General features: G+C 71.0%; 49 protein-coding genes (2 of these 49 only partly in view). 7 read left to right on the top strand and 42 right to left on the bottom strand.

Annotation, left to right across the window (positions count from 1 at the left end):
• Together ABZV77_RS21000 and rpe are read right to left on the bottom strand one after the other, a co-directional pair.
• Window positions 1-447, bottom strand: the beginning of a protein-coding gene (locus ABZV77_RS21000) for a sugar-binding domain-containing protein (protein WP_356258768.1). The gene continues 606 nt to the left of window position 1, outside the view; only the first 447 of its 1,053 coding nucleotides appear in the window; its start codon is at window positions 445-447; its stop codon lies off the left edge, out of view.
• A 78-nt stretch (window positions 448-525) separates the two neighbouring features.
• Window positions 526-1,212 carry a ribulose-phosphate 3-epimerase gene (rpe, locus tag ABZV77_RS20995; protein WP_356258765.1) on the bottom strand — a complete coding sequence of 229 codons (687 nt, stop codon included), beginning with the start codon at window positions 1,210-1,212 and terminating at the stop codon, window positions 526-528.
• Window positions 1,213-1,346: 134 nt separating this feature from the next.
• On the opposite strand from rpe, the gene ABZV77_RS20990 reads away from it, so the two are divergent.
• Together ABZV77_RS20990 and ABZV77_RS20985 are read left to right on the top strand one after the other, a co-directional pair.
• On the top strand, window positions 1,347-3,512 hold the full coding sequence (locus ABZV77_RS20990; RefSeq protein ID WP_356258763.1) for an MMPL family transporter: 2,166 nt from the start codon (window positions 1,347-1,349) through the stop codon (window positions 3,510-3,512).
• A gap of 91 nt (window positions 3,513-3,603) precedes the next feature.
• Window positions 3,604-6,237, top strand: a complete 2,634-nt coding sequence (locus ABZV77_RS20985; RefSeq protein WP_356258760.1) for an ATP-binding protein — start codon at window positions 3,604-3,606, stop codon at window positions 6,235-6,237.
• A 35-nt stretch (window positions 6,238-6,272) separates the two neighbouring features.
• Here the strand turns inward: ABZV77_RS20985 and ABZV77_RS20980 are convergent, their stop codons facing one another.
• Together ABZV77_RS20980 and fmt are read right to left on the bottom strand one after the other, a co-directional pair.
• Complete coding sequence (locus ABZV77_RS20980; protein WP_356258757.1) at window positions 6,273-7,742, bottom strand: transcription antitermination factor NusB; 1,470 nt, start codon at window positions 7,740-7,742, stop codon at window positions 6,273-6,275.
• Between the two features lie 106 nt (window positions 7,743-7,848).
• Window positions 7,849-8,793, bottom strand: coding sequence for a methionyl-tRNA formyltransferase (fmt, locus tag ABZV77_RS20975; RefSeq protein ID WP_356258755.1), 945 nt, complete (start codon window positions 8,791-8,793; stop codon window positions 7,849-7,851).
• 271 nt (window positions 8,794-9,064) lie between these two features.
• On the opposite strand from fmt, the gene ABZV77_RS20970 reads away from it, so the two are divergent.
• Complete coding sequence (locus ABZV77_RS20970) at window positions 9,065-9,631, top strand: hypothetical protein (protein WP_356258752.1); 567 nt, start codon at window positions 9,065-9,067, stop codon at window positions 9,629-9,631.
• Between the two features lie 440 nt (window positions 9,632-10,071).
• Here the strand turns inward: ABZV77_RS20970 and ABZV77_RS20965 are convergent, their stop codons facing one another.
• The 14 genes from ABZV77_RS20965 to pyrR form a co-directional block, all read right to left on the bottom strand.
• Entirely contained in the window at window positions 10,072-12,294 is a 2,223-nt protein-coding gene (locus ABZV77_RS20965) for a primosomal protein N' (protein ID WP_356258749.1), read from the bottom strand.
• 102 nt (window positions 12,295-12,396) lie between these two features.
• Window positions 12,397-13,605 (bottom strand): methionine adenosyltransferase, encoded by a 1,209-nt coding sequence (gene metK / locus ABZV77_RS20960; RefSeq protein WP_150219779.1) that lies wholly within the window; start codon window positions 13,603-13,605, stop codon window positions 12,397-12,399.
• 335 nt (window positions 13,606-13,940) lie between these two features.
• On the bottom strand, window positions 13,941-15,185 hold the full coding sequence (gene coaBC / locus ABZV77_RS20955; protein WP_356258747.1) for a bifunctional phosphopantothenoylcysteine decarboxylase/phosphopantothenate--cysteine ligase CoaBC: 1,245 nt from the start codon (window positions 15,183-15,185) through the stop codon (window positions 13,941-13,943).
• A 57-nt stretch (window positions 15,186-15,242) separates the two neighbouring features.
• A complete protein-coding gene (gene rpoZ / locus ABZV77_RS20950; protein ID WP_005319902.1) occupies window positions 15,243-15,515 on the bottom strand; it encodes a DNA-directed RNA polymerase subunit omega in 273 nt (90 codons plus the stop codon).
• A gap of 60 nt (window positions 15,516-15,575) precedes the next feature.
• Complete coding sequence (gene gmk, locus ABZV77_RS20945; protein ID WP_356258744.1) at window positions 15,576-16,169, bottom strand: guanylate kinase; 594 nt, start codon at window positions 16,167-16,169, stop codon at window positions 15,576-15,578.
• A 38-nt stretch (window positions 16,170-16,207) separates the two neighbouring features.
• Window positions 16,208-16,534 carry an integration host factor gene (locus ABZV77_RS20940; RefSeq protein ID WP_055564204.1) on the bottom strand — a complete coding sequence of 109 codons (327 nt, stop codon included), beginning with the start codon at window positions 16,532-16,534 and terminating at the stop codon, window positions 16,208-16,210.
• A 256-nt stretch (window positions 16,535-16,790) separates the two neighbouring features.
• Window positions 16,791-17,636 carry an orotidine-5'-phosphate decarboxylase gene (gene pyrF / locus ABZV77_RS20935; protein WP_356258741.1) on the bottom strand — a complete coding sequence of 282 codons (846 nt, stop codon included), beginning with the start codon at window positions 17,634-17,636 and terminating at the stop codon, window positions 16,791-16,793.
• The gene (locus tag ABZV77_RS20930; RefSeq protein ID WP_356258738.1) at window positions 17,633-18,739 is read right to left on the bottom strand and encodes a quinone-dependent dihydroorotate dehydrogenase; all 1,107 of its coding nucleotides are present in this window, start codon (window positions 18,737-18,739) and stop codon (window positions 17,633-17,635) included. Before ABZV77_RS20930 ends, pyrF begins: the two co-directional genes overlap by 4 nt.
• Before the next feature lie 86 nt (window positions 18,740-18,825).
• Entirely contained in the window at window positions 18,826-22,134 is a 3,309-nt protein-coding gene (gene carB / locus ABZV77_RS20925; protein ID WP_356258734.1) for a carbamoyl-phosphate synthase large subunit, read from the bottom strand.
• Window positions 22,127-23,269 (bottom strand): glutamine-hydrolyzing carbamoyl-phosphate synthase small subunit, encoded by a 1,143-nt coding sequence (gene carA, locus ABZV77_RS20920; protein ID WP_356258732.1) that lies wholly within the window; start codon window positions 23,267-23,269, stop codon window positions 22,127-22,129. Before carA ends, carB begins: the two co-directional genes overlap by 8 nt.
• Window positions 23,266-23,838, bottom strand: a complete 573-nt coding sequence (locus ABZV77_RS20915; RefSeq protein ID WP_356258729.1) for a hypothetical protein — start codon at window positions 23,836-23,838, stop codon at window positions 23,266-23,268. Before ABZV77_RS20915 ends, carA begins: the two co-directional genes overlap by 4 nt.
• Window positions 23,835-25,121: a dihydroorotase gene (locus tag ABZV77_RS20910; protein ID WP_356258726.1), complete on the bottom strand. Its 1,287-nt coding sequence runs from the start codon at window positions 25,119-25,121 to the stop codon at window positions 23,835-23,837. The genes ABZV77_RS20915 and ABZV77_RS20910 overlap by 4 nt, the downstream gene beginning before the upstream one ends.
• A gap of 2 nt (window positions 25,122-25,123) precedes the next feature.
• Window positions 25,124-26,110, bottom strand: a complete 987-nt coding sequence (locus tag ABZV77_RS20905) for an aspartate carbamoyltransferase catalytic subunit (RefSeq protein ID WP_356258724.1) — start codon at window positions 26,108-26,110, stop codon at window positions 25,124-25,126.
• A gap of 85 nt (window positions 26,111-26,195) precedes the next feature.
• Entirely contained in the window at window positions 26,196-26,777 is a 582-nt protein-coding gene (pyrR, locus tag ABZV77_RS20900) for a bifunctional pyr operon transcriptional regulator/uracil phosphoribosyltransferase PyrR (RefSeq protein ID WP_356258721.1), read from the bottom strand.
• Between the two features lie 224 nt (window positions 26,778-27,001).
• Between pyrR and bldD the strand changes: the two genes are divergently transcribed.
• Window positions 27,002-27,502, top strand: a complete 501-nt coding sequence (bldD, locus tag ABZV77_RS20895; protein WP_055564195.1) for a transcriptional regulator BldD — start codon at window positions 27,002-27,004, stop codon at window positions 27,500-27,502.
• Window positions 27,503-27,746: 244 nt separating this feature from the next.
• Here bldD and nusB read toward each other — a convergent pair whose 3' ends face one another.
• The 13 genes from nusB to ABZV77_RS20830 all read right to left on the bottom strand — a co-directional run bounded on the left by nusB (window position 27,747) and on the right by ABZV77_RS20830 (window position 40,714).
• Window positions 27,747-28,181 carry a transcription antitermination factor NusB gene (gene nusB / locus ABZV77_RS20890; protein ID WP_055543677.1) on the bottom strand — a complete coding sequence of 145 codons (435 nt, stop codon included), beginning with the start codon at window positions 28,179-28,181 and terminating at the stop codon, window positions 27,747-27,749.
• 2 nt (window positions 28,182-28,183) lie between these two features.
• The gene (gene efp / locus ABZV77_RS20885) at window positions 28,184-28,750 is read right to left on the bottom strand and encodes an elongation factor P (RefSeq protein ID WP_356258716.1); all 567 of its coding nucleotides are present in this window, start codon (window positions 28,748-28,750) and stop codon (window positions 28,184-28,186) included.
• Window positions 28,751-28,807: 57 nt separating this feature from the next.
• The gene (locus ABZV77_RS20880; protein ID WP_356258713.1) at window positions 28,808-29,914 is read right to left on the bottom strand and encodes an aminopeptidase P family protein; all 1,107 of its coding nucleotides are present in this window, start codon (window positions 29,912-29,914) and stop codon (window positions 28,808-28,810) included.
• A gap of 94 nt (window positions 29,915-30,008) precedes the next feature.
• Window positions 30,009-30,944, bottom strand: coding sequence for a Pro-rich N-terminal domain-containing protein (locus tag ABZV77_RS20875; RefSeq protein WP_356258710.1), 936 nt, complete (start codon window positions 30,942-30,944; stop codon window positions 30,009-30,011).
• Window positions 30,945-31,105: 161 nt separating this feature from the next.
• A complete protein-coding gene (gene aroB, locus ABZV77_RS20870; protein ID WP_356258707.1) occupies window positions 31,106-32,203 on the bottom strand; it encodes a 3-dehydroquinate synthase in 1,098 nt (365 codons plus the stop codon).
• Complete coding sequence (locus tag ABZV77_RS20865) at window positions 32,200-32,715, bottom strand: shikimate kinase (protein WP_356258704.1); 516 nt, start codon at window positions 32,713-32,715, stop codon at window positions 32,200-32,202. Before ABZV77_RS20865 ends, aroB begins: the two co-directional genes overlap by 4 nt.
• Entirely contained in the window at window positions 32,712-33,896 is a 1,185-nt protein-coding gene (aroC, locus tag ABZV77_RS20860; RefSeq protein WP_356248595.1) for a chorismate synthase, read from the bottom strand. The genes ABZV77_RS20865 and aroC overlap by 4 nt, the downstream gene beginning before the upstream one ends.
• 168 nt (window positions 33,897-34,064) lie before the next feature.
• On the bottom strand, window positions 34,065-34,895 hold the full coding sequence (locus ABZV77_RS20855) for a shikimate dehydrogenase (protein WP_356258701.1): 831 nt from the start codon (window positions 34,893-34,895) through the stop codon (window positions 34,065-34,067).
• Window positions 34,892-36,637: an endolytic transglycosylase MltG gene (gene mltG, locus ABZV77_RS20850; RefSeq protein ID WP_356258698.1), complete on the bottom strand. Its 1,746-nt coding sequence runs from the start codon at window positions 36,635-36,637 to the stop codon at window positions 34,892-34,894. The genes ABZV77_RS20855 and mltG overlap by 4 nt, the downstream gene beginning before the upstream one ends.
• Before the next feature lie 124 nt (window positions 36,638-36,761).
• Window positions 36,762-37,247: a Holliday junction resolvase RuvX gene (gene ruvX, locus ABZV77_RS20845; RefSeq protein ID WP_356258695.1), complete on the bottom strand. Its 486-nt coding sequence runs from the start codon at window positions 37,245-37,247 to the stop codon at window positions 36,762-36,764.
• A complete protein-coding gene (gene alaS / locus ABZV77_RS20840; protein ID WP_356258692.1) occupies window positions 37,247-39,916 on the bottom strand; it encodes an alanine--tRNA ligase in 2,670 nt (889 codons plus the stop codon). Before alaS ends, ruvX begins: the two co-directional genes overlap by 1 nt.
• A complete protein-coding gene (locus ABZV77_RS20835; protein ID WP_356258689.1) occupies window positions 39,916-40,248 on the bottom strand; it encodes a DUF6167 family protein in 333 nt (110 codons plus the stop codon). Before ABZV77_RS20835 ends, alaS begins: the two co-directional genes overlap by 1 nt.
• A 7-nt stretch (window positions 40,249-40,255) precedes the next feature.
• A complete protein-coding gene (locus ABZV77_RS20830; protein ID WP_356258686.1) occupies window positions 40,256-40,714 on the bottom strand; it encodes a DUF948 domain-containing protein in 459 nt (152 codons plus the stop codon).
• A gap of 173 nt (window positions 40,715-40,887) precedes the next feature.
• On the opposite strand from ABZV77_RS20830, the gene ABZV77_RS20825 reads away from it, so the two are divergent.
• The gene (locus tag ABZV77_RS20825; RefSeq protein WP_356258683.1) at window positions 40,888-43,020 is read left to right on the top strand and encodes a regulator; all 2,133 of its coding nucleotides are present in this window, start codon (window positions 40,888-40,890) and stop codon (window positions 43,018-43,020) included.
• Here the strand turns inward: ABZV77_RS20825 and rpsD are convergent.
• From rpsD to ABZV77_RS20795, 6 genes are all read right to left on the bottom strand, one after another.
• Entirely contained in the window at window positions 43,008-43,622 is a 615-nt protein-coding gene (gene rpsD, locus ABZV77_RS20820) for a 30S ribosomal protein S4 (protein ID WP_055543665.1), read from the bottom strand. The genes ABZV77_RS20825 and rpsD overlap by 13 nt on opposite strands.
• 358 nt (window positions 43,623-43,980) lie before the next feature.
• Window positions 43,981-44,703 (bottom strand): HNH endonuclease family protein, encoded by a 723-nt coding sequence (locus tag ABZV77_RS20815; protein ID WP_356258681.1) that lies wholly within the window; start codon window positions 44,701-44,703, stop codon window positions 43,981-43,983.
• A 60-nt stretch (window positions 44,704-44,763) separates the two neighbouring features.
• Window positions 44,764-46,125: a replication-associated recombination protein A gene (locus ABZV77_RS20810; protein ID WP_356258678.1), complete on the bottom strand. Its 1,362-nt coding sequence runs from the start codon at window positions 46,123-46,125 to the stop codon at window positions 44,764-44,766.
• A gap of 59 nt (window positions 46,126-46,184) precedes the next feature.
• The gene (locus ABZV77_RS20805; protein WP_356258676.1) at window positions 46,185-46,814 is read right to left on the bottom strand and encodes a vitamin K epoxide reductase family protein; all 630 of its coding nucleotides are present in this window, start codon (window positions 46,812-46,814) and stop codon (window positions 46,185-46,187) included.
• 183 nt (window positions 46,815-46,997) lie between these two features.
• Window positions 46,998-48,263, bottom strand: a complete 1,266-nt coding sequence (gene hisS, locus ABZV77_RS20800; RefSeq protein ID WP_356258673.1) for a histidine--tRNA ligase — start codon at window positions 48,261-48,263, stop codon at window positions 46,998-47,000.
• Window positions 48,264-48,276: 13 nt separating this feature from the next.
• Window positions 48,277-48,990 carry an MBL fold metallo-hydrolase gene (locus ABZV77_RS20795; protein WP_356258670.1) on the bottom strand — a complete coding sequence of 238 codons (714 nt, stop codon included), beginning with the start codon at window positions 48,988-48,990 and terminating at the stop codon, window positions 48,277-48,279.
• A gap of 167 nt (window positions 48,991-49,157) precedes the next feature.
• On the opposite strand from ABZV77_RS20795, the gene ABZV77_RS20790 reads away from it, so the two are divergent.
• Both ABZV77_RS20790 and ABZV77_RS20785 read left to right on the top strand, forming a co-directional pair.
• On the top strand, window positions 49,158-49,979 hold the full coding sequence (locus tag ABZV77_RS20790; RefSeq protein ID WP_356258667.1) for a peptidylprolyl isomerase: 822 nt from the start codon (window positions 49,158-49,160) through the stop codon (window positions 49,977-49,979).
• Between the two features lie 134 nt (window positions 49,980-50,113).
• Entirely contained in the window at window positions 50,114-51,346 is a 1,233-nt protein-coding gene (locus ABZV77_RS20785) for a DUF349 domain-containing protein (protein WP_356258664.1), read from the top strand.
• A 62-nt stretch (window positions 51,347-51,408) separates the two neighbouring features.
• On the opposite strand, the gene ABZV77_RS20780 is transcribed toward ABZV77_RS20785, so the two are convergent.
• From ABZV77_RS20780 to ABZV77_RS20760, 5 genes are all read right to left on the bottom strand, one after another.
• Window positions 51,409-52,548, bottom strand: a complete 1,140-nt coding sequence (locus ABZV77_RS20780) for a caspase family protein (RefSeq protein ID WP_356258661.1) — start codon at window positions 52,546-52,548, stop codon at window positions 51,409-51,411.
• Complete coding sequence (locus tag ABZV77_RS20775; protein ID WP_356258658.1) at window positions 52,532-52,948, bottom strand: hypothetical protein; 417 nt, start codon at window positions 52,946-52,948, stop codon at window positions 52,532-52,534. Before ABZV77_RS20775 ends, ABZV77_RS20780 begins: the two co-directional genes overlap by 17 nt.
• Entirely contained in the window at window positions 52,941-54,263 is a 1,323-nt protein-coding gene (locus tag ABZV77_RS20770; protein WP_356258656.1) for a serine/threonine-protein kinase, read from the bottom strand. The genes ABZV77_RS20775 and ABZV77_RS20770 overlap by 8 nt, the downstream gene beginning before the upstream one ends.
• Before the next feature lie 37 nt (window positions 54,264-54,300).
• Window positions 54,301-56,841, bottom strand: a complete 2,541-nt coding sequence (locus tag ABZV77_RS20765; protein ID WP_356258653.1) for a RelA/SpoT family protein — start codon at window positions 56,839-56,841, stop codon at window positions 54,301-54,303.
• Between the two features lie 295 nt (window positions 56,842-57,136).
• Window positions 57,137-57,671, bottom strand: the 3' portion of a protein-coding gene (locus ABZV77_RS20760; protein WP_356258650.1) for an adenine phosphoribosyltransferase. 14 nt of this gene lie beyond the right edge of the window; 535 of the gene's 549 nt are visible here — the last part of the coding sequence; its start codon lies beyond the right edge, outside the window; its stop codon occupies window positions 57,137-57,139.

The raw sequence follows: 57,671 nt of genomic DNA, 5'->3' as shown, positions 1-57,671 counted from the left end.
GGCCGCCATGTGGATCGTGGAGCGGCCCCAGGCGAGGCCGAGCACGTCGCCCTCGGTGACCAGCTCGCCGAGGAGGTCCGCCGCCACCTCCCCGAGGTTCTCCGGGTCGGGCGACTCGTCGATCTCGTCGGCAGGCGCCGGCGACTCCACGACGACGGCGTGCCGCAGGCCGTATCGGGCGCGCAGCGCGTCCGAGCGCTCCGCGTCCAGCTCTGCGGGCACCCGGATCTCGATGCGCACGAGATCACGCTCCAGGGCGGTCTCCAGGACCCGGGCCACCTTGAAGCGGCTGACGCCGAACTCCTCGGCGATCTGGATCTTCGACTTGCCCTCGAGGTAGAAGCGGCGGGCCATGGCCGCCGCCTGCACCAGCTCCGCGGGTCCCATCCGCATGGCTGACCGACCCGCCGACATGGCCGACACGGCGCTCTCCTCACTGCTGTTCACAAACTGGGTTCGCCGTTCATCCTTGCAGATCCGGCCTGGTCGATCAGCCCTGGCGGACTGCGTTCACGTTCCCTTGGCTCAGTGGTTGCACGCCCAGGCGCTTGACGCGGTCTTTGCCTCGGCTTGGGTGCGCAATGAACGTACCGCGTCCGCGGGATCCTTGGCGCCGTAGACCGCGGACCCGGCGACGAAGACGTCGGCCCCGGCCTCCGCGCAGCGCTCGATGGTCTCGGCCGAGACACCGCCGTCGACCTGCAGCCACATCTCAAGACCGTGCTTGGCGATCAGCTCACGGGTGCGGCGGATCTTGGGCAGCATGATGTCCAGGAACGCCTGGCCGCCGAAGCCCGGCTCGACCGTCATGATCAGCAGCATGTCGAGCTCGGGGAGCAGGTCCTCGAACGGCTCGATGGGGGTCGCGGGCTTCAGCGCCATCGAGGCGCGGGCGCCCTTGGCGCGGATCTCGCGCGCGAGCCGGACCGGCGCGGCGGCGGCCTCCGCGTGGAAGGTGACGGACCCGGCGCCCGCCTCGACGTACTGCGGGGCCCAGCGATCGGGGTCCTCGATCATCAGGTGGCAGTCCAGAGGCGTGTCCGTCGCACGGGCCAGCGACTCTACGATCGGCACCCCGAGCGTGAGGTTCGGGACGAAGTGGTTGTCCATCACGTCGACATGGAGCCAGTCGGCGCCTTCGACCGCCTCTGCCTCCTCGGCAAGACGGGCGAAGTCCGCGGACAGGATGCTGGGGTTGATCTGCACGGCCATGCCCCAAGCCTGCCATGCCCGGCGCCCGACGCCGACCGCAGTCCACTGCATGAGCACAGCAACTCCCGCGACCGCGTGCCGAGTGCCATGCTGGACGGTCCAGCGGCACCGCGCACGGCAAGCGGGGGGAAGCCATGGCGGACGAACGGCGGCAGGAGCGCCACGGGATCGCGTGGCTGGTGTGCGGACGGCGCACGAAGTGGCTCGTGGTGCTGTTCTGGCTGGTGGTGATCATCGTCGCGGCACCGCTGGCGCAGAAGCTGACCGACGCCCAGGAGAACGACGCGGAGTCCTGGCTGCCCGGCTCCGCCGAGTCGACCCAAGTCCTGGACATCTCGGAGGAGTTCAGGCCCGAGGTGATCCCCGCCATCATCGTGTACGCCCGCGAAGGCGGCCTCACCGTGGCGGACCGCAGGCAGATCGCCGAGGACGTGCGCCAGGTCCGGGAGCTGCGCGTCCACGCCATCCGCGGCGCCGAGACCCGCGGCCCCGTGTACGACGAGAAGTCGCGCCCCGAGGCGGCCCAGGTGTCCGTGCCGATCACCATGGACGCCGAGAGCTGGGAGCGCATCGGTCCCGCCGTCGACTCCATCAGGGAGCGGGTGGGAGACGGCGACGACGGCCTCGCCGTGCACATCACCGGCCCTGGCGGCACGGGCGCGGACTCCGCCGAGGCGTTCGAGGGCATCGACTCGACGCTGCTGCTCTCGGCGGCGGGCATCGTCATCGTGATCCTGCTGTTCACCTACCGCAGCCCGACCCTGCTGCTTGCCCCGCTGCTCGCCGTGATCACCGCGCTCTTCACGGCCCAGGCCATCATCTATCTGCTCGCCGAGCACGCGGACCTCACCGTCAACGGCCAGAGCGCGGGGATTCTGACGGTCCTCGTCTTCGGCGCGGGGACCGACTATGCGCTGCTCCTGGTCGCTCGCTATCGCGAAGAGCTGCGCCGTCACGAGGACCGTCACGAGGCGATGGCCCTCGCCCTGCACCGGGCGGGTCCCGCGGTCCTCGCGTCGGGCGCGACCGTCGTCCTGAGCATGCTGGTGCTGCTGGCCGCCGAGATGAACTCGACGAGCGGTCTCGGTCCGGTCGCCGCGATCGGCGTCACCGTGGGGCTGCTTGCGATGCTGTCGCTCTTCCCCGCCCTCCTGGTGATCTTCGGCCGGTGGTTCTTCTGGCCGCTGATCCCGCACTACGGCTCCCCCGAGCCGACCGAGCGCGGCCTGTGGGCCCGCACCGGCCGCCGCATCGACCGCCGCCCGCGGCTGATCTGGGGCGTCACGGCGGCGACTCTCGCCCTGCTCTCGCTCGGGCTCCTGCAACTGCGGGCCGACGGCCTCAGCAACGCCGACGCGTTCACCGAGAAGCCGGACTCGATCACCGGCCAGGAGGTCCTCGCGCGGCACTTCCCCGCGGGGTCCGGCGACCCGCTGGTGATCGTGGCGGACCGGGCGCAGCGCGACACCGTCACCCGCGCCGTGCGGGACGACCGGGGTGTGGTGCCCAGCAGCGTCGCGCGGCCGCCGGGGACGAAACCCCTGTACGACGGCAAGGTGCTGTTCGAGGCGACCCTGACCGACCCGTCCGACAGCTCGGCCGCGAAGCGGACGGTGGAGCGGGTGCGCGACACCGTCCACGCCGTCCCCGACGCCGGTGCGCAGGTGGGCGGCGGCACGGCCGCCCTGGTCGACATGGAGAGCGCCACGGCCCACGACAACAAGCTGATCATCCCGCTGGTCCTGGTCGTGGTGCTGCTGACGCTCGCCGTTCTGCTGCGCGCGGTGGTGGCCCCGCTCCTCCTGATCGCGACGGTGGTCCTGTCCTTCGCGACGGCGCTCGGCCTCAGCGCGCTGGCCTTCCGCCACCTCTTCGACTACGCGGGCGAGCCGACCGACTTCCCGCTCTTCGTCTTCGTGTTCCTGGTGGCGCTCGGCATCGACTACAACATCTTCCTGTCGACCCGCGTCCGCGAGGAGGCCGGTCAGCAGGGCACCCGTGCGGGCGTCCTGACCGGTCTCGCCGCGACCGGCGCGGTGATCACCTCGGCGGGCCTGGTCCTCGCGGGCACGTTCGCCGCGCTCGGCACGCTCCCGATGGTGGCGTTCTCCGAGATCGGCTTCGCGGTGGCGCTCGGCGTACTGCTCGACACCTTCATCGTGCGTTCGGTTCTGGTGACGGCGCTGTTCCTGGACGTGGGCCCGAAGGTGTGGTGGCCACACGCGCTGGCACGGCGGCCCGAGCCGCCGCGGGCGCCGGAACCCGCGACCACTGAGCAGCCCCAACTCCCGCACCAGTAGGGCCTCTTCGCTGCCGCCGCCGTCGACGGCGCCCTATCCTGCTGGGGCAGTCATACGGGGGCGGCACGGGGGTGGGCATGGAGGGGCGCCGGTGACGTCGGGGCACGAGCGAGGTGCGGTCCGCCAGACGGCATCCGCCGCCACGGGCGGCCGTGCCCTGCAGGCCGGTCGCGATCTGACCGTCCACGAAGTGCATCACCACCGGCAGGTCACGGAGACCCCCGTCCTGGTGGAACCCGTCCTGCCGACCGCGGAGACGGTGGCGGAGGTCTTCGTCGGACGCGACGCCGAAGTGGACGCGGTCCTCGGCATCCTGGCCCCGGACACGGACTCGGTCGGCATGGTCGTCGTCTCGGCCGTGGCCGGACTCGCCGGGATCGGCAAGACGGCACTCGCCCGGGTGAGCGCCTCGGAAGGGGTCGCCCGCGGCTGGTTCCCCGGCGGCGCGGTCTTCGTCGACCTCAACGGCTACGCCCCCGACCCGGACCACCGCATCCGCCCCCACCAGGCGTACGCACCCATGCTGCACGCCCTGGACCGGCAGGGGCCGCCCGACACCGCCCCCCAGGGGCACGCGGCGCAGTACCACCGGTTCCTCGCCGAGCGGGCCGACCAGGACCGCCCGGTGCTCCTGGTCCTGGACAACGCCTCCACGACGGACCAGATCGCCGACCTGCTCCCCCGCTCCCGCATCCACCGCGTGGTCGTCACCTCGCGGCACACCCTGACGGCACGCGGTTCGCGCACGCTCGACCTGCGGACCCTCGCGTCCGGGGACTCGGCCTCCCTGATCAGGGACCAGCTGGACCTCCTGTCGGCGGGGGACGACCGGCTGCGCGACGACCCGGAGGGCACCCGGCGCCTGTGCGAGCTCTGCGGACACCTTCCCCTGGCCCTCCACATCACCGCGGCCCTGCTGGCCCGCGACCCCGGCCTCACGCCGACCGACCTCGCCGATGACCTCGCCCAGGCGTACGGCCGACTCGATCTGCTCGACGACGGCGAGCGGGCGGTACGCGCCGCGTTCGACCTCTCGTACCTGCGGCTGACCGAAGGCCAGGCCCGCCTGTTCCGCCTCCTGCCGATCAACCCCGGCCCGCACTTCCGCCTCCCGGCCGCCGCCTGCCTCCTGGACTCCGACCTGCGCGGCGCCCGGCCGCTGCTGCTCGAACTGGCCCGCGCCCACGTGATCGAACAGGCGGGCCCCGGCAAATGGCGCCAGCACGACCTGATCCGGGCGTACGCCATCGAACACCTCGCGCGCCACGGTGACAGCCAGGACGAACCCGCCAGACGCCTGCTGACCCACTACGCACTGGAGGGCCGACGCGCGGGCCAGGCCCTGCGTGTCGTACGCGCCGAGGGCCTGCCGGGAGAGACGGCGAACGTCCGGCAGGCCCTCGACTGGTTCGACCAGGAACTGCCCAACCTGCAGGCCGCGATCGCCATGGGGCTCACCTTCGACCACCCGACCGACGTGCTGCACATGCTGGAGGCACTGATCAGGTTCCACCGGTACCGGGGCCAGACCACCGAGCTGGTCGAGACGTGCCGCAAGGTCGTGACGGTCGCCGGGGGCTCCGTGCACGGCTCCCGGTGGGACCTGACGGGTCTGACCTGGACGCTGGGGGCGCTGGGGCTCGACCCGACGGGCTCCGGCGGGGCGTCGGACCTCGTCCACCTGCTGGACATCGAGGCGACCGACCCTCTTCTCCAGCACCCCGAGTCGGTGCAGTTGTGGGGCCTGCTCGAGACCGTCCGGGCGCACGTCGCAGCGCTCCCGGCAGCGGCCCAGGTCACCGCCGTCCCCATGCTCCACGAGATCGCCCGCACCACCTCCAGGACGGGTACGAAGGACTCGACGGGCATCCAGGCACTCCTGACCGCCGTCCGCATCGGCGAACTGTCCGACGACCCCCGTCTGCTCACCGAGTCCTGGCTCCTGCTGAGCCGCGAACGGCTGCGCCTCGACCGCCGACCCGCCGCCGAGAGGTCACTCAAGGAGGCGTACCGGTATCTGCAGAACTCCCTCGAATGGAACTCGGCACGGTGGCGGGAGATGTGCGAACGGCTGATCACGCTGGCGGACGACATCGCGACGGAGTCCGCTGCCCGCCTCGGCGCCGAGGCGGGCGCCATCGCGGATGTCATGACGGCACACGCGCACGCCGGAGGCCCCGTCATCCTGGCCGAGGCCTTCGATCGCACCGGAACCGCGCGCTACGAAGCAGCCGGCTACGCCGAGGCCGTCACACGCCACCAGAACGCCCTGCGGCTGCGCGAAGAGCACCAGCCGGACGGCCGGAAGGCCATCGGCCACACCCTGCTCAAGCTTTCCCTGGCCCACTTCGGCGTCGGCGACCACGCGGCGGCCGCCGCGACCGCCGAACGCGCCGCCGCCCTCCTGGCCGAGGAAGGCGAGGCTCACTCCGCGGTCCGGGCCCGGGAGCTCCTCGTCTACGCCCTGCTCGCCCTGCGCCGCCCCGAGGAAGCGGTCAAGGTCGCCGATCGGGCACGGCAGCGCGCGAGCGTGCGAGACGACATCCACGCCCACATCTCCGCGGTCCTCCTCCACGCGCTGGCCCTCAGGGAGTCCGGCCGTCACACCTCCGCGTACGCCGTGTCACGACAGGCCCTGCAGCTGGCCCGGAGCGGGCAGACCCCGGGCCTCCACGCCTACACCCGCGACTGGCTCAGGAGAGAGGGCCTCCCCACCCCGGACTGACCCCTCGACCGCACGCCGGCACCGGTCACGCCCGCTCAGGCAGTCCGCCGGATCAGCGCCAAATACATCGCGTCCGTCCCGTGCAGATGCGGCCAGAGCTGTACGTCGGGTCCGTCACCGAGCGCCGGGATGCCCGGCATGAGGGGCCGCGCGTCGACGAGTTCGGCGCCACCGCTGTGCTTGATGACGTCGTCCACGACGGCCCGCGTCTCGGCGAGGTGCGGCGAACACGTGGCGTACCCGACGACACCGCCGACCCGCACCGACTCCAACGCCGTGCGCAGCAGCCCGCGTTGGAGCGGGGCGAAGCCGTCCAGGTCCTGCGGGCGGCGGCGCCAGCGGGCCTCGGGGCGGCGGCGCAGCGCGCCGAGGCCCGTGCAGGGCACGTCCATCAGGACGCGGTCGAAGGTGCCGGGCCGCCACGGCGGACGGGTGCCGTCGGCCGCGATGACCTGGTAGGGGCCGGGGTTCCCGGCGAGCGCCTGAGCGACGAGCCCGGCCCGGTGCGGCTGCTTCTCGGAGGCGAGCAGCACGGCGCCGCGCTGGGCGGCGAGCCCGGCGAGCAGGGCCGCCTTGCCGCCGGGGCCCGCGCAGCCGTCGAGCCACTTCTCGTCGGGGCCGTCCAGCGGGGCGTTCGCGAGGGCGAGCGCGACCAGCTGGCTGCCCTCGTCCTGCACGCCCGCGCGTCCCTCGCGCACGGCCTCCAGGGAGCCGGGCTCGCCGCCCTCGCTGAGCCGCACGGCATACGGCGACCAGCGGCCCGGCAGCGCGTTGTCCTCGCCGACGGATTCGAGGAGCTCGTCGGCGGTGGCACGGCCCGGGCGCGCCACGAGCGTCACCTCGGGCCGTTCGTTGTCCGCCTCCAGCAGGTCCTCGATGCCTGCGCGGCCGCCACCGAGCGAGTCCCACAGCGCCGAGACGACCCAGCGGGGGTGCGAGTGGACGACGGCGAGGTGGTCCTCGGCGTCCTCGTCGTACGGCGGCGCGACCCGCTCGACCCAGGTGTCCAGATCGTCCTGGGAGACCTTGCGCAGCACGGCGTTGACGAACTTGGCCCGGCCGTCGCCGAGCACCACGCGGGCCAGCTCCACCGAGGCGGAGACGGCGGCGTGCGTCGGGATGCGCGTGCCGAGCAGCTGGTGCACACCGAGGTTGAGCACGTCGAGGACGGGCGGGTCGACCTCGCGCAGCGGCCGGTCGATGCAGGCGGCGACGATCGCGTCGTACGTGCCCTGGCGGCGCAGCGTCCCGTAGACCAGTTCGGTGGCGAGTGCGGCGTCACGCGCGTCGAAGTCGCCCTTCTCCCGCGCCTTGCGCAGCAGGGGCGGCAGGACGAGGTTGGCGTACGCATCGCGCTCGTCGACCGCCCGCAGCGCCTCGAAGGCGAGGAAGCGGACGGGGTCCTTCTGGGGGCGGCGGTAGGGCTTGCCGGGCTTCCCAGGACCGCCCGGCCGACCCTTGCCGGAGGAGGACTTCGTGGCTGGCCGGTTCGGCTTGTCGTTCAAAGGTGCTCCGCTGCTGAGATGGTTCGAGAGCCTGCTGAAGGCTGCTGAAGCTGAAGAATACTGAAAGCTGCTGAAACGGTTCGAAAGCGGCGAACAGGCTCGCCGCTCAGCGTACGCCGTCGGCGCCCACGTGCTCCCCGGGGGCGATCCGGACCCCGCGCGCCCAGTCCGCGCCGCGCATCGGCTTCTTGCCCTGCGGCTGGACCCAGAGCAGCTCGACAGCGTGCGAACCGGAGCCCACGTACACGTTGTTCTTGGCGGCGGACAGCTCGCCGGGCGCGAGATCGGTGCGGTCCTGGACGAGCGCCGCCTGGATGATCTTCAGCCGCTCGCCGCGGAACACGGTCCAGGCGCCGGGCGCAGGGGTGCAGCCGCGCACGACCCGGTCCACCCGCATCGCGGGCGCGGCCCAGTCCACCTGGGCGTCCTCGACGGTGATCTTCGGGGCGAGGGTGACGCCGTCGGCGGGCTGCGAGACCGCCTTGAGGCTGCCGTCCTCGATGCCGTCCATGGTCGCGACGAGCAGGCCCGAGCCCGCGAAGGCGAGGCGCGTCAGGAGGTCACCGCTGGTGTCGGTCGGCCGGACCGACTCGGTGACCGTCCCGTACACGGGCCCGGAGTCGAGGCCCTGCTCGATCAGGAAGGTGGAGGCGCCGGTGATCTCGTCGCCCGCCATCACCGCGTGCTGCACGGGGGCGGCGCCGCGCCAGGCAGGCAGCAGCGAGAAGTGCAGATTGACCCAGCCGCGGGCCGGGATGTCCAGGGCGACCTTCGGGAGCAGCGCTCCGTAGGCGACGACCGGGCAGCAGTCGGGGCCGATCTCGCGCAGCCGCGCCAGGAACTCCTCGTCCCGCGGCTTCGCGGGCTTGAGCACCTCGATACCGGCCTCCTCGGCGCGCTCCGCGACCGGGCTCGCGACCAGCCTGCGGCCCCGTCCCGCGGGGGCGTCCGGGCGGGTCACGACGGCGGCCACCTCGTGCCGGTCGGAGGCGATCAGGGCGTCCAGTGCGGGGACTGCGACCTCGGGAGTGCCTGCGAAGACGAGCTTCACTGGGGGGTACCTCGGATCTCTGGTCAGGGGTGGGGCGACGGCAGCGCACCAGTCTATGGGCCGCTCCGTGGCGCCGCCCGGGACGGTCTTCCCCACGTGGGTACGACACCCTCGCCGGGGGCGTACGAATGGGCGCGCGCCCTGTGCATATGCATATACGCCCCTGCACCGTGACCCCACACGAACTAGCGCGTTGGTCAAGAAAGAGTTGACCACAACGGGCCGCGGATGCGGCCCGATCCTTTTCAACGCCGGTTCGAGAGGCTTGTTCATGGCCGACCACGCAACCCACGACGCCCAGGCACGGGCCAGCCTGCACCTCTTGGTGCGGGACATCGAGCGGGTCCGCCGGCAGGTGGACGCACTGCGCACCCTCACCGCCCAGCTCGGCAACGTCTACCGCCCGCGCCGCTCCAGCCCGTCCGCGGGCTTCGTCGTGTACGGGCGGGCCCCCGCCCCGACCGTCCGTCTCGCCCAGGAACTCCGGGACAGCGTCGAGACGCTGGTCACCGCGGCGGTGGACTTCGACCGCTCGCTGGGGTTCTCGTGGGACGCGGTGGGCTCGGCCCTCGGCGTCACCAAGCAGGCGGTCCACCGCCGTTACGGCGCGCGGCGGGCCACCACGCAGGCGGCGGCCGAGGCGGAGCGCGCGGCGGAGGCCCCCGCGCCCGCGGTGACGTCCACCGTGACGTCCACGGCCACGCGTCCCCTTCCGGTCGGCGTCCCGCTGCCGTCCGTACCGGCGGCCCGCACCATGCCGACCCAGCCCACCGCGGGCAGCCCCACCCTCCGCGAAGAGCCCAGGCCGAACGCTTTCCCCGGCCCCCGCAACGGCTGACCCACCCCACCCCGCCCGACCGCTGCCTCCTCGCTCCTCCGCCAAGGACGAGGGGGCAGCTTCATGCGTACGACGTGCGCGCGTGCGCGCCAGCCGGGCCGGGCCGTCGGGGCACGCCGGATCGATCAGATCCATCAGCCCCATCGGGGACAGCCGGATCCATCGGGTCAGCCCGGTCCGTCTGGTCCGCCGGGTCCGTCTGGTCCGCCGGGGCAGCCGGGGCAGCAGAATCCGTCGGATCCGCCGGGGCAGCCGGGCCCGTCGGCGCCCTCGGGCCCGGCAAGTCCAGCTGTCCGGCCGGGTCCTTCGGGTCCCTTGGGCCACCGAATCCGTCGGAGCCCTCGGATCCGGCAAGTCAACCGGACCCGTCGGGGTCCGTAGACCCCGAGCCCCTCGGGTCAGCCAGGCCTACCAAGCCCACCGGCCCCACCGGCCCCCAATCAGCCGATGTCCAACGGATCCACCCGCACCCGCACCGCCTCGCCCCCCGCCTCACGGGCCCCCTTGGCCCCCCGCGCCATCCGCGCGGCCTGTGCCACCTTCAGTGAGGTGGCGAGTGCGGCGCCGCTGCCGGGCGGCACCCGGATCAGCACCCGCTCCCACGGCTCGGAGCCGGGCGGCGCGCCCCCACCCCGCCGCGAAGCCCCGGAACCGGGACCACCAGGACCACCAGGACCGGCAGACCCGCCAGACCCGGCAGGCCCACCGTCCCGAACCGGCACCGGCCCCAACACCACCGCGTCCCCCGGCAGTTCCGCACCGGCCAAGAACTCCGCGAGCGCCTCGGGCGTCCCGGACACCGCCGCCATCCGCGACACCGGCGGGAAGCCGAGCTCGGCGCGCTCCGCGAGCTCCCGCACCGCGTGCCCCACGGGGTCCCACCGCACCAGCGCCTGCACGGGCCGCAGCGTCGGCTCGGCGACGACCACCACCGTGCCGCCCGCACCCTGCGGACGCACCAGCGACGCGGCCCCGACCCACCGCCGCAGCGCGTCCTCGCCCGCCCGCAGGTCGGGGCGGCCCAGCATGGCCCAGCCGTCGAGCAGCAGGGCAGCCGCGTAACCGCCCTCGGCCACGGGCTCCGCGCCCGGCGTGCTCACCACCAGCGCCGGTGCCCCCGGCACCGTGTCGAGCACCTGCTCCCGTCCTGACGTCCGCACCGGCACCGCCGGGAACGCCCGCCCCAGTTCCTCCGCGGTCCTGCGCGCCCCGACGACCTGCGCCCGCAGCCGGAAGCCGCCGCAGGACTCGCAGTGCCAGGCGGCCTCCTCCACCCCGCACCACCCGCACCGCAGGGCGGCCCCGCTCTCCTGCGCCTCCAAGGGCCCCGCGCACCGTCGGCACCGGGCAGGCTCACGGCACCGCTCGCAGGCGAGCCTCGGCACATAGCCGCGCCGCGGCACCTGCACCAGGACCGGCCCGTGCTTCAGACCCTCCCTGGCGACCTGCCAGGCCAGCGTCGGCAGCCGGGCGGCCCGCGCCGCCTCGTCCCGCGCCAGGTCCAGGTCGCCCACGGTCCGTACGAGCGGTGCGGCCCCCCGCACCTGCTCGCGATCGGCGACGAGCGGCACGGCCCACCCGCTCTCGACGAGTTGCGCCGCCTCGACCGTGCAGCTCCAACTCCCCAGCAGGAATCCGCACTTGTCGCGCGTCGATCGGAGCTCCAGGACCTCCCGCACATGCGGGAACGGAGCGCGGTCTTCGCTGTGGTTGGAGTCCCCGTCCTCCCAGATGACGACGAGTCCCAGGTCCCGTACGGGCGCGAACATCGCGGCCCGGGTGCCGACGACGGCCCGCACGGTCCCGCGCCGCACGGAGAGCCACTCCTGATAGCGCCGCTCCTGCCCGGCATCGGCGGTCAGCAGCGCATGCTGTCCCGGGCCGAGCAGTTCGGTGAGCGCGGCGTCCACGCGCGCGGCGGGCCGACCCGTCGGCACGACGACGAGCGCGCCCCGGCCGGAGGCGAGCGTGGCCTGCACCGCGCGGGCGATCTCCTCGGCCCACTGCGGCCCCGGCAACGCCGTCCACACGGCACGCGGAGCGCCCCCGGAGGCCAGGGCGCGGAGGAACTCGGGCCCGTGCCCGTACCTCCGCCAGCTCCCCGCATCGGGCGCGGCAGGCGGGGCGGGCGGCTCGGCGACCGCCTTGGACTCGGCCCGCGCATGCCGGGGCGGCACCGCGAGCTGCAGCACGTCGGCGAGGCTGCCCGCATAGCGGTCGGCCACGGCCCTCGCCAGTTCGAGGAGCCCGGAGTCGAGCACCGGCTCCGGCGACACGACCTGGGCCAGGGCCGCCAACGGCCCCGTGTACTCCGTCTCCGCGCACCGCTCGACGATGAACCCGTCGATCAGCCCGCCCCCTTCGCGCCGACCCTCCCGCACGTTCCGCGACCCGGCGCCGAACCGCACCCGGACCCGGACCCCGGGCTGCGCCTCGGCGTCCAGCTCCTCGGGCACGGCATAGTCGAAGTACCGGTCGAGGTGCAGCACGCCCTTGTCGACGAGCACGCGCGCGACCGGCAGCTCCTTGGCCAGCGCGGCCCCTCGCCAGGTCCGCGGCTTGGCCCGGGGCACCTTGGCCTTGCGCACCGACTCCCGGATGAGCGCAAGCTGCTCCGGCTCCTCGGCTCCCCCCACCTCGAACCCTTCGTTCTCCCTGCTCACAGCTGCATTCCTACCAGACCCCACTGACAGGGCCGGAAAAACGCCGGGGCCCGGCACCCCCGCAGGGGTACCGGGCCTCGGCAGTGTCCGAAAGGGCGGGGACTACAGTCCCGCCGCCTTCCGCAGCGCTTCCACGCGATCCGTCCGCTCCCACGTGAAGTCGGGGATCGCCCGGCCGAAGTGGCCGTACGCGGCGGTCTGCGAGTAGATCGGGCGGAGCAGGTCGAGGTCGCGGATGATCGCGGCCGGGCGCAGGTCGAAGACCTCACCGATGGCCGTCTCGATCTTGTCCGTGTCGATCGTGGCCGTGCCGAAGGTCTCGACGAAGAGACCGACCGGCTCGGCCTTGCCGATGGCGTACGCGACCTGGACCTCGCAGCGGGCCGCGAGACCGGCGGCGACGACGTTCTTGGCGACCCAGCGCATCGCGTACGCGGCCGAACGGTCCACCTTGGACGGGTCCTTGCCCGAGAAGGCACCGCCGCCGTGGCGGGCCATGCCGCCGTACGTGTCGATGATGATCTTGCGGCCGGTCAGACCGGCGTCGCCCATCGGGCCGCCGATCTCGAAGCGTCCGGTCGGGTTGACCAGCAGGCGGTAGCCCTCGGTCTCCAGCTTGATGCCGTCCTCGAGGAGGGCCTTCAGCTCGGGCTCGACCACGAACTCGCGGATGTCGGGGGCCAGGAGCGAGTCCAGGTCGATGTCCGACGCGTGCTGCGAGGAGACGACGACCGTGTCGAGGCGGACGGCCTTGTCGCCGTCGTACTCGATGGTGACCTGGGTCTTGCCGTCGGGGCGCAGGTAGGGGATCGTCCCGTTCTTGCGCACCTCGGAGAGGCGGCGCGAGAGGCGGTGCGCGAGGTGGATCGGGAGCGGCATGAGCTCCGGGGTCTCGTCGCAGGCGTAGCCGAACATCAGGCCCTGGTCGCCCGCGCCCTGCTTGTCGAGCTCGTCCTCGTCGCCCTCGACGCGCTTCTCGTACGCCGTGTCGACGCCCTGAGCGATGTCGGGGGACTGCGAGCCGATGGACACCGAGACGCCACAGGAGGCGCCGTCGAAGCCCTTCTTGGAGGAGTCGTAACCGATCTCGAGAATCTTGTCGCGCACAAGCTGCGCGATCGGCGCGTACGCCTTGGTCGTGACCTCGCCGGCCACGTGGACGAGGCCGGTGGTGATCAGCGTTTCCACGGCGACCCGGGACGTCGGGTCCTCCCGCAGAAGTGCGTCGAGAATGGTGTCGCTGATCTGGTCAGCGATCTTGTCGGGGTGACCTTCGGTCACAGACTCCGAGGTAAAGAGGCGCCGGGACACATCGCTCCCTGTGGTTGCAGCGGCTGCTGGCTGATCATTGGTGGACGGGCCGAGAGCTGCGCTCGGCGTCGTCCGTGACCAGTTTATCGGTCACACTCGCCCGCCGGACCACATGTCTCGCCACTTGGGAGCCCTGTGACCTGCGGCACTACGTTGTGCGGTACGACGATCGGTCTCCATCGGAGAGCCTCGCGCCCGATTTTCCCGGATTTGAGGCGCCCGATGGGGCGAAGATGACATTGAGCCCTGCCCGTGGACACCCCGTCAAGAGACGCGCCTGAATGTGGCCGAGTTCCGGATGGTGAGACAGGGAGACCGGGCAGTGGTCCAAGGCGTCAGGAAAGCCGCTGGGCGACGAGGTCCCAGACGGTGTCCGCGAGGGCTTCCTTGGGGCCGTGGGGCACCGGCGTCTCGCTGCCGTCCGCGCCGAGCACGACCGCCTCGTTCTCCTCGGAGCCGAAGGTCTTGCGCTCGCCGACCTCGTTGACGACCAGCAGGTCGCAGCCCTTGCGTGCGAGCTTGGCGCGGCCGTTGGCCAGCACGTCGTCCGTCTCCGCGGCGAAACCGACGATCACCTGGCCGGAACGGGCCCTGTCCCCCGCGATCTCGGCGAGCACGTCGGGGTTGCGGACCAGGGCGACCGGCTCGGGCTCCTGACCGTCCTTCTTCTTGATCTTGCCTGTGGCGTACGTCTCGGGGCGGAAGTCGGCCACCGCGGCGGCCATCACCACGGCATCGGCGTCGGCCGCGGCCTTCACGACGGCCTCGCGGAGCTGCACGGCGGTGCCGACCGGCACGACGTCCACGCCCGCCGGGTCGGGCAGCGCCGCATTGGCCGCGACGAGCGTGACGCGGGCGCCGCGCGCGGCCGCGCTGCGGGCGAGCGCGTAGCCCTGCTTGCCCGAGGAGCGGTTGCCCAGGAAACGGACCGGGTCGAGGGGTTCGCGGGTGCCGCCCGCGCTGACGACGACGTGGCGGCCGGCGAGGTCCTGGGCCAGGTCTCCGCGCGCGAGGACACGGCGTACGACCTCGAAGAGCTCCACGGGGTCCGGGAAGCGCCCCTTGCCGGTGTCGACGCCCGTGAGGCGGCCGACCGCGGGCTCGACGACGAGGGCGCCGCGGCGGCGGAGCGTGGCCACGTTCTCCTGGGTGGCCGGGTGCTCCCACATCTCCGTGTGCATGGCGGGGGCGAAGACCACCGGACAGCGGGCCGTCAGGAGCGTGTTGGTGAGCAGGTCGTCGGCGAGCCCGTGGGCGGCCTTGGCGAGCATGTCGGCGGTGGCGGGGGCGACGATCACGAGGTCGGCGTGCTGCCCGATGCGGACGTGCGGCACCTCGTGGACGTCGGACCAGACCTCGGTCGAGACGGGGTTGCCGGACAGCGCGGACCAGGTCGCGGCGCCGACGAAGTGCAGCGCCGACTCGGTCGGCACGACGCGCACGTCATGGCCCGACTCGGTCAGCCGCCGCAGCAGCTCGCACGCCTTGTAGGCGGCGATGCCGCCGCTGACCCCCAGGACTACCTTCGGCTTCTCGGCCACTGCCTCTGTCTCCCCGCACTCGGATGCGTACTGCTCCATGACACACCACAGGCCCGGCAGTCGTACTGCCGGGCCTGTGGTGAAGGTACGAACCGCTTACTGAGCCGGGCCCTCGATGGCCTCGGACGTCAGCAGACCCGCGTTGATCTCGCGGAGCGCGATCGAGAGCGGCTTCTCGTGGACGTGCGTGTCCACCAGGGGACCGACGTACTCCAGAAGGCCCTCACCGAGCTGCGAGTAGTACGCGTTGATCTGGCGCGCGCGCTTGGCGGCGTAGATCACGAGGCTGTACTTCGAGTCGGTGGCTTCGAGCAGCTCATCAATCGGCGGGTTGATGATGCCCTCGGGCGCGGTGATGGAAGAGGACACTCTCTGCCTTCCGATGGGGTCAAGTGATGTCAGGACCAGAAGTCGAGACACTGTTAAAGATCAAAGAACTTTCATCAAGGCTAGCAGCTCACGGGCCACGTCCTCGACGGAGGTGTTGACCAGCGTCGTATCGAACTCGGCCTCGGCGGCGAGCTCCACCTTGGCGGCGGTGAGCCTGCGCTCGATGACCTCGGGCGCCTCGGTCCCCCGGCCGGTGAGCCGGCGGACCAGCTCGTCCCAGCTCGGCGGGGCGAGGAAGACGAGCTGCGCCTCGGGCATCGACTCGCGCACCAGGCGCGCGCCCTGCAGATCGATCTCCAGGAGGACGGGCTCGCCCGCCTCCAGGCGGTCGAGGACCGCGCGCCGCGGAGTGCCGTAGCGGTTGCCCGCGAATTCGGCCCACTCAAGCAGCTCGCCGTTGGCGATCAGCTTGTCCATCTCGTCGTCGGAGACGAAGAAATAGTGGACACCGTGCTTCTCACCGGGCCGCGGCTTGCGGGTGGTGGCGGAGACCGAGAGCCAGACCTCGGGGTGTTCTTTGCGCATATGAGCGACGACCGTGCTCTTGCCGACCCCGGAGGGGCCGGAGAGCACGGTCAGCCGCGGACGTGCGTCCGGGGGCACGGGGGACGTCCCCCGGGATGTTGCAGCCATGCAGCGATTATCCAGGTTCTCAGGAGTGCCTGAGAACATCAGCCGGCGGCACCCCCACCGAACTCTCGCTCGAGCGACGCAATCTGGTTGGAGCCGAGACCGCGCACACGGCGGCTCTCGGAGATGCCAAGACGCTCCATGATCTGCTTGGCACGGACCTTGCCCACGCCCGGCAGGGACTCCAGGAGGGCGGAGACCTTCATCTTGCCGATGACATCGTTCTCCTGGCCCTGCTTGATGACCTCGTGAAGCGAGGCACCGGAGTGCTTGAGTCGATTCTTGACCTCGGCCCGCTCCCGGCGAGCCGCGGCGGCCTTTTCGAGCGCGGCTGCGCGCTGTTCAGGGGTAAGGGGCGGAAGAGCCACGCCTACGTCACCTCGGATGTCGAACTGTCGGATACGGACCGGTGAGGAACCTAGTCGCCCCACACCTGGTGAGCAACGTGCAACGCGCTTGCCCGTTGGCTCTCGTCGGAGACTAGCGGGCATGGCCGCCAGAGTCAGCGAGAACAGACGAAAAGTCCTGGTCAGCCTGCGCCGAGCCGTACATTTCGGTCATTTCTCCCCGGATTTGCACCGAGGAGCCGTCAAGGAAACATAAGGAGAGGCTCGATTGCCTCCCTCAGCGGGCTTCGACGGCCGCCCTGATCTCGTCCGCGAAGCGCGTCGCGGAGTCGCGCAGGCCCGTGACGTCGGGTCCGTGCCGGAGCACTCCCCGGCTGACGTTCGGGACGACATTGCGCACCGCCGCGCCGAAGACACCGGGAAGGTCGGCCGGGGTCGCGCCCTGCGCCCCGATGCCGGGAGCGAGCAGCGGGCCGTTGATCGTCAGGTCGTACGAGGACAGGTCCCCCAGCGTCGCGCCGACGACCGCCCCGAAGGACCCCAGGGGCTCCGCACCGGCGTTCTCGGCGGCGAGGTGGCCCAGCATCGTCGCGCCGACCGTGCGGCCGTCCTCGCGCACCGCGTGCTGCACCTCGGCGCCCTCGGGGTTGGAGGTGAGGGCGAGCACGAAGAGCCCGGCGCCGTTCTCGCGCGCGAGGTCGACGGCCGGCTTCAGGGAGCCGTATCCGAGGTAGGGCGAGACCGTGAGCGCGTCGCTGAACAGCGGCGAGTCCTTGTGCAGGAAGGTCTCGGCGTACGCGCCCATGGTCGAGCCGATGTCGCCGCGCTTGGCGTCCATCACGATCAGCGCACCGGCCGCCCGCAGCTCCTCGACCGCCTTCTCCAGGACGGCGACGCCCCGCGAGCCGAACCGCTCGAAGAACGCGCTCTGCGGCTTGAACACCGCGACGGTCCCGGCGAGCGCCTCCACGACGGTCCGCGTGAACCGCTCCAGGCCCGCGATGTCGTCGTTCAGGCCCCACGCGGTCAGGAGCGCGGCGTGCGGGTCGATGCCGACGCACAGGGGGCCGCGCTCGTCCATGGCGCGGCGCAGGCGCATGCCGAAGGGGTCCAGGGGGCTCATGCGGGCTTCCTCACGTCGGCGCCGACCGCGTCGGCGAGGGTGGCGTACGGGCTCGTCCTGAGGCGTGCGGCGAGGCCCTTGTGGATGGCGCGGCCCCAGAAGGGCCCTTCGTAGATGAAGGCGCTGTAACCCTGGATCAGGGTGGCACCCGCGAGGATGCGCTGCCAGGCGTCCTCGGCGTTCTCGATGCCGCCGACGCCCACGAGGGTGATCCGGTCCCCCACGCGCGCGTAGAGGCGCCTCAGGACCTCCAGGGAGCGCTCCTTCAGGGGCGCCCCGGACAGCCCGCCGGTCTCTCCGTAGAGCGCCGGGTCGGACGCCAGGCCGAGGCTCTCGCGCGCGATCGTCGTGTTCGTGGCGATGATGCCGTCCAGGCCGAGCTCGACGGCGAGGTCGGCGACCGCGTCGATGTCCTCGTCGGCCAGGTCCGGCGCGATCTTGACGAGCAGCGGGACCCGACGGCCCTCGACGCTGCGGTCGGCGGCCTCGCGCACGGCGGTCAGGAGGGGCCGCAGCGACTCGGTGGCCTGCAGGTTGCGCAGGCCCGGCGTGTTCGGCGACGAGACGTTGACGACGAGGTAGTCGGCGTGGCGGGCGAGCCGCTCGGTCGACTTCACGTAGTCGGCGGCGGCCTCCTCCTCTGGGACGACCTTGGTCTTGCCGATGTTCACGCCCACGACGGTGTTGAAGACGGGCGCGCGCGCCGCCAGGCGCTCCGCCACGGCCGCCGAACCCTCGTTGTTGAAGCCCATGCGGTTGATCAGCGCGCGGTCCGGGACGAGCCGGAACAGGCGCTTCTTGGGGTTGCCCGGCTGCGGCTCGCCCGTGACCGTGCCGATCTCGATGTGGTCGAAGCCGAGCATCGACATGCCGTCGATCGCGACGGCGTTCTTGTCGAAGCCCGCGGCGAGCCCGAAGGGGCCGTGCATCCGCAGCCCGAGGGCCTCGGTGCGCAGCTCCTTGTGGCGGGGCGCGAGGGCGGCCGCGACGAAGGTGCGCAGCACGGGGATGCGGGCCGCGAGGCGGATCCAGCGGAAGGCCAGGTAGTGGGCCCGCTCCGGGTCCATCCGCTTGAAGACGAGGTTGAAGAACAGTTTGTACATGGTGGGGTCCTCAGGTGGGCTCAGGTGTGCTCAGGTGTGCTCACCAGAAGGGGGACACCGTTTTCGGTGTCCCCCTTGTGGGCTGTCTAGTCGCGGGTCGCGGTCAGGTGTTCCGCGTGTTCCTGGAGCGATCGGACGCCCACGCCGCCGTGGTGCAGCGCGTCGATGCCCTGGACGGCCGCGGCGAGCGCCTGGACCGTCGTCAGGCACGGCACGGAGCGTGCCACGGCCGCCGTGCGGATCTCGTAGCCGTCGAGGCGGCCGCCGGTGCCGTAGGGGGTGTTGACGATGAGGTCGACGCCGCCGTCGTGGATGAGCTGGACGATGGTCTTCTCGCCGTTCGGGCCCTCGCCCTCGGACTGCTTGCGCACGATCGTGGCGTTGATGCCGTTGCGCTTGAGCACCTCGGCCGTGCCGGAGGTGGCGAACAGCTCGAAGCCGTGCGCGACCAGTTCACGCGCCGGGAAGATCATCGAACGCTTGTCGCGGTTGGCGACGGAGATGAAGGCACGGCCCTTGGTCGGCAGCGGGCCGTACGCACCCGCCTGCGACTTGGCGTACGCGGTGCCGAACACCGAGTCGATGCCCATGACCTCGCCGGTGGAGCGCATCTCCGGGCCGAGGACGGTGTCGACGCCCGCGCCGTGGATGTCGCGGAAGCGCGACCACGGCATGACGGCCTCCTTGACGGAGATCGGCGCGTCCATGGGGAGCGTGCCGCCGTCGCCCACCGCGGGCAGCATGCCCTCCGCGCGCAGCTCGGCGACGGTCGCGCCGAGCGAGATGCGCGCGGCGGCCTTGGCCAGCGGCACCGCGGTCGCCTTCGAGGTGAAGGGGACGGTGCGCGAGGCGCGCGGGTTGGCCTCGAGGACGTAGAGGATGTCGCCCGCCATTGCGAACTGGATGTTGATCAGTCCGCGCACGCCGACGCCCTTGGCGATGCCCTCGGTGGAGGCGCGCAGGCGCTTGATGTCGAAGCCGCCGAGCGTGATCGGGGGCAGCGCGCACGCCGAGTCGCCGGAGTGGATACCGGCCTCCTCGATGTGCTCCATGACGCCGCCGAGGTAGAGCTCCTCGCCGTCGTAGAGCGCGTCCACGTCGATCTCGATGGCGTCGTCCAGGAAGCGGTCGACGAGGACCGGCCGCGAGGGGCTGATCTCGGTCGACTCCTCGATGTACGCCGAGAGCCGGGTCTCGTCGTACACGATCTCCATGCCGCGGCCGCCGAGCACGTACGAGGGGCGCACCAGGACGGGGTAGCCGATCTCGTCGGCGATCGCCTTGGCTTCCGCGAACGTCGTCGCGGTGCCGTGCTTGGGCGCCGGGAGCCCGGCCTCCGCGAGCACGCGGCCGAAGGCGCCGCGGTCCTCGGCGGCGTGGATCGCCTCGGGCGAGGTGCCGACGACCGGCACGCCGTTGTCCTTGAGGGCCTGCGCGAGGCCGAGCGGGGTCTGGCCGCCGAGCTGGACGATGACGCCCGCGATGGGCCCGGCCTGCGCCTCGGCGTGGACGATCTCCAGGACGTCCTCGAGCGTGAGCGGCTCGAAGTAGAGGCGGTCGGAGGTGTCGTAGTCCGTCGAGACGGTCTCGGGGTTGCAGTTGACCATCACGGTCTCGTAGCCCGCGTCGCTGAGCGCGAAGGAGGCGTGGACGCAGGAGTAGTCGAACTCGATGCCCTGGCCGATGCGGTTCGGGCCGGAGCCCAGGATGATCACCGCGGGCTTCTCGCGCGGTGCGACCTCGTTCTCCTCGTCGTACGAGGAGTAGAAGTACGGGGTCTTCGCGGCGAACTCGGCGGCGCAGGTGTCGACCGTCTTGTAGACCGGGCGCACGCCGAGGGCCTGGCGCACCTCGCGCACCACGTCCTCGCGCAGGCCGCGGATCTCGGCGATCTGGGCGTCGGAGAAGCCGTGCCGCTTGGCCTCGGCCAGCACGTCGGCGTTGAGGCGCTCGGTGGCGGCCAGCTCGTCCGCGAGCTCCTTGATCAGGAAGAGCTGGTCGACGAACCACGGGTCGATCTTGGTGGCGTCGAAGACCTCCTCGGGCGTGGCGCCCGCGCGGATGGCCTGCATGACGGAGTTGATGCGGCCGTCGGTGGGGCGCACCGCCTCGCGCAGCAGCTCGGCCTTGTCGCCGGGCTCGCCCACGAAGGTGAACTGCGAGCCCTTCTTCTCCAGGGAGCGGAGTGCCTTCTGCAGCGCCTCGGTGAAGTTGCGGCCGATCGCCATGGCCTCGCCGACCGACTTCATGGTGGTCGTCAGGGTCGAGTCCGCCGAGGGGAACTTCTCGAAGGCGAAGCGCGGGGCCTTGACCACGACGTAGTCGAGGGTCGGCTCGAAGGAGGCCGGGGTCTTCTCGGTGATGTCGTTCGGGATCTCGTCCAGCGTGTAGCCGACGGCCAGCTTGGCCGCGATCTTCGCGATCGGGAAGCCGGTGGCCTTGGAGGCGAGCGCGGAGGACCGCGAGACACGCGGGTTCATCTCGATGACGATGACGCGGCCGTCGTCGGGGTTGATCGCGAACTGGATGTTGCAGCCGCCGGTGTCGACGCCGACCTCGCGGATGATCGCGATGCCGATGTCACGAAGGCGCTGGTACTCGCGGTCGGTCAGCGTCATCGAGGGCGCGACGGTGATCGAGTCGCCGGTGTGCACGCCCATCGGGTCGAAGTTCTCGATGGAGCAGACGACCACGACGTTGTCGTTCTTGTCGCGCATCAGCTCGAGCTCGTACTCCTTCCAGCCGAGGATGGACTCCTCAAGGAGCACCTCGGTGGTCGGCGAGAGCGTGAGTCCCTGTCCGGCGATGCGGCGCAGCTCGTCCTCGTTGTGCGCGAAGCCGGAACCGGCGCCGCCCATGGTGAAGGAGGGGCGGACGACGACGGGGTAGCCGCCGAGCGCGTCGACGCCCTTGAGGACGTCGTCCATGGAGTGGCAGATGTACGAGCGGGCGGACTCGCCGTGCCCGATCTTCTTGTTGACCTCTTCGACGACGCCCTTGAAGAGGTCGCGGTCCTCGCCCTTGTTGATGGCCTCGACGTTGGCTCCGATGAGTTCGACGCCGTACTTCTCCAGGACACCCTGCTCGTGCATGGAGATGGCCGTGTTGAGGGCCGTCTGGCCGCCCAGGGTGGGCAGCAGCGCGTCGGGGCGCTCCTTGGCGATGATCTTCTCGACGAACTCCGGGGTGATCGGCTCGACGTACGTGGCGTCGGCGATCTCCGGGTCGGTCATGATCGTCGCCGGGTTGGAGTTGACCAGGATGACGCGCAGGCCCTCGGCCTTGAGGATGCGGCACGCCTGGGTGCCGGAGTAGTCGAACTCGGCGGCCTGGCCGATGACGATCGGGCCGGAGCCGATGACCAGGACGGACTGGATATCGGAGCGCTTAGGCACGCTGGCCCTCCATCAGAGTTACGAAGCGGTCGAAGAGGTACGCGGCGTCATGCGGGCCCGCGGCCGCCTCGGGGTGGTACTGGACGCTGAACGCCGGCTGGTCGAGGAGCTGGAGCCCCTCCACCACCTGGTCGTTCAGGCAGACGTGGGAGACCTCGGCGCGTCCGAAGGGGGTGTCGGAGACCTTGTCGAGCGGCGCGTCCACGGCGAAGCCGTGGTTGTGCGCGGTGACCTCGACCTTGCCGGTGGTGCGGTCCTGCACCGGCTGGTTGATGCCGCGGTGGCCGTACTTGAGCTTGTACGTGCCGAAGCCGAGGGCGCGGCCGAGGATCTGATTGCCGAAGCAGATGCCGAACAGCGGCGTCTTCCGCTTCAGGACGGCGGTCATCAGCGCGACGGGGCCTTCGGCGGTGGCCGGGTCGCCGGGGCCGTTGGAGAAGAAGACTCCGTCGGGGGCGACGGCGTACACGTCCTCCTCGGTGGCCGTGGCGGGCAGCACGTGGACCTCGATGCCGCGCTCGGCCATGCGGTGCGGGGTCATGCCCTTGATGCCGAGGTCGATGGCGGCGACGGTGAACCGCTTCTCGCCGATCGCCGGGACGACGTAGGCCTCCTGGGTGGAGACCTCCTCGTACAGGCTGGCGCCCTTCATCTGGGGCTGCGCCTGGACGCGCTCGACGAGCTCGGCGTCGGCGGGCAGCGTCTCGCCGGAGAAGATGCCGGAGCGCATGGAGCCGCTCTCGCGCAGGTGGCGGGTGAGGGCGCGGGTGTCGATGCCGCTGATGCCGACGATGTGCTGGGCGACCAGCTCGTCGTCGAGCGAACGCTTCGCGCGCCAGTTCGAGGGGATGCGGGCGGGGTCGCGGACCACGTAACCGGAGACCCAGATGCGGTTCGACTCGTCGTCCTCGTCGTTCCAGCCCGTGTTGCCGATCTGCGGGGCGGTGGCGACGACGATCTGGCGGTCGTACGACGGGTCGGTCAGGGTCTCCTGGTAGCCGGTCATGCCGGTGGAGAACACCGCTTCGCCGAAGGTCTCCCCCACGGCCCCGTAGGCGCGACCGCGGAAGATGCGGCCGTCCTCCAGGACGAGTACGGCGGGAGCCTTGCTGGCTCCCCTTGTGGAGGTCGTCATCGTGCGGTGCCTTCCGTAGTGCTGTTCTTGTCGATCATGTTGTTGAGCTCCTCGACCCACTCCGCCTGCTCGGCGGCGTGGTCCGAGCGGAAGCCGGAGTCGAGCAGCTTCCCGCCGTGCTCCCAGGTGACGATCAGGAGACCGCCCTCCGTGAGGACCTTGCCCGCGATGCCCTTGTCGAGCCGGGCCTCGCGCAGCTGTGCGACCGGGATGAAGAAGTCGGCCGCTCCGGGGCGTACGACGTCCAGGCCCGCGTCGATGAGCGTCAGCTCGACGCGGCTGCGGGTGCCGAGGCCGTGCGCCACGATGCGGTCGAGCCACTGCCCTGCCGTGGTCGAGCCGTGGTACCTGCCGCTCAGCTCAAGTTTCGCCGGGCCCCGGTCATCCGGCGCGGCGGGCAGCTCGGGCAGGTCGCCCTGGAGCGTGCCGCGCCACTTCCAGCCCTCGCGCATCAGCCAGTAGACGAGCGCGATGAAGAGCAGCAGCCCCACGACCCAGCCGAGGCGTGCGGCCCAGTCGGTCACCTCCGCCGACTCTTTGTCGGCGGCCAGTTCCAGAAGTGATGTCACGTGAGCTTCCCGTCGACGAGCGTGGCCCGACCCCGGAGCCACGTGTGCGTGACGCGGCCCGGCAGCTCACGGCCCTCGTAGGGAGTGTTGCGGCTGCGCGAGGCGAAGCCCGCGGGGTCCACTGCCCCACGGTAATCGGCGTCGACCAGGACCAGGTTCGCGGGCTCACCTGCCGAGACGGGGCGGCCGTGACCGGCGGTCCCACCGATCGCGGCGGGCTTGAAGGACATCCGGTCGGCGACGGCCTCCCAGGTCAGCAGGCCGGTCTCGACCATCGTCTGCTGCACCACGGAGAGGGCGGTCTCCAGGCCGACCATGCCCATGGCGGCCGCGGCCCACTCGCAGTCCTTGTCCTCGTGCGGGTGCGGGGCGTGGTCGGTGGCGACGATGTCGATCGTGCCGTCGGCGAGGGCCTCGCGCAGCGCCATCACGTCGCGCTCGGTGCGCAGCGGCGGGTTCACCTTGTAGACGGGGTTGTAGGAGCGCACCAGCTCATCCGTGAGGAGGAGGTGGTGCGGGGTGACCTCGGCGGTGACGTCGATGCCGCGCGACTTGGCCCAGCGCACGATCTCGACCGATCCTGCGGTCGACAGGTGGCAGATGTGCACCCGCGAGCCGACGTGCTCGGCGAGCAGCACGTCACGCGCGATGATCGACTCCTCGGCGACGGCGGGCCAGCCGCCGAGACCCAGCTCGGCGGAGACGATGCCCTCGTTCATCTGGGCGCCCTCGGTGAGCCGCGGCTCCTGCGCGTGCTGCGCGACGACACCGCCGAAGGCCTTCACGTACTCCAGGGCGCGGCGCATGATCACGGCGTCGTCGACGCACTTGCCGTCGTCGGAGAAGACGGTGACCCCGGCGGCGGACTCGTGCATGGCGCCGAGCTCGGCGAGCTTCTTGCCCTCCAGGCCGACCGTGACGGCGCCGATGGGCTGCACGTCGCAGTAGCCGGACTCCTTGCCGAGCCGGTAGACCTGCTCGACCACACCGGCGGTGTCGGCGACGGGGAAGGTGTTGGCCATGGCGAACACGGCGGTGTAGCCACCGGAGGCGGCGGCGCGCGTGCCGGTCAGGACGGTCTCGGAGTCCTCGCGGCCCGGCTCGCGCAGGTGGGTGTGGAGGTCGACCAGGCCCGGCAGGAGCACCTTGCCTGCGGCCTCGACGACGGTCGCGCCCTCGGCGGAGAGCCCCGTGCCCACGGCCTCGACGGTCTCGCCGTCGATCAGGACGTCCTGCGCCTCGCCGCCCAGCACCTTGGCACCACGGATCAGAATCTTGCTCATGGTTACTTGCTCTCCGAATCGTTGGGCCGGGTGTGGGTGACGGCGGGCTCGTTGCCGCCGAGCAGCAGGTAGAGGACGGCCATGCGGATGGACACGCCGTTGGCGACCTGCTCGACGACCGTGCAGCGGTCGGAGTCGGCGACCTCGGCGGTGATCTCCATGCCGCGGACCATCGGGCCGGGGTGCATGACGATGGCGTGCTCGGGCATCTTCGCCATGCGCTCGCCGTCCAGGCCGTAGCGCCGCGAGTACTCGCGCTCGGTGGGGAAGAACGCGGCGTTCATGCGCTCGCGCTGCACCCGCAGCATCATCACTGCGTCGGACTTCGGCAGCACCCTGTCCAGGTCGTAGCTGACCTCGCAGGGCCACTGCTCGACGCCGACCGGCACGAGGGTGGGCGGGGCGACGAGGGTGACCTCGGCGCCGAGGGTGTGCAGCAGGTCGACGTTGGAGCGGGCGACGCGGCTGTGCAGGATGTCGCCGACGAGGGTGATGTGCCTGCCCGCCAGGTCCTGGCCGAGGCCCGCGTCGGGTCCGACGAGGCGGCGGCGCATGGTGAAGGCGTCGAGCAGGGCCTGTGTGGGGTGCTGGTGGGTGCCGTCGCCCGCGTTGATGACGGCGGCGTCGATCCAGCCGGAGGTCGCCAGGCGGTAGGGCGCTCCGGAGGCGCCGTGCCGGATGACGACGGCGTCGACGCCCATCGCCTCCAGGGTCTGCGCGGTGTCCTTCAGGGACTCGCCCTTGGAGACGCTGGATCCCTTGGCGGCGAAGTTGATGACGTCGGCGGAGAGGCGCTTCTCGGCGGCCTCGAAGGAGATCCGGGTCCGGGTCGAGTCCTCGAAGAAGAGGTTGACCACGGTGCGGCCGCGCAGGGCGGGCAGTTTCTTGATCGGCCGGTCGGCGACGCGCGCCATCTCCTCGGCCGTGTCGAGGATGAGAACGGCGTCGTCGCGGGAGAGGTCGGCGGCCGAGATGAGGTGTCGCATCATCTGCGTGTACTCCGGTGTGTGGAGGTCTGCGGGCGCGCGGGCGCGCAGGGGTGTGCCCCTGGGCCCGTGGAGGAGGAAACCGGTCTTATGCGGAGGCGGGCTTGGCGCCGAGCAGCACGGCGTCGCGGCCGTCCTCCTCGGCGAGCTGCACCTTGACCGTCTCCCGCAGCGACGTGGGGAGGTTCTTGCCCACGTAGTCGGCACGGATGGGCAGTTCGCGGTGGCCCCGGTCGACGAGGACGGCGAGCTGCACCGCACGGGGGCGGCCGATGTCGTTCAGGGCGTCGAGGGCGGCGCGGATGGTGCGACCGGAGAAGAGCACGTCGTCGACGAGGACGACCAGGCGGCCGTCGATGCCGTCACCGGGGATGTCCGTGCGGGCCAGCGCGCGCGGAGGGTGCATGCGCAGGTCGTCGCGGTACATGGTGATGTCGAGGGAGCCGACCGGGATCGTGCGGCCGGTGATCTCTTCGAGCTTCTCGGCGAGCCGGCGGGCGAGGAAGACGCCGCGGGTGGGAATGCCGAGCAGAACCACGTCGTCGGCGCCCTTGGCACGCTCGACGATCTCGTGGGCGATGCGGGTCAGTACCCGCGCGATGTCCGGGCCCTCGAGCACGGGGCGCGCGACAGCGGAGTCTGCGGAGTCTTTGGTGTCCTGCGTGTCCATATGAAACGGACCTCCTTCTCCGCCTCACGGGACGGACTTTAAAGGACGTCGAAATTGCGCCAGCCAGACTACCAGCACTTACGACCGAGCACGTCATCAGCCTCCACCGAAGGGGCGGTAAGGACCTTTCGGCTTGACGCAAGCAAGTAACGCTGCGTAACCTCACAGTGAGTTACCAGCCACGCGGCGGAGCCGCATGATTGTCGCAGCGTCCGGGGAGCTATATGTCCAGCGAATACGCCAAGCAGCTCGGGGCCAAGCTCCGCGCGATCCGCACCCAGCAGGGCCTTTCCCTCCATGGAGTCGAGGAGAAGTCCCAGGGACGCTGGAAGGCGGTCGTGGTGGGGTCGTACGAGCGCGGCGACCGTGCCGTGACCGTGCAGCGCCTCGCCGAGCTGGCGGAGTTCTACGGCGTCCCGGTCCAGGAGCTCCTTCCCGGTACGGCGCCTGGTGGCGCCGCCGAGCCGCCGCCGAAGCTCGTGCTCGACCTGGAGCGTCTTGCGCACGTCCCGCAGGAGAAGGCGGGCCCGCTCCAGCGATATGCCGCCACGATCCAGTCGCAGCGCGGTGACTACAACGGCAAGGTGCTCTCGATCCGCCAGGACGACCTGCGCACCCTCGCCGTGATCTATGACCAGTCCCCCTCGGTCCTGACCGAGCAGCTGATCAGCTGGGGCGTCCTGGACGCGGACGCGCGCCGCGCCGTCGCTCACGAAGAGGTCTGACCCCGCCGCGGGAGACATCAGCAGAAACGTACCGCCGGGGTGCCGCAGCCGAAAGGCCGCGGCACCCCGGCGGTTTTCTGTTCCTTTCGCCTCTTCTTTCGCCCCGCTCCGATTCAGGAGTGTCCGGAGCATTTCGCCCGGGAGAGGCACAGAGGAATCAGAAGCCCGGTACGGAAGCCGGGCAGAAAGTCGGAGGGCCCGCAGCGGATTGCTGCGGGCCCTCCGGATGACGTACGCCGAAGCTTTACGCCTCGTCGCGGCGCAGGGACGGCTTCAGGTCCTTGAAGCGTCCGAGCAGACCGTTGACGAAGGCGGGCGACTCGTCCGTGGAGAACTCCTTGGCGAGCTGCACCGCCTCGTCGAGCACCACGGCGTCCGGCGTACCGTCGACCCAGACCAGCTCGTAGGCACCGAGCCGCAGGATGTTGCGGTCGACGACGGGCATACGGTCCAGGGTCCAGCCGACGGCGTACTGCGAGATGAGCTCGTCGATGCGGCGCTCATGCTCCGCGTACCCCTCGACGAGCTCCATCGTGTACTCGCTCACCGGCGGCTGCCGGGTGTCGGACCGCGAGTGGCGCACCCAGTCCGCGAGGACGGTCAGGACGTCGGTACCGCGCTGGTCCGCCTCGAAGAGGATCTGGAAGGCGCGCTTGCGGGCCGTGTTACGAGCAGCCACGGTTAGCTGTTCACCCGGCCGAGGTAGCCGCTGTCACGGGTGTCGACCTTGATCTTCTCGCCCGTGGTGATGAAGAGCGGGACCTGGATCTGGTGGCCGGTCTCCAGCGTGGCGGGCTTGGTGCCGCCGGTGGAGCGGTCGCCCTGGACGCCCGGCTCGGTCTCCTGGATGACGAGCTCGACGGCGGCGGGGAGCTCGACGTAGAGCACCGAGCCCTCGTGCTGCGCGACGGAGGCGGTGAAGCCCTCGATCAGGAAGTTGGCGGCGTCGCCGACGGCCTTGCGGTCGACGTGCAGCTGGTCGTACGTCTCCATGTCCATGAAGACGAAGTAGTCGCCGTCCATGTAGGAGAACTGCATGTCGCGCTTGTCAATCGTGGCCGTCTCGACCTTGACGCCGGCGTTGAACGTCTTGTCGACGACCTTGCCGGAGAGCACGTTCTTGAGCTTGGTGCGCACGAAGGCCGGGCCCTTGCCGGGCTTGACGTGCTGGAACTCGACGACGGACCAGAGCTGGCCGCCTTCGAGCTTGAGCACCAGGCCGTTCTTGAGGTCGTTCGTGGAAGCCACGGTTGCGGAATCTCCTGCACTGACTGACTGGTGGACGACCCCGGCACGCCCGCGCCTTCAGAGCGCGAGCAGTTCCTTGGTCGTGATGGTGAGTAGCTCGGGTCCGCCGTCCGCCTCGGGGCGCACGACGAGCGTGTCATCGATCCGGACACCACCCCGGCCAGGGAGGTGAACCCCCGGTTCGACGGTGACCGGCACGCAGGCGTCCAGTTTACCCATGGCCGCGGGCGCCAATTGAGGGTCCTCGTCGATTTCGAGTCCTACACCGTGTCCGGTGAGCGGAGCAAGGCCTTCCGAATAGCCCGCCGAGTCCAGTACGTGGCGTGCCGCGTGGTCCACGTCGCGGCAGGCCGCGCCGGGTGCGAGGGCCTCCCGACCGGCCCGCTGCGCGGCGAAGACGAGGTCGTACAACTCGATCTGCCAGTCGGCGGGTGACGTGCCGATGACGAACGTACGCCCGATCTCGCAGCGGTATCCGCGGTAGCTCGCCCCGAGGCACACCGAGAGGAAGTCGCCCTCCTCCACCCGCCGGTCCGACGGGCGGTGGCCGCCCTTGCCGGAATTCGGGCCGGTGCCGACCGAGGTCGGGAACGCGGGTCCGTCCGCTCCGTGGTCGACGAGCCGCCGCTCCAGCTCCAGCGCCAGGTGCCGCTCCGTGCGTCCCACGAGGATGGATTCGAGCAGCTCTCCCAGCGCCTGGTCGGCGACCTCCGCGGCGATCCGCAGATACGAGAGCTCCTCCTCGTCCTTCACCAGACGCAGCTGCTCGACGGCCGTCCCGAGGTCCAGGAGCCGCAGCCGCGGCGCGACCGACCCGAGCGCCCGGTGCCGGGCGACGGTCAGATGGTGCTCCTCGACGGCCACCGCCTCGGCCCCCTGCGCGGCCGCCAGGCCGACACCGGCGACGGCCGGATCGGCGCTCGGCTCGGGCAGCAGCTGCACCTTCAGCGCCTCGTCGGGCCGCCCCTCGCCCTGCTGCCCACCGGGCGGACGCCCGCACAGCAGTACGTCCTCGTCCGCGCCGACGAGGAGCACGGCGCCGTCGGGCGCCGCGCCGGCAAGATAGCGGACATTGGCGGGCCGGGAGACCAGCGCCGCCGCACCACCACCGGCAGCACACCGTTCCCGAACCCGCTCCCTGCGGACCGCGTACACCTCTGACATGGGGCGAGCCTACGAGCGCGGCCCCGGTCCGGCCCGGCGGGCGCGTCCGACCGGGCGTCGCCGCACGTCTGTTCCTACGCCGTCACGGTGCCCGCTACCACTGCGGCGGGCTCGCGATAGCTCGGGCCAGGACGTCGTCCAGGACTCGGGCCGTGGCGGGGACGTCCAGTTGGGAGTTGTCGATGATGGGGAGGCCCGAGCCGTACCAACCGGCCATGCGGCCGTGGATGCGGGCGACCTCCTCGTCCGTGAGGCGGCGGTTGCCGCTGCGCTCCGCGTTGCGCTCCAGGACGATCTCCAGGCCCGGGAGCAGGACGACGGGCAGCAGGCCGGGGCCCACGTGGCGCTTCCAGCCGCCGAGGCCGACGACCGGGCGGTCCGGGAAGACCGCGTCGTCGAGGATGCACGAGATGCCGTTGGCCAGGAAGTTCCGTGCGGCGAAGCCGCAGGTGCGGCGGGCCAGGCGGTACTGCGCCTCGGAGTGGTCGTTCCAGCCCGACTGGGGGTCGGCGAACCCGGAGCGCACCCATTCGCGTACGTCGTCGAGGCTGATGTGGGCCGTGGGCACACGACGGTGCTCGGCCCAGAACTTGGCGACGCTGGTCTTGCCCGCACCCGCGGGGCCGATGAGCAGCACGGCGAGCGTCGTGGCGCCGGTGTCCGTGGGCGCCGCGCCCTGCGGAGGGCTCGGCATGGCCACGGGCGCGCCGGACGGCAGCTGGATGTGGCCCGTGGAGGCCGGGGCGGCCGGGGCGTCCGACGCCGGGGGCACCGGTCCCGGCCCGTGCTGGGGAGGCTGCGGGGCCGCCGGGGCAGGCGGCATCGGGGGCTGTCCCTGCGCGACGTGCGGGGCATTCGGGGCATGCGGAGTGGGGCCGCCCGTGAATCCCGGGACGGGGGGCACCCCCTGTTGCGGCGCCGCGCCCGGAGGCGGGGCGGTCGGGTGGTGTGCGGCCGGCGACCAGCCGGTGGCAGGTCCGTGCCCCGGCTGATGGGGCGGCGGCAGCGGAGACCCCACTGCGTGCTGCATCCGGTGCCACTCCGTCTCGTGCGACTGTCGCTGGTCGGGCAGCGACCGGGCCGCCCGTTACCGAACGGTACCGTCCCCGGCCGCTGTTGTGTGAACGGCCGGGGAGGCCGTGACGTGCCCGTGGCCGAATCAGGAGGCCACGGTGAAAGGTGCCGGGGCCGTTACTGGCCCACTTCTCCGAACGCGGCCAGCAGCACGGCCGGGTCGGGTCCCTCCAGGACGGTCGGCTTGCCGAGGCCGTCGAGGACGATGAAGCGCAGCAGGTCACCGCGGGACTTCTTGTCGACCTTCATGGTCTCCAGGAGCTTGGGCCACTGGTCGTAGCGGTAGGTCAGCGGCAGACCGACCGATTCGAGGACCGTACGGTGCCGATCGGCCGTGGCGTCGTCCAACCGGCCGGCCAGACGGCCGAGTTCGGCCGCGAAGTGCATGCCGACGGAGACCGCGGCGCCGTGCCGCCACTTGTAGCGCTCGTTCTTCTCGATGGCGTGCGCGAGGGTGTGCCCGTAGTTGAGGATCTCGCGCAGGCCCGCCTCCTTGAGGTCGCCCGAGACGACCTCGGCCTTGACCCTGATGGAGCGCTCGATGAGCTCGGCGGTGTGCGGCCCGGTGGGCGTGCGCGCCGCTTCCGGGTCCGCCTCGATGAGCTCCAGGATCGCCGGGTCGGCGATGAAACCGGCCTTGATGATCTCCGCGAGCCCGGAGACGTAGTCGTTCACCGGGAGCGAGTCGAGCGCCGCGAGGTCGCAGAGCACACCGGCCGGCGGGTGGAACGAACCGACGAGGTTCTTGCCCTCGGCGGTGTTGATGCCGGTCTTGCCGCCGACCGCCGCGTCCACCATGCCGAGCACCGTGGTCGGCACGGCGATCCACCGCACCCCGCGCAGCCAGGTCGCGGCCACGAACCCGGCGAGGTCGGTGGTGGAGCCGCCGCCGACGCCGACGATGACGTCACTGCGCGTGAATCCGGACTGGCCGAGGGCCTTCCAGCAGTACGCGGCGACCTCCGCCGTCTTGGCCTCCTCGGCGTTCGGCACCTGGATGGCGACGGCCTCGTACCCCTGGTCGGCGAGGTCCTGGCGGAGCGCGTCGCCGGTGTCGGCGAGCGCCTCGGGGTGGATCACGGCGACCCGCTTGGCCTGGTCGCCGATGAGGCCGGGCAGCTCGCCGAGGAGCTGTCGACCGACCAGGACCTCGTACGGATCCGTGCCGGCGGCGCCGCCGACGTGGATACGGGTGGGGGTCTGCTCCGTCGTCATGCTTCCTTCAACTCCAGTGCGTCGAGGACCGCCTGGGCGACCTCATCGGGGGTGCGGCCGTCGGTGGCGACGACCGCGCGGGCGACTTCGGCGTACAGGGGGCGGCGGGACTCCATCAGCTCGCGCCACTGCTTGCGGGGGTTGACCGCGAGCAGGGGGCGCGCCTGGTTGAGCCCGGTGCGCTGGACCGCTTCCTCCACGTCCATCGAGAGGCAGACCACGGGGTGCTCGGCGAGGAGCTTGCGGGTCGACTCGTCGAGGATGGCGCCGCCGCCGAGGGCGAGGATGCCGTCGTGCTCGCCGAGGGCCGTGGCGACGGCGTTCTTCTCCAGGGCGCGGAAGTAGTCCTCACCCTCGTCGACGAAGATGTCGGAGATCTCCCGGCCCTGCGCGGCCACGATGTCGGCGTCGGTGTCCCGGAACGAAACGCCCAGACGACCGGCCAGCAGCTCGCCGACCGTCGTCTTGCCCACGCCCATCGGGCCGACGAGAACGGCCTTCGGGCCGGTCACCGGATCTGCAGGTTGTCGAGGTAGGACTGCACATTGCGGCGCGTCTCGGGAACACTGTCCCCACCGAACTTCTCCGCCACCGCATCCGCAAGCACCAACGCCACCATCGCCTCCGCGACAATCCCCGCCGCCGGAACCGCACACACATCCGAGCGCTGGTGATGCGCCTTGGTCGCCTCACCCGTGACCACATCAATGGTCGCCAACGCCCGCGGCACCGTCGCAATCGGCTTCATCGCCGCCCGCACCCGCAACAACTCACCCGTGCTCAGCCCACCCTCCGTACCACCCGAGCGGCCCGAAGTCCGCCGGATACCGTCCTCAGTGGTCACGATCTCGTCATGCGCCTGCGACCCCGGCACCCGCGCCAGATCAAAGCCGTCACCGACCTCGACCCCCTTGATCGCCTGAATCCCCATCAACGCCGCCGCAAGCCGCGCATCCAGCCGCCGGTCCCAGTGCACATGCGAGCCCAGACCCACCGGCACCCCATACGCCAGCACCTCGACCACACCGCCCAGCGTGTCGCCGTCCTTGTGCGCCTGATCGATCTCCGCGACCATCGCCTTGGAGGCATCCGCATCCAGGCAGCGCACCGGGTCGGCATCCAGCTTCTCGACGTCCGCCGGCGTCGGGTACACCCCGTACGGCGCCTTCGCCGCCGCCAGCTCGGTGACATGCGAGACGATCTCGATCCCGGCCGTCTCCTTCAAAAACGACCGCGCCACCGCACCCAGCGCCACCCGCGCCGCGGTCTCCCGCGCCGACGCCCGCTCCAGCACCGGCCGCGCCTCGTCAAAGCCGTACTTCTGCATCCCCGCCAGGTCGGCGTGGCCGGGCCGCGGCCGGGTCAGCGGAGCATTACGCGCCAGATCGGCAAGGACCTGCGGATCCACCGGATCCGCCGACATCACCTGCTCCCACTTGGGCCACTCCGTATTGCCCACCATCACCGCAACCGGCGAACCCATGCTCAGCCCATGCCGGACCCCGCCCAAGAACGTGACCTCATCACGCTCGAACTTCATCCGCGCCCCACGGCCATACCCCAACCGCCGCCGCGCCAGATGATCCGCCACCATCTCCGTCGTGATCGGCACGCCGGCGGGAAGACCCTCCAACGTCGCGACAAGCGCGGGTCCGTGCGACTCCCCCGCGGTCAGCCAACGCAACCTGCTCAACGGTGCTCCTCATGCTCGCGCCTCGAACTGCTGTCTTCGACGGCGCGGCCGGGTGCGCGGCCCTGGCCCGCCACCCCCGATCCTCCCACGACCTGAGGGGGAACCCGGCGTCCGGTCCATCTGACGGACGTCCCTCGGCCGCGCCTCGACCGGGGCGCGACCAGGGATTTACCGTTCGGCCAGCGCGTGCTCGCCCGCCTTGCGCATGGCCGCGAGCGGCGCGGAAGCGTGCCCCGTCATCTGCTCGACCTGCAGCACCGCCTGGTGCACGAGCAGGTCGAGACCGCTGACGACGGCCCCTCCGTACGCCGACCAGCGCGCCGCGAGAGCGGTGGGCCAGGGGTTGTACAGCACGTCGAAGAGGGTGGCGGGCCGCTCGGGCACGGTGGCCGACAGGGCATCCGTGGTGCCCGCGGGCGTGGTGGCGATCACCAGGGGCGCCTGCAGCGCCTCCGCCGCGTCCTCCCAGGACTCGGTCCTGACCTGTACGTCGAGGCGCTGGCCCCACTCGCGCATCTCGGCGGCACGGGCATCGCTGCGCACGTACGCGACGACCTCGCCCGTGCAGATCCGGGCGAGCGCGGCCAGTGCGGACGACGCGGTGGCGCCCGCGCCGAGGATCGCGGCCGACTCGACCTGCTCGATGCCCCGCTCGCGGAGCGCGGCGACCATCCCCGGGATGTCGGTGTTGTCACCGACGCGCCGCCCGTCGTCGCCGAACACCACCGTGTTCACCGCCTCGACGGACGCCGCGGTCTCGCTGACCTCGTCGAGCAGCGGGATGATCGCCCGCTTCAACGGCATGGTCAGCGAGAGCCCGGCCCACTCGGGCCCGGCCTTCTCGATGAACTCGGGCAGCGCCGCCTCGTCGATCTCGAAGCGGTCGTACGTCCAGTCGGTCAGGCCCAGTTCCTCGTACGCGGCGCGGTGCAGCACCGGGGAGAGGGAATGGGCGATCGGGGAGCCGAGGACTGCGGCTCGTCGCTTCTGCGCGCTCATTGCCCCTTCAGGTATTTCTCGCGGTTCCGGTTCTGTTCTTCGTTCGTCTCGGCGAAGAGCGTCTTGTCCTCACTGACGGAGACGAAGTAGTACCAATTCCCCTTCGCGGGATGGAGCGCGGAATCGATCGCCGCGTCTCCCGGGTTTCCGATAGGACCGGGGGGAAGACCCTTGATCTTGTATGTGTTGTACGGGTCGCTGAGCTTGCGGAGTTCATCGACCGTACCCGTGGCGAGTTTGGACTCGCCCCGCAGGTAATTGACCGTCGAGTCGAAGTCGAGCAGACCGTACGTCTCGGTGTTGCCGGGCTTCAGACGGTTGTAGACGACCGTGGCCACCTTGTCGAAGTCGTGCTTGAACTTGCCTTCGGCCTGCACGAGGCTGGCGACCGTGACCACCTGGAGCGGGTTGTCCAGGTTCAACCGCTTGGCCTGCGACTTGACGTCCAACTCGTCGTACTTGGCGGTTGCTTGGGCGACCATGTCCTTCAGGACGTCCTCGGGCTTCTTGCCCTTGGCGACCGGGTAGCTGGAGGGGTGCAGGAAGCCTTCCAGCGGGTCCTTGACGTCGTCGTTCATGTTCGACGTCGCCCAGTCGGGCAGCCCGAGGCTCTTCCATTCCTTGCGGGCGATGTTCTTTGTGGTGCCCTTTTTCAGTTCGAGGCGCTGGTCGATCTGTTTGTAGACCGTCACGTTCCGCGTGCCGGGGGGAACGACGAGATTGCTGCGGCTCTTCGGGTTGAGCATCAATTCGACGGCACTCTTGGCGGACATCTGCTTCTTCAGCGTATAGACGCCTGCCTGAATGGACTGCCCGTCCGGATGCTTTCCCTGAGCGGAGACAAAAGCGTCGACGCTTTTGACGACGCCCGCGTCCTTGAGCTTCTGCCCGATCGCGTAGCCGCCGGAGTCCTTGGGAATGTCGACGACGGCCGTGCCCGAACCCGCGCCCGCGAAGTCGGGGGCCGTGCCGAAACGATCCTGGTAGAACTGGTAGCCGAAGTAGCCGACGCCGCCGAGGCCGCCCGCGAAGACCAGCGTCACGACCAGGCAGGCGCAGCCGCTGCGGCGCTTCTTGGGCTTCTTTCCGCCACGCCCTCCGCGCCGCTCGCCCCGGCCACCCCGGCGGCCCGGCTCGTCGTCATCGTCGGAGTCGTCGTCCCCGTCACCCGCGAAGAACGCGTGCTCTCCCTGATCGGGCCCCGGGTCCCAGTCGACCTCGGGCTCGGCGGGCGTCTCCCTGCGGCGGCCGGGCGGCTCCGGCGGCGCGTAGGCATCGGGCGTGGAGTAGTAGTCGTGGCCCTCGGGGCCGTACCCGGCCTGCTGGCTTCCGTAGGGATCCATCGGGTCGCCGCCGTACGGGACCTGCCCCTGGCCACCGGTGTCCCAGCCACCGTTGTTGTGGCCCTGGTCGGGGTTTCCGTTGTAACCCTGGCCGGGGTGCGAGTTGTAACCCTGACCGGGATGCGAGTTGTAGTCATAGGCGGCGCCGCCGTCGTACTGCTGTTGGCCGTAGGGCTGCTGCTGGCCGTAACCCTGCTGCTGGCCGGTGTTCCACTCCCCGCCGTACTGGTCCTGGTGCGGCTGCTGATGCTGGTGCGGCTGCTGAGGGTGGTACTGCCCCTGGCCGCCGTAGGTGGACGTGCCGCCCGAGGGCTGCTGTCCTCCCCATCCGCTGTCCCCGTACAACGGGTCCTCCGGATGCCACGGTTCGGAGCCTGGGCCCCGGCCATACTCAGTCATCGATCCCCTACATGCCGCGAGGCGGGGCCGCCGTCGGGATGACCGGGCAACCGTTCCGCCTCTTGATGCTGTGCGGCAGCTGTTCGAACACCGCCGCATCGCGCGGAACGTTACCGTATCGCGATCAGATGACCACTTCGACGCCCTCGCCCGGAGCTTTGCCTGACGCCCGTTCGGACTCCAGGGCCTGCTGAAGGATGATCACAGCCGCGGCCTGATCGATGACAGACCTGCCCTTTTTGGACTTCACACCGGAGGCGCGCAGTCCCTGACTGGCCGTCACTGTGGTCATCCTCTCGTCCACGAGCCTCACCGAAATGGGGGCGACCATGCGGGCGAGCTCCTGGGTGAAGACGCGGATCTTGGCGGCCGCCGGGCCCTCGCCCCCGTTGAGGGAGCGAGGCAGGCCGACGACGATCTCGATCGGCTCGTACTCGTCGACGAGCTGCTTCAGGCGGCGCTGGGCCGCCGGGACGTCACGTCCCGGCACCGTCTCGACCGGGGTGGCGAGGATCCCGTCGGGGTCGCACGAGGCGACCCCGATGCGGGCGTCACCGACGTCGATGGCAAGCCGTCGGCCCCGACGCATGCCCTGGGCGGACTCGGTCATCAGGCCGTCTCGGTGACGAGGCGCTCGACCGCGGCGATGGCGTCGCCGATCGCGGCCGGGTTCTGGCCGCCGCCCTGGGCGACGTCCGGCTTGCCGCCGCCACCGCCGCCGAGGGTCTTGGCGGCCGTGCGGACCAGGTCGCCCGCCTTGAGGCCGCGCTCACGGGCGGACTCGTTGGTGGCGATGACCGTCAGCGGGCGGCCGTTGGCCGTGGCGAAGAGGGCCACGACGGCCGGGCGGTCGCCCTGGATGCGGCCACGCACGTCGAGGACCAGCTTGCGCAGGTCGTCGGCGCCCGTGCCGTCCGGCACCTGGCCGGTGACGAGGGCGACGCCCCGTACGTCCTTGGCGGACTCGACGAGACCGGCGGCGGCCTGGAGGACCTTCTCCGCGCGGAACTTCTCGATCTCCTTCTCGGCGTCCTTCAGCTTGGCGAGCATGCCGGAGATCTTCTCGGGGAGCTCCTCGGAACGGCCCTTCACCAGCTCCTGGAGCTGGGCGACGACCGTGTGCTCCTTGGCGAGGAAGTTGTACGCGTCGACACCGACCAGCGCCTCGATGCGCCGCACGCCCGAGCCGATGGAGGACTCGCCGAGCAGCTTCACCAGACCCAGCTGGGCGGTGTTGTGCACGTGCGTACCGCCGCACAGTTCCTTGGAGAAGTCGCCGATCGTGACGACGCGCACGCGCTCGCCGTACTTCTCGCCGAACTCGGCGATGGCGCCGGACTTCTTGGCGTCGTCGATCGACATGACCTCGGCCTGGACGTCCAGCTCCTGGGAGAGCACCGAGTTGATCCGCTGCTCGACGTCCGTCATCACGGCCGTGGGCACGGCGGACGGCGAGCCGAAGTCGAAGCGGAAGCGGCCGGGCTGGTTCTCGGAACCGGCCTGGGCGGCCGTCGGGCCGAGCGCGTCGCGCAGCGCCTGGTGCGTGAGGTGCGTGGCGGAGTGGGCGCGGGCGATGGCGCGGCGGCGGTGCGAGTCGATCGAGGCCCAGACGGGGGCGCCGACGGTGATCTCGCCGACCTGGACGACACCCTTGTGGACGTGCACGCCGGGCACCGGCTTCTGCACGTCACGGATCTCGACGACGGCGCCGCTGTCCAGGCGGATGCGGCCGGTGTCGCCGATCTGGCCGCCGCCCTCGGCGTAGAACGGGGTGCGGTCGAGGACGATCTCGACCTCGTCGCCCTCGGTGGCGGCGGGCGAGGAGGCGCCGTTGACCAGCAGGCCGACGATCTGGGCCTCGTTCTCGGTGAGCGAGTAGCCCGTGAAGTCGGTGGCGCCGGAGGCGTCGGCGATCTCGCGGTAGGCGTGCAGATCGGCGTGGCCGGTCTTCTTGGCGCGGGCGTCGGCCTTGGCGCGGTCCCGCTGCTCCTTCATCAGACGGCGGAAGCCGTCCTCGTCCACGGAGAGGCCCTGCTCGGCCGCCATCTCCAGGGTGAGGTCGATGGGGAAGCCCCAGGTGTCGTGCAGCAGGAACGCCTTGTCGCCGGAGAGGACCTGGCCGCCGGCGGCCTTGGTCTCGGTGACTGCGGTGTCGAGGATGTTCGTGCCGCCCTTGAGGGCCTTGAGGAAGGCGGCCTCTTCGGCGAGGGCGACGGTCTCGATGCGCTTGCGGTCGGTGATCAGCTCGGGGTACTGCTGCCCCATCGTGTCGATCACGACGTCGACGAGGTCCTTGACGACCGGTCCCGTGGCGCCCATCAGACGCATGTTGCGGATGGCGCGGCGCATGATGCGGCGCAGCACGTACCCACGGCCCTCGTTGCCGGGCGTGACGCCGTCGCCGATGAGCATCGTCGACGTACGGATGTGGTCGGCGACCACGCGCAGGGAGACGTCCGAGCCGTGCTCGGCGCCATAGCGCACGCCGGTCAGCTCGGTGGCCTTGTCCATGACGACGCGCAGGGTGTCCGTCTCGTACATGTTCTGTACGCCCTGCAGGATCATCGCGAGACGCTCGAGGCCGAGGCCCGTGTCGATGTTCTTCGACGGCAGCTCGCCGAGGATCGGGAAGTCCTCCTTGCCGTCGCCCGCGCCGCGCTCGAACTGCATGAAGACCAGGTTCCAGATCTCCACGTAGCGCTCGTCGTTGACGGCGGGGCCGCCCTCTTCGCCGAACTCGGGACCGCGGTCGTAGTTGATCTCGGAGCACGGACCGCAGGGACCGGGCACGCCCATGGACCAGAAGTTGTCCTTCTTGCCCAGGCGCTGGATGCGCTCGGCCGGGACGCCGACCTTCTCGCGCCAGATCTGCTCGGCCTCGTCGTCGTCGAGGTAGACCGTGATCCACAGGCGCTCGGGGTCGAGGCCGAAGCCGCCGTCGGCGACCGAGTTGGTCAGCATCTCCCAGGAGAGCGTGATGGCGCCTTCCTTGAAGTAGTCGCCGAAGGAGAAGTTGCCGCACATCTGGAAGAACGTGCCGTGGCGCGTGGTCTTGCCGACCTCTTCGATGTCGGGCGTGCGCACGCACTTCTGCACGCTGGTGACGCGCGGGGCGGGCGGCTTGACCTCACCCAGGAAGTAGGGCTTGAACGGCACCATGCCTGCGGGGACGAGCAGCAGAGTCGGGTCGTCCGCGATGAGCGACGCCGAAGGGACGACGGCGTGCCCGCGCTCCTCGAAGAAGCTCAGCCAGCGGCGGCGGATTTCAGCCGACTCCATCAGTGGTCCTCATTCCCGTTGTACTGCGTCTTGATGTCGTTCTTGTAGCTGCTGTGGCTCTCGATGACCGCGAAGCGGCGGGGCGCGGGCAGTTCGGCGTCGGGGTTGTGCTGCAGACCCAGCGCCTCGCCCAGCTCGACCTCGCGCTCGGCCATGCCGTCGCGGATGTCGAGCGCGAAGTCCTTCAGGCGGTGACCCGTCTCGATCGCCTTGTTCGCGGCCTGCGCGGCGAGGCTCTCGGGGGTCAGCTGCTTGAGCTTGCGGTTGACCTTGGTGGTGGCCCATACGCCGGCGGCTGCGCCCGCGGTGAACCAGAACGTACGGCGGAACATCGCTGCGTCAGTCCCTCTTACTCCGGTTGGCCCGCTTGGTCCGCCGCGCGGACGGGACGGTGCGACCCACGATCACCGTACGACGGGACGGCTTGGCGGGCATTTCCTTTGTTTCGGGGGCGGCCTTGCGGCTGATGGCCCTGCGCACGCCGTACCCGAACGCGGCCACCTTGACCAGGGGGCCGCCGAAGGTCGACGCGACCGTCGTGGACAGCGCCGACGCGTTCGACGTGACCTCCTGGACGTCGGAGGCGATGGCGTCGACGCGGTCGATCTGCGTCTGCGCGGAGCGCACCGCACTGGAGGCGTCGGCCAGGAGGGGGACGGCCTGCTCGGTCACGTCCGCGACGAGCTTGGTGGTCGCCCTGAGCGTCTGGGCCAGCCTCGCCAGCGCCACCGCGAGGAAGGAGACCAGGATCGCCCAGAAAACGGCCACCAGGATTCCGGCAACCTCTCCACCCGACACTTGGCACCGCTCCCTGGATCTCGTCCCTGAACTTCGTCCCTGAACATCGAAAAGTCGTCCTCCGACCCTATCGCGCCGGGGGCGCCGCTCCGTACCGCATTCCCCTTCAGACTTCCAGGAGTTGCGCGAACCGATTGTACGGACCGCATACGAATGAGTACGCTCCGTACCCTATGCGACCCATTCAGTCCGGCAATCTCCCCCTGGAACTGAACGCCTTCGTCGGGCGTGACACCGAACTCGCCGAACTCGCCACGGCATTGGAGGCGGGACGGCTGGTCACCGTCACGGGAGTCGGCGGAGTCGGGAAGTCGCGGCTCGCCGTGCGGGCCGCGGCGCGGAGCAGGCTGTGCGACGGTGCCTGGCTGGTGGACCTCACGGCGCTGCGGGACGCCGATCTCCTGGAGCACGCGGTCGTCGAGGCCCTGGGGCTGACGGACCACACGAAGCGCCCGCCCCGACAGGTGCTGCTCGGGCACCTCGCGGAGCGGGAACTGCTCCTCGTCATCGACGGTTTCGAGCTCCTCGTCGACGCCTGCGCCTCGCTCGTGCGCGATCTGCTGGTGCACTCCCCCGGTCTGCGCGTGCTCGCGGTCGGGCGCAGGCCGCTGGAGACCGAGGGCGAGCGGCTCTTTCCGCTCGCGCCGATGCCGGGTCCCGACGCGGCCGCGCTCTTCACGGACCGGGCGACGGCAGGTCTGCCCGATTTCGCCCTCGACGACGGCAACCGCACGGACGTGATGGAGCTGTGCCGCCGTCTCGACGGGATCCCGCTCGCCGTGGAGCTGGCCGCGGGACGGCTGCGGGCGCTCTCCCCCGCCCAGCTGCTCGCCCGGCTGGACGACCGGTTCCGGCTGCTCACGGGGGCCCGCCGCGACGGGCTGCCGCGGCACCAGACGCTGCGCACCGCCATCGGCTGGAGCCACGAGCTGTGCGCCCCGCGGGAGCGGCTGCTGTGGTCGCGCCTCTCGGTGTTCGCCGGGCAGTTCGACCTGGAGGCCGCCGAGTACATCTGCGCCGGGGACGGACTCCCCGCCGACGACGTGCTCGACGTACTGGACGAACTGCTCGCCCAGTCCGTCGTGAACCGCGAGGAAGGGCCGTCGGGCGTGCGCTACCGCATGCTCGACACGGTCAGGGCCTACGGCGCCGACTGGCTGGAGGCGGCGGGCGAGAGCACCCGGCTGCGGCGCAGGCACCGCGACTGGTACATGGGGCTCGCCACCTGGTGCGAACTGGACTGGTTCTCGCCGCGCCAGCCGGAGGTCGCCACCCTCGTCGACACCGAACTGCCCAATCTGCGCGCCGCGTTGGAGTTCTGTCTGACCGAGGGGGACCAGGCCCACCTGGGGCAGTACCTCGCCGGCACGCTCTGGTTCTACTGGGCGGGCTGCGGCCGTCTCGCGGAGGGCAGGCACTGGCTCGACCGGGCCCTGGAGCTCGACGGCGGGCACGACGACTCCCGGCTCAAGGCCCTGTGGGTGCTCGGCTACGTGGCGGTGCTGCAGGGCGACGCGGTCGCCGCGCTCGCCGCGCTGCACGAGTGCCGGGACGGGGCGGAGCGCACGGGCAGCGCCCTGGCCGCGGCGTACGCGGAACACCGCATCGGCTGCCTGGCCCTGGTCACGGACGACCTGCCGCGCGCGGAGACGCTGCTGCGCTCGGCCCTTGAGCAGTACCGGGAGATCGGCGAGCTCAACAGCAACGTCCTCATGGGACAGACCGAGCTCGCCATGGCACTGGCCTTCCGCGGTGAGCTCGGCATCGCGGTGGAGCTCTGCGAGGAGGTGCGCCAGGTCTGCGAGGACCACGGCGAGCGCTGGGCCCTCGCGTACGCCCTCTACGTCCTCGGCTTCGCGGCGTGGACCCGCGACGAGGCGGGGACGGCACGCGAACTGCTCGCCGAGTCGCTCCGTCTCGACCACCGCTTCCACGATCTGATCGGCACGGTCCTGTCCATCGAGCTGCTCGCGCTGTTCACGGCGACGGAGGGCGACCCCGCGGAGGCGGCGGTGCTGCAGGGCGCCGCGTCGAGCATCTGGCCGTCGGTGGGACTGCCGCTGTTCGGCTCGGTCCACTTCGGCGGGCCGCACGCGATGTGCGAGCGGCAGGCCCGCGAGGCGCTCGGCGACGAGCGGTACGAGGAGTGCGTGCGGGCGGGCGCGGGGCTCGGCCTGGACGCGGCGGTGGTCCGGGCGCTGGGCAGCGGCCCCGGAAACGAGCGAACCCGCCGCCTGCCCCGCCAGGAAGGGCGGGGAGGCGACGGGCTGCAGCAGGGTGAGCTACGTCCGGGTCAGCGGGCGTAGTACTCGACGACGAGCTGCTCGTCGCAGATCACGGGGATCTCCTTGCGGTTCGGGTCGCGGTCCAGGCGGAAGGCCAGGGCCTTCAGGTTCACCTGGAGGTAGCGCGGGGTCTCACCGTCGGGGGCGAAACCACCCTCGCGCGCAACCTGGAACAGCGGCTTCTCGCGGCTGCGCTCGCGGACCATCACGACGTCGTCGGGACGGACGCGGAACGACGGCTTGTCGACCTTGCCACCGTTGACCTCGATGTGGCCGTGCACGACCATCTGGCGGGCCTGGTAGATCGTGCGGGCGATGCCCGAACGCAGAACCAGGGCGTCGAGACGACGCTCCAGCTCGATGACCAGGGCCTCACCGGTCTTGAGCTGCGTCTTGGACGCACGCTCGTAGGCACGGACGAGCTGGCGCTCGGAGAGGTCGTACTGCGCGCGCAGGCGCTGCTTCTCGAGCAGACGGACCTTGTAGTCCGAGTTCTGCTTGCGCCCACGGCCGTGCTCGCCCGGCGGGTAGGGACGGGCCTCGAAGTACTTGACGGCCTTCGGGGTCAGCGCGATGCCGAGGGCACGCGACTTCTTGACCTTGGGGCGGGACTGGTTCGGCATGAACCAACCTCTCTGTTCTCTGTGAAATCGGCTTCACCAGGGTTAGGGGAGGTCGCATCCGCAGCCTGGGAAACCTCGTGGGCCGTGGGCTCGAAAGCCGTGGGGCCGTGAGGCAGCCGCTCCCTGGTCTGGGCACAATGTGCAGCACGCGAGTGGCCCACCGACCGATTCCCGGAGCGCTGGGCTCCGGAGTGGTGGTGGGCTGCCCGCGACACCTTCAACGGTGCGCGACGCTCCTGGATCCCCTCGCCTTGCGGCGGCGGGGTTCCGGCTGGATGTCCCGTTCTGGTGGCGCCGGTACGAGACCGGACACGGGACGCAGCACTGCGGGCAAGTGTACCGGGTGCGGCGAGGTGCCTCAGCCGCAGGTGGCGAGGAGCTCATGGAGGGCCCGCTTCTCGGGGGCGGTGACCGTCAGCCCGTACTTGGCCTTGATGCCGGTCCAGCGGCGCCCGTACTCGCACCAGTATTCCTTGCGGGGCGGCTTCCACTTGTCGGGGGTCCAGCTGCTCTTCGCGTAATTCGCGTCCTTGTCCGCGGCGAGCAGGACGTCCAGGTCATTGGCGTAGGCGAGGCGCCGGTCCGGGGTCCAGGCCCAGGCACCGGCCCGCCAGGCGGCACCGAGCGCGACGACGTGGTCGGTCTCGATCCGGGAGGCCCGGCGGTAGGAGTAGGGCAGCTCCTTGCCGGTGTACGGGTCGTGCAGCGTGCCGGAGATCACGACACAGGGGTTGCGGTCGTCCTCGCGCAGGTCCTTCAGATCGCGGCGCAGGACGTCGTCGCGGGTGTCGCAGCCGTTGCGCCCGCCCGGGGCATCGGTCTCGTCCGACCAGCCCGCACCGAACTCGGAGCGTTTGTACGTCTGCCAGTTCTTGCCCCACGCCACGGTGAGGCGGGCGAGCTGGTCCCGCGCCCGGTCCGGGGCGGGCGGGAAGCCGGGCGTCGTGAGCGTGCTCTCGGCGGCCGGCGGCGGCGTCGAGCGGCGGGCGTCGGCGCGCTGCAGTTGCGGCGGGGTGCAGGCCACGGCGACGGCGGCCAGCGCGACGAGCGCCCCCACCGCTGGTCCGGCCGCTGTGCGCATGCCGCCGAGCGTAGGCGGACGGGACGGGGCCCGCCCCTCGGGCGGCGGCGCCGTCCCTGGCTATCCCTCGGGCTGTTCGCCCTTGAGGCGGGCGCGGACCCGCTCGACCACGTCGGCGTACCGGGCCTCCGCCCCGTACCTCGTCGGCTGGTAGTAGCGCTTGCCCTCGATGGTGTCCGGTGCGTACTGCTGCGTGGCGATGCCGCCCGGGACGTCGTGCGGATACACATAGCCCTGGGCGTGGCCGAGCTTGGCCGCGCCCTTGTAGTGACCGTCGCGCAGGTGGGGCGGGACGGGGCCCGCGAGGCCGCCGCGGACGTCTGCCTGGGCCTGCTGGATCGCGATCGTCGCGGCGTTCGACTTCGGGGCCAGGGCGAGGGCGATCGTGGCGTGGCTGAGGGTGAGCGCGGCCTCCGGGAAGCCGATCATGGCGACGGCCTGGGCGGCGGCGACCGCGATGGGCAGGGCGGTCGGATCGGCGAGGCCGATGTCCTCACTGGCGGAGATCATCAGGCGCCGGGCGATGAAGCGGGGGTCCTCGCCCGCCTCGATCATGCGGGCCAGATAGTGCAGGGCCGCGTCCACGTCCGAGCCGCGGATGGACTTGATGAGGGCACTCGCCACGTCGTAGTGCTGGTCGCCGTCGCGGTCGTACTTCACGGCGGCCCGGTCGACCGACTCCTCCAGGGTCTGGAGCGTGATCGCCTTCTCGTTCTTGGCGAGCGCCGAGCCCGCGCCCGCTTCCAGGGCGGTGAGCACACGCCGGGCGTCGCCACCGGCGATGCGCAGCAGATGCTCCTCCGCCTCCTCGGGCAGCTCGACCGCACCGGCAAGACCCCGCTCGTCGATGAGCGCACGGCGCAGCAGTGCGCGCAGGTCGTCGTCGGTGAGCGGTTCGAGGGTGAGCAGCAGGGAGCGGGACAGGAGCGGGGAGATGATCGAGAAGTACGGATTCTCGGTGGTCGCCGCGATCAGCGTGACCCAGCGGTTCTCCACGGCGGGCAGCAGGGAGTCCTGCTGCGCCTTGCTGAAGCGGTGGATCTCGTCGAGGAAGAGGACGGTCTCCTTGCCGTGGCCGCCCATCGCCCGGCGGGCGCCGTCGATCACCGCGCGCACTTCCTTCACGCCCGCGGTGATCGCGGAGAGCTCGACGAAGCGCTTGTTCGTGGCTTTGGAGACCACGTACGCAAGGGTGGTCTTGCCGATGCCGGGCGGGCCCCACAGGAACACCGACGAGGGGCCCGCGGGGCCGCCGCCGCCCTCGCCGACCAGGCGGCGCAGGGGCGATCCCGGCTTCAGCAGGTGCTGCTGGCCGACGACCTCGTCGAGGGTGCGGGGGCGCATCCGGACGGCCAGGGGGCTGCTGGACGGGTCCTTCTCCTGGCGGTCTTCGGCTGCGGCGGTGAACAGATCGGGCTCCACGTGAAGAACCCTATGTCACCCCACTGACAATCCTTCCGGGCACCGGTCGGGCCCAGAAGTCAGGCCCAGAGGTCTGCTCCCCAGCGGGTGAGGATCAGCATCGCGATGACGCCGGTGTGCATCACCGGCAGCGCCCAGGTGAAGTCCGCCAGGAAGCTCTTGGCCCAGGCGGGCGCGGGCAGGAAACCGGCGCGGATGTTGGACGACGTGACGTACCAGAAGATCAGGAGCGTGGCGACCCAGGCCAGGCAGCACCAGAGGCAGAGCGCGTTGATGTGGTAGAGCGACTGGATCATGAGCCAGGTGCAGAAGCCGACGCCGAAGAGCGCGCCCGCGTTGAACGTCAGCCAGTACCAGCGGGGGAAGCGGGCTCCGGCGAGGAGGCTCATGCCGACACAGATCACGATGCCGTAGGTGACCAGGCCCAGCATGGGGTTCGGGAAGCCGAACGCCTCGGCCTGCTCGCTCTTCATGATGCTGCCGCAGGCGACGACGGGGTTGATGCTGCAGCCCGGCTGGAAGTTCGGGTCCTTCAGGAGCTCGAACTTGTCGATGGTGATGACCCAGGAGGCGAGCAGACCGGCCGCGCCCGTGATCACCAGGAGCAGGGCGAGCGCGCGGCTGCCGCCGACGGCACCGGGAGCGGCCTGGCGCCCCTGATCGTCCAGGGCGTCGTCCTTCGCTGACATCGTTTTGCTCATCACGCCGTTCCGTCGCTTGTGGGGCCGCGGGCACGCACATTGTGCCGCACACGGGCGGGTGTCCACCGTTCGTTGGACATAAGGAGGTACGCACGAGGGACCCGGAGCGTTCGACACGGAGGGGGCCGGGCCAGGGGATTGCGCCCCCTGGCCCCGCCCCCTCCGGCCGTACTACTTGCCGAGCCTGGCCGTCAGCTCGGCCACGATCCCGTCCACCGCGACCGCCGACTGCTCCCCGGACTCCATGTCCTTGAGCTGGACGACGCCCTCGGCGAGGTCGCGTTCACCGGCGACGACGGTGAAGCGCGCGCCCGAGCGGTTGGCGTTCTTCATCGCGCCCTTGAGGCCCTTCCCGCCGTACGAGAAGTCCGCCGCGATCCCGGCCCTGCGCAGCTCGGTCACCTTGGCGAAGAGGACGCGGCGCGCCTCGTCACCGAGCGGCACGGCGAACACGCTCGTGGACGCGGGGAGTTCGAGCTCGACGCCCTCCGCCTCCAGGGCCAGCACCGTGCGGTCCACGCCGAGCGCCCAGCCGACCGACGGCAGCGAGGGGCCGCCGATCATCTCGGACAGGCCGTCGTAGCGGCCGCCGCCGCCGACCGCGGACTGCGAGCCGAGGCCGTCGTGGACGAACTCGAAGGTGGTGCGGGTGTAGTAGTCCAGGCCGCGGACGAGCTTCTCGTCGTCCTCGAAGGCGACGCCCGCCGCCGTGATCAGCTCGCGGACCTGCTCGTGGTACGCCTTGCAGGCGTCGCACAGGTAGTCGCGCAGCGAGGGCGCGCCAACCAGCTGCTGCTGGACGTCGGGCCGCTTGTCGTCGAGGACCCGCAGCGGGTTGATGTCGATGCGTCGACGTGTCTCCTCGTCCAGGTCCAGGCCACGCAGGAACTCCTGCAGCGCGGCGCGGTAGACGGGGCGGCACTCCTTGTCGCCGAGCGAGTTGAGCAGGATGCGGAAGTTCCGCAGGCCGAGGGCGCGGTACGCCTGGTCGGCCAGGATGATCAGCTCGGCGTCGAGCGCCGGGTCCTCGGCGCCGATCGCCTCGGCGCCGACCTGGGAGAAGTGCCTGTAGCGGCCCTTCTGGGGGCGCTCGTACCGGTAGTAGGAGCCCGAGTACCAGAGCTTGACCGGGAGGTTGCCCGCCTTGTGGAGGTTGCCCTCCAGGGCCGCGCGCAGCACGGAGGCGGTGCCTTCGGGGCGCAGGGCGAGCTCGTCGCCGCCCTTGGTGGTGAAGGCGTACATCTCCTTGGTGACGATGTCGGTGGACTCACCGACACCGCGCGCGAACAGCTCGACGTTCTCGAAGCCGGGCGTCTCGACGTAGCCGTATCCGGAGTTGCGCAGGGGCGTCGCGATCGCCTCGCGCACCGCCAGGAACTTCGCGGAGTCCGGCGGAAGCAGGTCGTACGTGCCCTTGGGGGCCTTGAAGGTGCTCACGGAATTTCTCTCGTCACATTCCTCGTCGCGGGGCGGACGTCTCGTCCGCGCCCAAGCCGGCGGCCACCTGCCGCAGATAAGGGTTGGTGGCGCGCTCCTGGCCGATGGATGTCTGGGGGCCGTGGCCGGACAGCACCACGGTCGAGTCGTCGAGCGGCAGGCACACGCGGCCCAGCGACTCGAGGATCTCGGGGTGGCTGCCGCCGGGCAGGTCGGTGCGTCCGATGGAGCCGGCGAAGAGCAGATCGCCCGAGAAGAAGACCGAAGGGATCTCCTCGCTCTCGGGCATCTGGAACGTCACCGACCCCTTCGTATGGCCCGGGGCGTGCGCGACGGAGAAGTCGAGGCCCGCCAGCTTCAGGTCCGCGCCGTCGGTGAGCTCCCGCATGTCGTCGGGCTCCCCCACCGTCAGCTCGCCCATGAGCGGCATCCCGATGGAGCGACCGAGTGCCTTCTCGGGGTCGCTCATCATGTACCGGTCGGAGGGGTGGATCCACGCGGGTACGTCGTGCGCTCCGCAGACCGGGACGACCGAGGCGACGTGGTCGATGTGGCCGTGGGTGAGGATGACCGCGACGGGCTTGAGCCGATGCTTCTTGAGTGCGTCCTCGACTCCCTGGGTGGCCTGGTGGCCCGGGTCGATGATCACGCACTCCTCGCCTGCGGCGGGGGCGACCAGGTAGCAGTTGGTGCCCCAGGCCCCGGCGGGGAACCCGGCAATGAGCACGATCGTCCTTCGTTCGTCGTCCGGCGGCGGGTGACCGCGGCCCCCGGCGGGAGAACGCGGCAGATCAGAGCCTACCGGCGCTGCCGATTCCACAGGTAACCCATATACGGTACGGGGCACTAAGCGGCGCATGCCGAGACATGCGCGGGAGAAGGGGAGAAGAGCCGGTGGTCAGCCAGGAACAGCGGCGCAGACAGCTCGCCCGGGAGAAGAAGGCGCGCCAGCAGGAGCGGCGGGAGGCCGCGCGGCGCAGGTCCCGGGCCCGCAACGCGGTGATCGCGGGCGCCCTCGCGGTGGTCGTGGCGGGCGGCGCCGTGTCGTATGCGGCGGGAGCCTTCGACGGGGACGACACCAAGGACGACGCGAGCGCGGCGCCCAGCAGCACCCCCAAGGATCCGTGCAAGAAGGCGGCGCCCGGCGCGGTGAAGCCGCTGAGCTTCAAGAAGGAGCCCGCGCTCACCATCGACAAGTCAGCGGACTACACGATGGACTTGAGGACGACGTGCGGCGACATCGCCCTCGACCTCGACGCGGCGAAGGCCCCGCACACCGTCAACTCCTTCAACTTCCTGCTGAACAAGGGCTACCTCGACCACACCAAGTGCCACCGCCTGACCACGGGCGGCATCTACGTCCTGCAGTGCGGTGACCCGAAGGCCGACGGGAAGGGCACTCCGGGCTACCAGATCCCGGACGAGAACCTCAAGGACAAGCGCCTGAAGGGGAACGTGTATCCGGCGGGCACGGTCGCGATGGCGAACCAGTACAACGCCAAGGAGAAGCAGGGCAGGAACACCGGCGGCAGCCAGTTCTTCCTCGTCTATCAGGACAGTCAGCTGCCGCCCGACTACACACCGTTCGGGACCATTTCCGATTCGGGGATGAAGGTTCTGAAGAAGATCGCCGCCGCGGGCGAGAGCACCGGGCGGGGCGACGGCGCCCCGAACGCGACGGTCGTCATCGACAAGGCCACCGTCACCAAATCCTGACCGCGGGCAGGCAAACTTCGGTCGCGCGGGATGCGGACAGCCGCCCCGCCGGTCGCCTATGTTGGCGGAGACGAAACTGTGGACGATGCCGGGGGCCCCGAGGCCCTGCGCAGGCATCATGTGGAGGAGGCGCTGTGAGCAGCGACCCGTGGGGCCGCGTCGACGAGACGGGGACCGTGTACGTGCGTACGGCCGACGGCGGCGAGCGAGTGGTCGGTTCGTGGCAGGCAGGATCTCCGGACGAGGCCCTCGCCTACTTCGAGCGCAAGTACGACGGTCTGGTCGTCGAGATCGGACTTCTCGAGCGCCGGGTGAAAACCACCGACCTGTCGGCCAAGGACGCCACGACGGCCATCGACCACCTGCGCCAGCAGGTCGACGAGGCGCACGCCGTCGGTGATCTGGACGCCCTGAGCAAGCGGCTCGACAAGCTCGTGGAGAGCGTCGACGCGCGCCGCGAGGAGCGCAAGGTCCAGAAGGCCAAGCAGTCCGACGAGGCGCGGCACGCCAAGGAGGCCCTGGTCGTCGAGGCCGAGGAGCTGGCCCAGAGCGAGCAGTGGCGGGCGGCCGGCGAGCGGCTGCGGGCCCTGGTGGACACCTGGAAGGGGCTGCCGCGGCTCGACCGCAAGTCGGACGACGAGTTGTGGCACCGCTTCTCGCACGCCCGCTCGGCGTTCTCCAAGCGCCGCAAGGCGCACTTCGCGTCGCTCGACGCGCAGCGCGAGGACGCCCGCAAGGCCAAGGAGAAGCTGGTCGGCGAGGCCGAGGCGCTGTCGAACTCGACGGACTGGGGCCCCACGGCCGCGCGGTACCGCGAGCTGATGGCCGACTGGAAGGCCGCGGGCCGCGCCCAGCGCGAGCACGAGGACGACCTGTGGAACCGCTTCCGCGGCGCCCAGGACGTGTTCTTCGCGGCGCGCAGCGCGGTCTTCGCGGAGCGCGACGCCGAGCAGGGCGAGAACCTGAAGCTCAAGGAGGAGCTGGCCGGCGAGGCGGAGAAGCTCGTCCCGGTGACGGATCTGAAGACGGCCCGTGCCGCGTTCCGCTCCATCAACGAGCGCTGGGAGGCCATCGGCCACGTCCCGCGTGACGCCCGCCCGAAGGTCGAGGGCCGGATGCACGCCGTGGAGCGTGCGCTGCAGGAGTCCGAGGAGGCCGAGTGGCGCCGGACGAACCCGGAGGCACGCGCGCGTGCGGCGGGTCTCACCGGTCAGCTGCAGGCCGCCGTGGACAAGCTCCAGGGCCAGATCGAGACCGCTCGCGCCGCGGGCAACAACTCGAAGGCCGACAAGCTGCAGCGGGAGCTCGACGGCCGTCAGGCGCTGCTCGACCAGGCGCTGAAGGGGCTGCACGAGTTCGGCGGCTGACCGTCCTCATGGGTGTGTGACGGCCCGGACCGCGAGCTGCGGTCCGGGCCGTTCGCTGTCCGCTACCGGGTGGCGGTGTGGTCGAACTCGGCGATGTCCAGGGCGTGCTTGAGCACTTCGCACGCCTCGATGTGGTTGCCGGACTCCTGGAGCAGTTCGGCGAGGCGGCGGCAGACGAGCACGGCCTCCGGCCCGTACATCTTGTGGACGCGCTGGAAGGCGGACTCCAGGATCTCGATGGCTTCCTTGTTCTGCCCGGTCTCGGCGAGCAGTTCGGACAGCTCCAGTTGTACGGCGAGCAGTTCGCCGGAGGTGTCGGCGGTCTGCTCCTCCAGGGCAAGGCGCAGCACGGGCAGCGCGTCCTTGACGGTGCCCTCCGCGCGCAGCAGCCGGGCGAGGTTGAGGCCGGTGGCGACCATCGCGGCGCGCACGTCGGCACGCAGGACGGGTCCGGCGGGGGCGCTGCGCGCGGACCGGGCGCGGTTGCGGGCCAGGGGCAGTCGGCCGACGCCGTTCTCCTGCGAACGCTGGGGCAGGGGTCTGTTCTTGGCGCGCAGGCGCTCGTCGAGGACGCGGTAGAGCGTCTCCAGGTCGATGAGTTCGGGGCCGTCCGGTACGCCGTCGCGCAGGATGCCGAGGAGTTCCCCGGTGAAGGCGGTGTGCCGCTCGCCGTCCGGGGCGAGCGCGACACGGTCGCGCGGGGAGGCCGTGAGGACGTACGCGCCGTCGACGGCGGCCTGTGCGGCGAGCACGTCGTCGCCGCCCAGGGAGCGTGCGGCCCGGCCGCTGAAGCAGCAGTCCAGGATGACGATCTTGCGTCGGGCCCGGGAGGCGCGCAGGGCCGCGCGCAGGTGCTGGTAGGCGACGGCGGTGTAGCCCATGCTCTCCCGGGACTCCCCCAGGGCCAGATAGAGATCGGCGGACTCCGCGTCGCGCATGCCGTGCCCGGCGTAGTACACGAGCAGGGTGTCCGTGGCCTCGTCGCCCGCGCGGTGGACGGGGTCGAGCATGGCGGGCGCGCTCTGCGGGTCGGCGACGACGGCGCAGTGCTGCACGGGCAGGCCCCAGACCGTGGCGTCGCACAGCTCGCCCGCCAGGTCCACCAGGTTCGTCTCGACCGCGGCGAGCTGGGGCAGGTGCCGGTACGAGGCCGTGCCGAGCAGGACGGCGCGTGACAGACCCGGGTCAGGCAGCGCCGCCATCGTGCTCCCCGTCCGGGGCCGTGACGGCCGGCCGCTGGTCCAGGAGTTCGACGACGCGCCGCAGTGTCTCGGCGTCGCGGGCGCCTTCGGGGGTGACTTCCACGCGCAGCTCGCCCCGGCTGAGGACGACCGCGGGTGCACGCTTCCTGGCGAGTTGCCACTGGAGCACGGAGACGGCGAGCGCCGCGGTGGACAGGCCGCTGCCGAGGGCCAGTTGCAGGATGTCGAAGCCCCCCGCGCCCATGTGGCCCGCGACGGGCGCCGCCGATGCGGTGAACTCGCCGCGCACCGCGCCGTCCAGCGTCTCGTCCTCGTGCAGCCAGCGCAGCAGGGACCGCAGGGCGTCCTCGGCGTCCGCGCCGGGGTCCGCCGGTGCCAGCTCCACCCGGACGTCAGTCACTTGCCGCTCCTTTGCGCCGGTCGACGTATTTGTTCACCCGGGCGAGCAGCTCCAGCGCCTCTCGCCCCGCGTCCAGCCTGGCCAGGCATACAGCTTGCCAGTACTGGCTCGTCAGCGTGGTCGGATGGTCGGGGCCGAGGCGGGCGACGCAGACCGGCACGACGGCCGCCAGCATCCGTGCGGCCGACTCGAGTTCGCCCCGCTGGACGAGGTTGACCGCCTCGCGCTGCCGGGAGAGTGCGGTCTCGCGGGACATGCTGCCGAGCACCATGCGCCGGGTGTTGTCGCTGAGGGTCGGGGGGCCGGTGCCGGGGACGAGGGGCGGGGCGGCATCGGTGGCGGACGCGGAGTCCGCGGTCCGCGGGGCGGGCACGGCTGCCTCCTCCCACGCGTACTCGGGCCCCTTCTGCAGCCGCACGCCCCTGGCCATCCGTACGGCCTCGTCACGCTGGAGCTCGGCGAGGCTGCTGCGCACCACGTCCTGGCCACCGGCGCTCAGCTCCAAGAACGTCTCCGCCACCTCCCCGGCGCCGCGCGGCCGTTCCGCAGGGTCCTGTTGGCACAACCGGTCGACCAGTCGGACCAGTTCGGGGGGAATTCCGGGAGAGCGGCCGATCAGACTCGGGATGCCGGTGCCCAGCGCCCGCTCCACGACGGCCCCGACATCGATGGCGGGGCCGAGCGGACTCTCGCCCGTGAGCATGAAGTACATGCAGGCCCCGAGCCCGTACAGATCGGCCGCCGAGTCCGCGCGTGCGCCCTTCATGGCCTCCGGCGCCATGAACTGCGGGGAGCCGAGCACCACCCCGGTCGCCGTGATCGCCTGTTCGCCCGCGAGGCGGGCGAGACCGAAATCGTGCAGTACGACGCGGCCGTCCCGGGTGAGGCTGACGTTCGAGGGCTTGATGTCCCGGTGCATCACCCCGGCCTGGTGCGCGGCGGCCAGCGCCTCCGCCATGTTCAGCCCGATCCAGCACGCGGCCCGGACCGGCAACTGGCCCATGGCCGCGACGAGGTGGCCGAGGTTGCGCCCGTCGAGGATCTGCATCACCAGGTACGCGACTCCCCGGTGCAGCCCGCTGTCGTACAGCGCGATGACCCCGGGGTGCACGATCCGCGCCATCGCGCGGGCCTCCCGCCGGAACCGGTCGAGTTCCTCGCCGCCCGGCGTCATGCCCCCGACGGACGTCAGGAGCTTCACCGCGACGCGGCGGCCCAGCTGCATGTCCTCGGCCTCGTAGACCTCGCCCATGCCGCCGCGGCCCAGGAGCTCCCTCAACCGGTAGCGCCCGTCGACCAGTTCGCCTCGCGTCATGCCCTCTCCCGTGAACCAGGCCCGGGATCAGGCTAGTTCACGGGCGGCGCGCCGACGTCACCCGATACACGTCGTACACACCCTCCACTCCTCTGACGGCCTTCAGCACGTGCCCCAGGTGCTTGGGGTCGCCCATCTCGAAGGTGAAGCGGGAGGTGGCCACGCGGTCGCGGGAGGTCTGCACGGCCGCCGACAGGATGTTCACGTGCTGGTCCGAGAGGATGCGCGTGACGTCCGACAGGAGGCGGGAGCGGTCCAGGGCCTCGACCTGGATGGCGACCAGGAAGACCGAGGACTGGGTGGGTGCCCACTCGACCTCGAGGATGCGCTCGGGCTCGCGCGAGAGCGAGTCCACGTTCACACAGTCGCTGCGGTGAACCGATACGCCGCTGCCGCGCGTGACGAAACCGATGATGGGATCGCCGGGCACGGGCGTGCAGCAGCGGGCCAGCTTGACCCACACGTCGTCGACGCCCTTGACGACGACGCCCGGGTCGGCGTTGGAGCGGCGCTTGCTGCGGCCGCGCGAGGGCGGCGCGCTCTCGGCGATGTCCTCGTTGGCGGCCTCCTCGCCGCCGAGCGCCTGGACGAGCTTCTGCACGACGGACTGCGCGGTGACGTGGCCCTCGCCGATCGCCGCGTACAGCGACGAGATGTCGGGGTAGCGCATCTCGTGGGCGAGGGTGACCAGGGAGTCGCCCGTGAGGATCCGCTGGATCGGCAGGTTCTGCTTGCGCATGGCGCGCGCGATGGCGTCCTTGCCCTGCTCGATGGCCTCGTCGCGGCGCTCCTTGGAGAACCACGCGCGGATCTTGTTGCGCGCCCTCGGCGACTTGACGAAGCCGAGCCAGTCGCGGGACGGGCCCGCGCCCGCCGCCTTGGAGGTGAAGACCTCCACCAGGTCGCCGTTGTCGAGGGTCGATTCGAGCGGTACGAGCCGTCCGTTGACCCGCGCCCCTATGGTGCGGTGGCCGACCTCGGTGTGCACCGCGTACGAGAAGTCGACGGGGGTGGCGCCCGCGGGCAGCGCTATGACGTCGCCCTTCGGGGTGAACACGAAGACCTCGTTGCGCGAGAGGTCGAAGCGCAGCGATTCGAGGAACTCGCTGGGGTCCTCGGTCTCCTTCTGCCAGTCGAGCAACTGGCGCAGCCACGCCATGTCGTTGAGGTGGTCGTCCTTGCCACCGGCCTTCTTCGGCACGTCGGTGCGCACCTTGGAGGCACCGGCGACGGCCTCCTGCTTGTACTTCCAGTGCGCCGCGATGCCGTACTCGGCGCGGCGGTGCATGTCGAACGTACGGATCTGGAGCTCGACGGGCTTGCCGTTGGGGCCGATGACCGTCGTGTGCAGCGACTGGTACATGTTGAACTTCGGCATCGCGATGTAGTCCTTGAACCGGCCGGGGACCGGGTTCCATCGCGCGTGGACCGTGCCGAGGGCGGCATAGCAGTCGCGGACCGTGTCGACGAGGACGCGGATGCCCACCAGGTCGTAGATCTCCGCGAAGTCACGGCCGCGGACGATCATCTTCTGGTAGACGCTGTAGTAGTGCTTCGGGCGCCCTGTGACGGTGGCCTTGATGCGGGCGGCGCGCAGGTCGGCCTGGACCTCGTCGGTCACTATGGCCAGGTACTCGTCGCGCTTGGGGGCGCGCTCGGCGACCAGGCGCACGATCTCGTCGTACATCTTGGGGTAGAGGATCGCGAAGGCGAGGTCCTCCAGCTCCCACTTGATGGTGTTCATGCCCAGGCGGTGCGCCAGCGGAGCGTAGATCTCCAGGGTCTCGCGGGCCTTCTTCTCCTGCTTCTCGCGCTTGAGGTACCGCATCGTGCGCATGTTGTGCAGGCGGTCGGCGAGCTTGATGACCAGGACGCGGGGGTCCTTGGCCATGGCGACGACCATCTTGCGGACGGTCTCGGCCTGCGCGGCCTCACCGAACTTGACCTTGTCCAGCTTGGTGACGCCGTCGACGAGCAGGGCGACCTGGTCGCCGAAGTCGCGCTTGAGGGTGTCCAGGCCGTACTCGGTGTCCTCGACGGTGTCGTGCAGGAGCCCCGCCATCAGGGTGGCCGGGTCCATGCCGAGCTCGGCGAGGATGGTCGTCACGGCGAGCGGGTGCGTGATGTACGGATCGCCGCTCTTGCGCTTCTGGCCGCGGTGCCAGCGCTCGGCGACCTGGTAGGCCCGCTCGATCTGGCGGAGCGTCGACGTCTCGATCTTGGGGTCGTTGCTGCGCACTATGCGCAGCAGGGGCTCCAGGACGGGGTTGTACGGGTTCGAACGCTGGACGCCGAGCCGGGCGAGCCGGGCCCGCACGCGGTTGGAGGAACCGGTACGCGCGGGCTGGCCGGTGGCCGGGCGGATCGCGGGGGCCGTCGGATGGTGGTCCGCGGGCGGCTTGGGGCGGGGCTGCTCGGCCGGCTTGTCGCCCCGGGAGACCTCTCCCTGGGCGCGCTGCGCGGACGTGCCGCCCTGCGCGTCCGCGGCCTTCTTCGCGGGCGCCACGGATCCGGCCGAGGCCTCCTTGCCCTGCTGGGCGGCCTTGGCGGCGGTGAGTGGCTGGGACTCGTCTGGCAAGAGCGCTCCCTGTGCGCGATCGGGGTCCCCCGGACAGGCCCCGAAGAGTCCATGGTATCGATCCTGGGCCGTCGGCTCGCCCTGGGCCGGTGGGACGGCTCTGAACTGGAGAAACGCGAGGGACGGATGTCGGATTCCCCGAAGCCGCCGCTCGGCTCCCCCAGCCGCCCCGGACGGCACCCGGAGCGCCATTCCCGCTCCGCGCAAGGGCCGCCCGGAGCGGGAAACCGGCCGAAACGACGACGGGCGTCCCGGTGGGTACCGGAACGCCCGTCGTGCTGTCCTGCGAGCCGCCTCAGACGGTGATCAGCGCCTCCAGCGGCGCCCCGTCGAGGGCCTGCTCCAGCTTCTGCCGACCGTCGAGGAAGCCGAGCTCCATGAGGACCGCGACACCGGCCACCTCGGCGCCCGAGCGGCGGATCAGGTCCACCGAGGCCGCGGCGGTGCCGCCGGTGGCGAGGACGTCGTCGATGACCATGACGCGGTCGCCCGCGGCCAGGTCCTCGGCGTGCACCTCGATCTCGGCGCTGCCGTACTCCAGGTCGTAGCTCTGCCTGAGCGTCGCTCCGGGGAGCTTGCCCGCCTTGCGTACGGGGATGAAGCCGAGCCCCGCGCGGAGCGCGACGGGGGCGCCGAGGATGAAGCCGCGGGCCTCCAGGCCGACGATCTTCGTGGCGCCATGCCGCACGCTCAGGTCCGCCAGCGTCTCCGTGAGCGCCGCGAAGGCGGCCGGATCGGCGAGCAGCGGCGTGATGTCCTTGAACATCACGCCCGGCTTCGGGTAGTCCGGGACGTCACGGATGCGGCTGAGCAGCAGCTCCGTGACGCCT

The sequence above is a fragment of the Streptomyces sp. NPDC004732 genome (assembly GCF_040609235.1).
In the GTDB taxonomy this organism is placed as follows: domain Bacteria; phylum Actinomycetota; class Actinomycetes; order Streptomycetales; family Streptomycetaceae; genus Streptomyces.
This window is presented reverse-complemented; position numbering and strand designations above follow the sequence as displayed.

Bases quoted from the DNA above. Each gene is read 5' to 3' on its own strand.
- ABZV77_RS20905 (WP_356258724.1), bottom strand. From the start codon at position 26,110: ATGATGCGACACCTCATCTCGGCCGCCGACCTCTCCCGCGACGACGCC.
- rpsD (WP_055543665.1), bottom strand. From the start codon at position 43,622: ATGCCGAACCAGTCCCGCCCCAAGGTCAAGAAGTCGCGTGCCCTCGGC.
- gmk (WP_356258744.1), bottom strand. From the start codon at position 16,169: ATGGCTGCAACATCCCGGGGGACGTCCCCCGTGCCCCCGGACGCACGT.
- bldD (WP_055564195.1), top strand. From the start codon at position 27,002: ATGTCCAGCGAATACGCCAAGCAGCTCGGGGCCAAGCTCCGCGCGATC.
- ABZV77_RS20970 (WP_356258752.1), top strand. From the start codon at position 9,065: ATGGCCGACCACGCAACCCACGACGCCCAGGCACGGGCCAGCCTGCAC.
- pyrR (WP_356258721.1), bottom strand. From the start codon at position 26,777: ATGGACACGCAGGACACCAAAGACTCCGCAGACTCCGCTGTCGCGCGC.
- coaBC (WP_356258747.1), bottom strand. From the start codon at position 15,185: ATGGAGCAGTACGCATCCGAGTGCGGGGAGACAGAGGCAGTGGCCGAG.
- alaS (WP_356258692.1), bottom strand. From the start codon at position 39,916: ATGGAGTCGGCTGAAATCCGCCGCCGCTGGCTGAGCTTCTTCGAGGAG.
- ABZV77_RS20815 (WP_356258681.1), bottom strand. From the start codon at position 44,703: ATGCGCACAGCGGCCGGACCAGCGGTGGGGGCGCTCGTCGCGCTGGCC.
- ruvX (WP_356258695.1), bottom strand. From the start codon at position 37,247: ATGACCGAGTCCGCCCAGGGCATGCGTCGGGGCCGACGGCTTGCCATC.
- ABZV77_RS20780 (WP_356258661.1), bottom strand. From the start codon at position 52,548: ATGGCGGCGCTGCCTGACCCGGGTCTGTCACGCGCCGTCCTGCTCGGC.
- ABZV77_RS20990 (WP_356258763.1), top strand. From the start codon at position 1,347: ATGGCGGACGAACGGCGGCAGGAGCGCCACGGGATCGCGTGGCTGGTG.
- ABZV77_RS20805 (WP_356258676.1), bottom strand. From the start codon at position 46,814: ATGTCAGCGAAGGACGACGCCCTGGACGATCAGGGGCGCCAGGCCGCT.
- rpe (WP_356258765.1), bottom strand. From the start codon at position 1,212: ATGGCCGTGCAGATCAACCCCAGCATCCTGTCCGCGGACTTCGCCCGT.
- ABZV77_RS20855 (WP_356258701.1), bottom strand. From the start codon at position 34,895: ATGAGCGCGCAGAAGCGACGAGCCGCAGTCCTCGGCTCCCCGATCGCC.
- ABZV77_RS20875 (WP_356258710.1), bottom strand. From the start codon at position 30,944: ATGCAGCACGCAGTGGGGTCTCCGCTGCCGCCGCCCCATCAGCCGGGG.
- aroB (WP_356258707.1), bottom strand. From the start codon at position 32,203: ATGACGACGGAGCAGACCCCCACCCGTATCCACGTCGGCGGCGCCGCC.
- ABZV77_RS20770 (WP_356258656.1), bottom strand. From the start codon at position 54,263: ATGACGCGAGGCGAACTGGTCGACGGGCGCTACCGGTTGAGGGAGCTC.
- carA (WP_356258732.1), bottom strand. From the start codon at position 23,269: ATGACGACCTCCACAAGGGGAGCCAGCAAGGCTCCCGCCGTACTCGTC.
- ABZV77_RS20825 (WP_356258683.1), top strand. From the start codon at position 40,888: ATGCGACCCATTCAGTCCGGCAATCTCCCCCTGGAACTGAACGCCTTC.
- ABZV77_RS20910 (WP_356258726.1), bottom strand. From the start codon at position 25,121: ATGAGCAAGATTCTGATCCGTGGTGCCAAGGTGCTGGGCGGCGAGGCG.
- ABZV77_RS20880 (WP_356258713.1), bottom strand. From the start codon at position 29,914: ATGTCAGAGGTGTACGCGGTCCGCAGGGAGCGGGTTCGGGAACGGTGT.
- ABZV77_RS20930 (WP_356258738.1), bottom strand. From the start codon at position 18,739: ATGTACAAACTGTTCTTCAACCTCGTCTTCAAGCGGATGGACCCGGAG.
- ABZV77_RS20835 (WP_356258689.1), bottom strand. From the start codon at position 40,248: ATGTTCCGCCGTACGTTCTGGTTCACCGCGGGCGCAGCCGCCGGCGTA.
- mltG (WP_356258698.1), bottom strand. From the start codon at position 36,637: ATGACTGAGTATGGCCGGGGCCCAGGCTCCGAACCGTGGCATCCGGAG.
- pyrF (WP_356258741.1), bottom strand. From the start codon at position 17,636: ATGAGCCCCCTGGACCCCTTCGGCATGCGCCTGCGCCGCGCCATGGAC.